We start from the raw sequence: 56,550 nt of genomic DNA, 5'->3' as shown, positions 1-56,550 counted from the left end.
CGGCGCCGTCGGCTGGCGCTCGATCTTCCTCGTCAATGCTGGGCTCGGCGTCGCCGCCATGCTTGCCGCTTGGAGTTTCCTGCCAGCGGGTGCCCACAAGGTGGCCGATGAAAAGACCCGCTTCGACATCGTCGGCACGCTGCTGCTCGCCGCAACGCTCGCCGCCTATGCGCTGGCCATGACCACGGGCCGCGGCCATTTCGACGGGCTGAACGGGGCGCTGCTTGCCCTGGCCGCGCTGGGCGCCGTGCTGTTCGTCGTCGCCGAGGCGAAGGTGGCCTCGCCCCTGGTGAAACTCGCGCTGCTGCGCGACGGGGTGCTCGGCGCCAGCCTTGCCATGAACGTGTTGGTGTCGACGGTCATGATGGCCACGCTTGTGGTCGGCCCGTTCTTCCTGTCGCGTGCACTCGGTCTGAGCGAGGCGATGACCGGCGCGGTGCTCTCCATCGGCCCGGTCGTCTCTGCACTCTGCGGCGTGATTGCTGGCCGCGTCGTCGACCGGCTCGGCGCCTCCGCCATGGTGCTTGCCGGACTGGCGCTGCTGGTCGCCGGCTGCATTGCGCTTGCCATGCTGCCTGAATTGTTCGGCGTTGCCGGCTACGCGGCGGCGATCATGCTTCTGACGCCCGGCTACCAGCTCTTCCAGGCGGCGAACAACACCTCGGTCATGGCCGATATCGGCCAAAGCGAGCGCGGCGTCGTCTCAGGCATGCTCAGCCTGTCGCGCAATCTCGGCCTCGTCACCGGCACGGCGGTGATGGGCGCGCTGTTCGCCTTTGCCGCACGCACCAAGGAGATGGCTTATGCGGCGCCGGAATCCGTCGCGCATGGCATGACGTTTACCTTTGCGGTGGCGGCTGGGTTGACGGCGGTGGCGGCCGCTATTGCGACGGTTGGTATTTGGCGAAAGCGGCAATGATTGCCAATCTACAATGGCAGGTCGGCAGCTTGGGCGACGGTGTCGAAGACCATGCTTCCGCGATCGCGTAAATTTCGCCGCTGTCCGCAAGATCTATCTTCGTTTTGTGGGCGGTGCCCATTCCGCCTTCGGCCGGTGCCTCAGCTACCCCAACGAACCCCCACCCACTGCGGCACCGGCCGCCCAATCAGGCAAGCGGTTCATCGGCAGGCTAGCCGAGCAGCAAGCCGGCAACCAGAACTGTCACGAGCATCGAAACCGGCACGGCTAGAAGCCAGCGCGCTTCGAGAACACTGTTGCGGTGGTGATCCATTTCGAATTTCTCCAGCGGGTATCGCGTTGCGATCTCAATTCGCCAAACGGCGATCGGCAGCCTTCGTTCCGCCCCTCAGGCGACGGTCTGAAAGGCTGATCGGACTGAAGTCGTACGGGACGAGGGAGAGGGCCGAACGCCGCAACCTAAGCCGAGGTTTCGCATTGGCAAAAGCGTAGTTTTTTCGTGAGCCAGGAGCGCCGACATGAGCCTTGAAAGATCTCTCGACGATCAGGACGAGGAACCGTACGACACCGCCTTCTTCGCCAGGAAGTACGGCCTGTCGCAACGCCTCGCCAAGACGATCATAGAGGCCAACGGCCAGGGGCGACGCGCCTGCGATGCCGCGGCCACCACCTATCTCCGATACATAGCGCTGCGGCGTCCGCGAGGCAGCTGATGCGCTCGACCGGCCAATCCCGCTCGCGAGGATCCGCTCCGACGCAATGTCGAAATGGATCGGAACAAAAACGTCGGGCGGCAATTTATTCCGGCGAAGGGATCTTTCCAAAAAGATAGGAATAGTACAATGAAAACAGTGCTTTTCGCTGCATTGGTGCTTTGCGTTGCCGCACCGACAATCGCTTCCGCGACCGAGGCGCAGATCGTCATCGGCACCCATCACCGGCACCATCATCATCACCGATCCGCCGTGATCATCAATGACGAGGGTCACCGCCTCCATCATCGCCACCACGGCACGGTCGCCTTCTATGATCACGGCCGCCGCCACTGGCATCGCCATCATCGCCCGGATAGCGTGACCGTCACCGGCTCCATTCAGCATCGGCATCACCGTCCGGTCGTGGTCGAGGGCGGCACCGGCTACTGATGATGAACCGGTCCGGCTCGGGCGCTACCAGTCACGAGCCGGACCGTTCTAGTGCTTGCCGCCGGTATTCGAAATCCGCTCTGTCCATTAGGCCAATCTGCAGCGCCAATCCTCACTTGCCTGATTTGAGATCGAGCCAAGCGTGCTACGGGCTTCGGAACTTCGGCCTTGAGCGATTATTTGTCCTTCGAGGGGACTTGCACCAACTGCAGCAGCCCGAGCACGATGAGAGCGAGCACGGTGCCTAGAATTGCGATTTGCCAAAAGCCGAGCCCGACCGCCAGGCCGACGGCGCCGGCAAGCCACATCCCTGCGCCGGTAGTAAGCCCCTGAACTTCGCCCTTGGAAAAGAAGATTATCCCCGCCGCCAGGAACGCGACACCGGCAGTCGTGGCCTCGATCAAGCGGATCGGATCGATCGCGATTTCTTGACCGTCAAAGATATGGAGGTGGGTGATCTCGATGGCCAGAATGGCAATCAGAGCCGTCGCCACGCAAATAAGGATGTGCGTTCTAAGCCCGGCCGGTCTGTTACGCCATTCGCGCTCCAGGCCAACCAGTGACCCCAAGATCGCCGCCAATAACAGTCTGGCGGATATCACCGAAAACGGCAGCAATGTCTGCTGTCCGAAACGTTCAACGAGCTCATCCATGAGCGCCAGAACGCAGTTCCAGCCGCCGGGTTCCCAGCAATACGGATTAGACGGGTTTCTGAGACGTCGGCCTCTCGCTTCCCTCGTTTGCCATTCTGCAACCATAAGCCAACCGCAGGTGGCCCTTTAACCCACAAACAACTTTTCTGGTGCTTTTAGTGGCCTTGATCGGAGGTCCTCATCGGCGCCATGTGGCAGCATCTGATGGCAAATCTCGCTGCGGTGGCGCTGTTCGTCTCCGGCTGGAACTATGTGCAACCCTGGCTGGAAGGGCGTTCGCAACGGGTTCGGCTGCTCCTTTTCGGCTGCATCATGGGCTGGGGCGCGCTGGCCTCGATGCTTTTGACCGTCGAGATCGAGCCCGGCGTTCTGGTGGATCTGAGAACCTCGCTGGTCGCGACGGCCGGCCTGTTCGCCGGCCTGCCAGGCGCTCTGGTGGCCGCGGCCTTCCCGCTCGGATATCGCATGGCGATAGGCGGACAGGGCTTGGTCGGCGGTGTGATGGGCATAACGATTGCGGTCTTCGCCGGCGTCGCCGCCCATCGGCTCATCGGCCGTGGGTCGCCGCTGGTTGTCCAGGTGCTGCTGTTCGCGGTCGGCGTCGGCCTGTCGCTTCTTTTGCCGCTGGCGGTGCTGCCGCATCCGGCCGTCTCCGATATCCGCCTCATCCTGCCGCTCATTGTGCTGAACATCGTGGCGACCGCCGTGGCGGGGCTGGTCGTGCTGCATACCCAGCTTCTTGCCAAGGAGCGCGACCTGCTGCGCGCGGCGCTCGCGCAGGCGCCGGACTTCTATTACGTCAAGAACACGCGCAGCCAGTTCGTCGCCGTCAACAGGGCGGTCGCCACCTATAACGGCTACGATCACCCGGTCCAGATGACCGGCAAGACCGATTTCGACCTGACCGACCAGGCCCGTGCCCGCATCCTGTTCGGGGTCGAGCAGCGGATGCTGAAATCGGGCGAGGCGCTGAGCGATTTCGAAGAGCAGGTGACCGACGGGCAAGGCAGCATACGCTGGTTTGCCAGCTCGAAGACGCCCTTGCACGATGTCGACGGCAACATCATCGGCCTCGTCGGTGTCACGCGCGACATCACCGCCCAAAAGCAACTCGAGCAGGCCCTGCTGGAGGCCAAGAACCAGCTCTCCTTCGCGCTGTCGGAAATGTCGGACGGGCTTGCCATGTTCGACGGCGAGGGCACGCTGGTGTTCTGCAACGAACGCTACCGCGACTTCTTCCCGCTGACGGGCGACCTGCGCACGCCCGGCACCAGGCTGAGGGACATACTGGAGGCGGTGACGGTGACCGGCGAGCAGGTCGGCATTCCCAAGGGCCAGGAAAAGAAATGGATCGACAGCGTGCTCGCCACGCTGCACGTGACCGGCGAGCAGCAGATCAAGCTCTTCGACGGCCGCTGGCTGATGCTGCGCACCCGGCCGACGCAGGCCGGCCTAGCTCTGGTGGTCGTGTCCGACATCACCCAGATCAAAAGCACCGAGGGCGAGCTCACCACGCTCTCCAACCAGTTGGCGGAGCTTGCCAACACCGATCCGCTGCTCGGCGTCGGCAACCGCCGCGCCTTCGATCAGGCGCTGGCCAAGGTAGCGGATACCGACCGGGAAGTGGCGCTGCTCCTGATCGATGTCGATTCCTTCAAGGCCTATAACGATCATTACGGGCATCTGGCCGGGGACGAATGCTTGCGCCGAATCGCCGACTGCCTGCGCCAGCGCACGCGCACCGCCGATTTCGTGGCGCGCTATGGCGGGGAGGAATTCGCAATCATCCTGCCGGACACGACGGCCGCCGGCGCGGTGCGCGTCGCCGACAATCTGCGCGCTGCGGTGCGCGAACAGGCGCTGGTGCACGAGAGCAGCGAGCGCAAGCTCGTCACCATCAGCATCGGCGTCGCGACCAGCGGCCCAGGCGCCCGCCGCATCCCGACCGAACTGATCCTGCGCGCCGACGAAGCGCTTTACGCCGCCAAGGCCGCCGGCCGCGACGCGACAAAGCTGGCGCCGGGCACGGACGGCGCTGGGTTGCGGATTGCGTGAGGCCGATCGGGCGCCGGCACTAAATCAACTTCTCCAGCGTGATCGGAAGATCCCGCACCCTTTTCCCCGTCGCGTGGAACACCGCGTTGGCAATCGCCGGCGCGATGCCGACGATGGCGAGTTCCCCGACGCCCTTGCCGCCGAGCGCCGAGGAGTGTGGATCGGGAATGCCCACCGAGATGGTCTGGATATCCGGGATGTCGGCATTGGTCGGCAGCATGTAATCGGCGAAATTGCCGTTGACGATGCGGCCGTGGCGGCGGTCGACGATGCCTTCCTCGAGCAGCGCCTGGCCGATGCCCATGATGATGCCGCCTTTCCACTGGCTCTCCGCCAGTTTCGGGTTGTAGAGCCGGCCTGAATCCAGCGCCGACACCACGCGCGACACGCGCACCGTGCCGAAGTCTTCGTCCACCCTGACCTCGACGAAATGCGCGCACCAGGAATGGCGCGAATAATTGCCTTCGGTGTGCGGGATCGACATGGCGATGGTGGTGTAGTTCTTGTAGCGCTCCTCCGGCGTCGTGCTCGCCGGCATGGTGTCGCCCTTCGCCTCGATCTTCTCGCGACCGATGGCGCTCATCAGCTCGGCGATCGACAGGTCCGGTCCGTCGCCGCGCGGCGATGCGATGCGGCCGTCCTTCACCGACAGCGTGTTCGCCTGGACCTTCTGGAAGGGCGAGCGTGGGTCGGACAGCGCGAGCCCGATCAACTCGTCCAGCGCCTGTCCGGCCGCCTTGTAGACGGCGCCGGTCATGACCCCGGCAAGCCGCGAGCCGCCGGTGACGCCGGCGCGGGCAAAATGCGAGTCGCCGAGCTTCACCGACACCTGCTCGACGGGCACGCCGAGCGTCTCTGCGGCGGTCTGCGCCAGGATGGTGTAGGTGCCCTGGCCCATGTCGATGGAGGAGCTTTCGACCTCGACCGAACCGTCGGCCATGATCTTCACCACCGCCTCGCCATGCGCGCGCCGCACCGGATAGGTGCCGGCCGCCATGCCCCAGCCGATCAACTGGCGACCGTCGCGCATCGAGCGCGGCGCAGGCGAGCGCTTCGCCCAGCCGAAGGCTTCGGCGCCGACGGCGAAGGCTTCTCGCAATTGCCTGGTCGACCAAGGCTTTTTCACCTGCGGGTCCTCCTCGGCATAGTTGATTAGCCGCATCTCCAGCGGATCCAGCCCGAGCTCATAGGCAAGCTCGTCGATGGCGCTTTCGATGCCGAAGGCTGAAGGATTCTCGCCCGGAGCGCGCTTGGCGCCAGGCACGACCGTGTTGACCCGCACGACATTCTGCTTCGAGGAGAAATTCGGCGTCGCGTACATGATCGAGGTGACGGATCCGAGCGGCTCGACCCACATGCCGTCGACCGCCGTCTCGTTGACGCCGCGATGCACGATCGACTGGATCTTGCCGTCCTTGTCGGCACCGATCGCCACCGTCTGTCGCGTCGCGGCGCGGCCGCCATAGGAGGTGAAATTCTGCGGGCGATTGAGCACCAGCTTCACCGGCCGGTTGAGCATCTTCGCAGCCGCGGCGGCCACCGCGCTGTGGGCGAGCGCCAGCGCTTTTGAGCCGAAACCGCCGCCGATATAGGGCGAGACTAGTCGCACATTCTCGAAGGGGATGGCGAACCATTCGGCATAGGTACGCGCCATGCCGTCGAGCCATTGGCTGGGCTCCCAGATGGTGAGCTCGTCGCCCTGCCAGCGTGCGATCAGCCCATGCGGCTCCATCGCCGCCTGGAATTCGCGCGGCGTGTTGTAGGCCGCGCAGATGCGCACGGGCGCCGCGGCAAAGGCGCCTTGAGCGTCGCCCCATTCCTTGGTCATCATGTCGATCGGGATCCCGTCGCCGGCCTTGCCGTCGCTGAGATCGACGATCGCCGGCGTCTCGTCATAGGTCACCTTGACCAGTCCCGCCGCCGCGACCGCCTGCTCGAAGGTCTCGGCCACCACGGCCGCGATATGCTGGCCGGAATAGGTGACCTCGCGGGCGAGGGGGCCGTAGGTCGGCTTTGCCGGCGGGTTGCCCAGCCAGTCGGACGCGCCTTTCAGCTCCATGATCGTGTCCGGCGTCAGCACGGCAAGCACGCCCGGCGCCGTCTCGGCCGCGCGGCTGTCGATGGCTGCCACCTTGCCGGCGGCAATCGTCGCGCCGACCAGCACCGCATGCGTCAGCCCGTCGAGCTGCTGTTCGAAGGCGTAGCGGGCAGCACCGGTGATCTTGGCCGGGCCGTCGACGCGCGACAGCCTTCCGCCAACGGCTTCCAGCCGCGCGCTGTCGGAGCCGGCGTGTTTCATGTCATGAGCGGTCATGCCGTCTCTCCCAATTTGAGGATGGCGCGCGCGGCCACGCGCGGCGCCAGCGCGATTTTGTAGTGATTGGCGCCGTGGTCGACGGCGCCTTGCATGGCAAGTTCGCAGGCCTCGCGCACGATGTGTTCGTCGAGCGCCTTGCCTCTGAGCGTGTCCTCGACAGCGCGCGCCCGCCACGGTCTGGTTGCGACGCCGCCGAGCGCGACGCGGATGTCGCGGATGGTGCGGCCGTCGGCTTCCAGCTCCAGCCCGACGGCGGCACTTGCCGCCGCGAATTCATAGGACTGGCGGTCGCGCACCTTGATGTAGGTCGAGCGCCGCGCCGCGGCCGAGCCCGGGATCTCAATTGCCGTGATCACTTCGCCGGGGCGGATGTCGTGCTCGCGCTCGGCGGTGGCGCCGGGCGCCAGGAAGAAATCCTCGACCTTGAGCTTGCGCTCGCCGAGATGCACCTCGGCGTCGAAGGCGACGAGCGCTATGGCCAGGTCGCCCGGATAGGTGGCGATGCAGGCCTCGCTCACGCCAAGCACCGCATGGCCGCGCGTCACACCACCGATCGCCGAGCAACCGCTGCCCGGCGCACGCTTGTTGCAGGCAGGGAAGTTCTGCGGATCGCGAAAGTAGGGGCAGCGCGTGCGTTGCATCAGATTGCCGCCGATGGTCGCCATGTTGCGCAACTGCGCCGAGGCGGCCTGCCAGAGCGCTTCCGAGACAGCCGGGAAGCGGCTCTTCACCTCTACGTTGTCGGCGACATGGCTCATCTTGGCCAAGGCGCCGATCACCGCGCGCTCAGGCGTGATGTCGATGGTGTTGAGCCCGTCGATATGGCTGATGTCGATGACGGTGGAGGGTTCAGCGACGCCGCATTTGGCGAGATCGACCAGCGTCGTGCCGCCGGCAAGCAGCATGGCGCCGGGCAGGGCCGATGCATTGCGCGCGGCCTCGATCGTGTCGGCGCGAAGGTAGGAAAAATCTCTCATGGACGCAGCTCCTTTGCGGCCTGGCGGACGGCGGCGACGATGTGCGGATAGGCGCCGCAGCGGCAGAGATTCCCGGCCATATATTCGCGGATCTCCTCGTCGGAGCCGGCATGGCCCTCGCGGATACAGGCCACCGCCGACATGATCTGCCCGGGCGTGCAATAGCCGCACTGGAAGGCATCCTGCTCGAGGAAAGCGGCCTGCACGGCGTGCAGCGTGCCGTCCTCGTCGGCCAGCCCCTCGATGGTGGTGATTTCGCGGTCTTCGACTTGCGCCGCCAGCGTCAAGCAGGCGAGCACGCGCTCGCCGTCGACGTGCACGGTGCAGGCGCCGCACTGGCCATGGTCGCAGCCTTTCTTGGTGCCGGTGAGCGCCAGCCGCTCGCGCAGCGCATCGAGCAGCGTCACACGCGGCTCGATGTCGAGCGCGTGGTCGCGGCCGTTGATGGTGAGATGGATGGAAAGGGTGGTGGGACTGATGGTGACTTGGTCGTGCATTATGTCGGTCATGGCGGCGTCGGGCTCCGATTGCTGGACGCTTAAGCGGATGGAAATGGGGCTTGGTAGGTGAGGGGCAAGGGTAGCGGCTGGAGGAGAGCGCGGGCGGCGAAGCTGCTAATCTCCCAGCTTGTAGGGGAGATGCCCGGCAGGGCAGAGGGGGGCGCTGTCCTGCCAACCTTCGCGGTCGTCATCCTCGGGCTTGACCCGAGGATCCATGCCGTGACGTTTGCCGAGGATCGCAGCGGGCCAGAATTCCGCACCGTAGCCGCGCTCGCAGGGTATGGCATGGATCCTAGGGTCTGCGCCGCGTCGCTTCGCTCCTTGCTTCGCCCTAGGATGACGAAGTCAAAAGCGGGTTCGCCAACCACAGACGCCGCAAAAGGCCCCGCGCTCCAGCGCCCAAGGCAAGCTTCTCGTCCTTCAACACGTGACATACCGCTTCCCCTGGTTATATGATAAAAGCACTCCACTAAAGCGGAGGTGCCTCCGTTTATTTAACTGGGGTCTGGCCAGCCATGGTTCAACCCCCCATATTGCGTTGGTGGAGAAAAAAGTGCCCGAGCCTGAAATGACCGTTGAAGCGACGCGAGATGCGCCAGCGCAAAAGCCGTTGCGCGCCGACGCTCAGCGCAACCGCGACAGGCTGGTCGAGGTGGCGGCGCAGGCCTTCGCAACTGACGGCGTCGACGCCTCGCTGGAAGAGATCGCCAAGCGGGCAGGGGTCGGCATCGGCACGCTCTACCGGCATTTTCCGACACGCGAGCATCTGGTCGAAATCGTCTACCGTCGCGAGGTGGAAGGGCTCTGCCACGCCGCCGAGGAACTCGCGCGAGACCATCCCGCGGATGTCGCGCTGGAGCTCTGGATGCAGCGCTTCGTCGACTACATTGCCACCAAGCGCGGCCTTGCCACCAGCCTTCGTCTGCTGCTTACCACCAACTCGACGCTGTTCTCCGACACCTCCGGCCGCGTCTCTGGCGCAATGCGAGGTTTAATCGAAGCCGCCGCCGCCACAGGAAAAATCCGCGCCGATGTCGACGCGTCCGATGTCATGCATGCGCTGGGCGGCATCTACTCGGCGCCGAACACGCCGGACTGGCGCGCGCGGTCCGGGCGGCTGGTAAAGCTGTTGATGGATGGGCTGCGGTTCGGGGCAAAGAAGGCCGGCTAGCCTCGCCTACGCCGCCGCTTCCAGCTTGTACCGCAGCCACACCACGCCGCCTTCCAGCGTCTCCGTGCCGAAATGCCGGAGCGCCTTGCCGGCAGCCGGGTGGTCGTCGACGGCGCCCAGGAATTCGAAAATGCTCGGCACGCCCGCCAGCCCGTCGATGCCGGGATAGACGAGCAGGCTGATCTCGTCGATCAGCCCGGCCTTCAAGAAGGTGCCGTTGGTGATACCGCCGCCTTCGAGCAGGATGGTCTCGATGCCGAAGGCGTCGCCCAACACATCCATCGCCTCGCGCAGGTCGGTGCCGTCTTCACCCGCGAAGAGGTACGAAACGCCATCGGCGCGTAGCTCGGCCAGATAGGCATCGGAGACCTGTTGGCCGACAATCGCGATGATGTGGTCGCCGCCGGCATTGTCCTGGCTGTAGTGCAGCCGGCCATGCGGGTCGATTGCAACGGCGACGGCGCGGCCCCGGCGGTCGGCGACATGTGTCGCACGCAGAGTGTCTGAGGTGCCTGTCGCGGTTCGCGCGATTCCCTTGGCGAATTCCTGCATGGATTTGCGGCCGACCATCCAGCCATCGGCGTCGAGCCGCGCCGCCACCGCCTCATAGTGCCGATGCTGCCAGCCGCGCGCTATGCCGGCCGCGGGCGGCGTCCATCGATCGGGCAGCAGGCGCCCGTCGATCGAGCTCACCATGTGGCAGATGATTTTGGGACGCATGCGGACTCCGTGTAGCCGTTCTGAAAGAGGTCAAAAACGTTGGAAGCGATAGGCGAGTTCCGGCCCGTCCTCGCCGTTGTAAGCGAGCTGGGCGATCAGCATGGTGAACGGCTCGGCATAGCGCGCGATGCGCAAGGGGCCGGCGTCGACCGGATCGAAGCCGACATCCCGGATCAGCTCCGCCGTGATGCTCTTGGCGCGCGCATCGTCGCCGCAATAGACGAGGCTAGGCCGCTGGCTCCTGTCCTTGCTTTCGAAGACGTCGAAAAACACTTCGCTCGGCACCGTGCCGAAAGCCGAGACGATATGCGCCCGCGGCAGGCGCTTGGCCAATTCCTCGGCGGCCGAAGTCGTGCGGCCGATGACAAGCTCGGTATTTTGGGCATTCATCGGCAGCGAGCAGTTGATCACCACCTTGCCGGCCAGGTCGCCGGCCTGCGCGAAAATGTCGTCGAGACGCGACCAGTGCACGCCGAGCAGCACGGCGTCCGCATCGCTGGCGGCCTCGCCCGGCGTGCCGGCCTTGGCATTCGTCCCGGCGTCCCGCGCCAGTTGCTCCAGCGTCTCGCGATGGCGCGAATAGCTGAAGGTCACCTGATGGCCTGCCCGGGCAAAAATGGTGCCCAGCTTGCCGCCCATCAGTCCCGAACCCAGAATGCCGATCCGCATGGTGCGATCCTCCTTCTCTATCGGCCTGCACGGGCCGCCCTTTCCCCCGTCATCCTCTCGCATTATCCGCCATGCAGCCTACATAGACGGCTCCACCACCTCCCGCATAAGGAATTCTCCATGCCCGACCAACTCAAACTGAACGACGGCGCCACCATCCCGCAGATCGGACTCGGCGTGTGGCAGGTCGATCCGGGCATCACCGCGAAAGTCGTGCGCTGGGGCATCGAGGCCGGCTACCGTCTCATCGACACCGCCGAAGGTTACCGCAACGAGGAAGGCGTGGGCGAGGCGATCCGCTCCGCCGGCGTGCCGCGGAGCGAGCTGTTCATTACCTCCAAGCTGCGCAACGGCGCGCATCAGCGCGATGCCGCGCTTCGCGCCTTCGACGACACGATGAAGAAGCTCGGCATCGAGCAGATCGATCTCTTCCTCATCCACTGGCCGGTACCCAGCCAGGACAAATATGTCGAAGCCTGGAAGACGCTGGTCGAACTGCAGAAGGGCGGCCGCATCAAGTCGGTCGGGGTGTCGAACTTCAACCAAGACCATCTGGAGCGCATCATTGGCGAGACCGGCGTGGCGCCGGTGGTCAACCAGATTGAATTGCACCCGCGCTTCCAGCAGCGCGACAGCAGAGACTTCCACAAGAAGCACAACATCCACATCGAAAGCTGGAGCCCGCTGGGCAGCGGCCGGCTGCTCGCCGACCCGACGCTGGAGAAAATCGCCAAGAAGCATGGCAAGTCGGTGGCGCAGGTGATCATCCGCTGGCATTTGCAGGAAGGGCTGGTCGTTATCCCGAAATCGGTCAACCAGGACCGCATCGCCGGCAATTTCGACGTGTTCGGCTTCGAGCTGGACGCCGACGATATGGCGACGATCCGGGGGATGGACTCATCGAGCGGCCGCACGGGTCCGGACCCGGCCACGGCGGCGTTCTTGTTCTGAGACCGGTCAGCGCGACTCGTCCGCCACGGCAAGGAATTGGAGCACGCCGGGCAGTCCGCTTGCCTTCATCGCGCCGCGTTCCTCGAATGCCAGGCCGGAGCCGACGACAAGATCCCGCACGGTTTGCGAAACGATGATTTCGCCCGACCGAGCATGGTCAAGCAGCCGCGCGGCGACCTCGATGGCGATGCCGGAGAGATCGTCGCCGCGCGGCTCGCATTCGCCGATGTGAATGGCTGCGCGAGATGCAAGGCCCAGCCGTCTCAGGCGCGTGCCGATCGCGATAGCGCACTGTACGGAGCGTGTCGGTCGCTGAAAGACGGCGGCCAGCTTACCGCCTGTACGTCTGATCGCCCTGCCGCCGGCAAGCAGCAATTCCTCGTCGATGGCAACGTCCACCTGCTCGAACCCATCTACAACGGACATCACGCCGTCGACGGCGAGTGACAGGACCGAAACCAGCACGCGCTCACCGGGCGCCGTCGGCAGCGCGCCGGTGACGAAGGACCTGATCTCGTCGACCAGACGGTCGCAGTCCTCGCCCCAGATCACGTGATCCCTGCCGGCAAGCTCGACATATCTGGCGCCCTCGATATGCGCCGCCAGATAGCGTCCTTCCTCGGGTCGCACCCAGCGATCGCCACTGCGCTGGATGACCAGCGTCGGGACATGGATGGCCGGCAGGATGTCGCGAACGTCGATTTCGGTGCCCCAGCGCCAGAGCGCGATGGCATCGGCGGGCGAGGCCGAATTCCTCAGATATGCCCCGAACCACTCCCGTTCGACCATGTTGTCGATCAGGCTGGGCGCCGCGTTGGTCATCTCGGCCGGCTGCCCCCATTGCCTTTCGACAGCGGCAACGTCCTCGTTGACCTCTTCGGGCGTTCTCGCCCACGGATAGTCTTTCGACCAGCCGCCCTTGGCATAGGTGCCGGTCAGCACGAGCGCGGCCGTACGCTCGGGATAGGTGGCGGCGAACAGCATGCACATCGGACCGCCCTCGGAGCCGCCGAACAGCACGGTGCGATCGGAACCTGCCGTGTCCAGCACGGCGCGCACGTCCTCCATGCGCTGTTCCAGCGTCGACAGGCCGACATTGCGATCGGATAGCCCCGTGCCGCGCTTGTCGATGCGGATCAAGCGCGAAAAACTGCCCAACCGCTTCATCACATGCGCCAGCCGCGGCGAGCCCCAGGCAAGATCGAGATTGGAAACCCAGCCCGGCACATAGAGCAGGTCGACGGGCCCGTCGCCGGTCACCTGATAGGCGATGTTGACGCCGGCCGATTTGACATAGCGGGTCGTCGGCGCCGGCTCGCCATCAAAAGCCACGTCCGCGGCAGCCGTAGCCTCCGACGATCCGGAGGTCGAGGACCGGACAGTCGGTACGCCACGGCGCGCCCGCAATTCCTCATAGAGCGCCCGCGTTTCCGGTTCAGGCATAAGCCGCAATTCGCGCTGCAGCGCGTTACGGCAGAACTCGTACTGCTTCAACGCCAGGCTGATGCGGCCTTGCGTGGCATAGCTTCGCATCATGGCACGGTGGGCGTCTTCTCGCAGCGGCTCCATTGCCAGCAGCCGCATGGCCGCCTTGATGCAGGCAGCCGGTTCGTCCGACCTGGCGTAATGCGCGACAAGCCTGTCCAGCGCCGCGATGGCCATCATCCGCAGCCGCTCGCGCTCGATCCGCAGCCAATCCTCGAAAGGTTCTTCCTTGAGCGCAAAGCCGTCGAGCAGGTCGCCGCGGTAAGCGACGAGCGCCTGTTCGAGCTCCTCAGGCTCCTCGCTGGCGGCCAGCGCCTCGAACCGAGCGACGTCGAAATCGAAATCGTCGAGATGGAGCACGATGCCGGCGCCCTCGGTCACGAACCGCCCGCCGCCGCAAGCCTGCACCGCCTTCCTGACCGAGGACACCGCCTGCCTGAGGCTCATGCGGGCCTGCGCCTCGCCGTTGATGCCCCACAACAATCCGGCGAGCTTTTCGCGCGACTGGGAATGGCCGGCCTGCAGCGCAAGGTAGGCCATCATGGCGCGCGCCTTGCGGCTGAATGCCGGCGCGGCGCCGCCGGCTCCGGCAAAGTCGAAACCGCCCAACAAATGAAGATGAGGCCCGGTCATCGGACATCGCCTCGGCCATTGGCATGGCGCAATTCTTTCGCGTGGATGCCTGTATTTCAACCGCGATCTCCGCGGTGCGGTCTTTTTCACGATTTAATCACGCTGATCCCACGCGTTTCTGCCTGCCCATCGAGCAAATTGTTCGCAGAAGGACCGATTTCAGGAGGACGCCGTGCAGCACCCAACCGAATGGCCGATCTGGCACGATGACGGCCGGCACGATCGACAAGGGCAGGGCGCGGTGACGCCAGGGCGCCACGACATTGCGCTGGCCGCCTATCTGGAAAGGCAGGAAGCGTGGCGGGCCTCGACGGTCGGTGGGCCTCTGTTCGACGCCATGGTTCGTGCCGGTCGGTCGGCGTTCGGACAATTGCGACGGGGCATCTGCTGGGCGGGACGGACTGTCGGTCCCGCAGGCGACGTTGAGGGCCTTGGCGAGAAGGGCTAGGCTCCCGCCAACCCTAGGAGCCCCACCCATTCCAAAACCCACCTTCCTCGAAATAGCCCGCCGCGCCGGCGTCGGCACCGCCACCGTCGAGCGCGTCTTGAACGGCAGGGGCGGGGTGCGGCCGGCGACGGTGGAGAAGGTGGTGGCGGCGGCGCGGTCGCTGGATTACCCGCGCCGGCTTCCCGAAGCGCATCGCGGCGTCATCCGCATCGAGGTGATCATGATGCGGCCGGACGCGACCTTTTTCGCGCGGCTGTCGCGCGCCTTCGAGCGCATCGCCGCGTCGCTCGACCGGGCGATTGCCGTTCACCGCACCTTCCTCGACGAAGCCAACCCGGCCGAGATCGCCAGGCGCATCCTCGAGCCGGAGCATCGCCGCGCGGCCCTTATCCTCACCGCGCCCGATCATCCGCTGGTCAGCACTGCCCTGCGCAAGCTGGAGGCGCAAAGGATTCCGACGGTGCAAATTGTTACCCGGATCTCGGGCACGGCCGGCGCCTATGTCGGCATCGACAATTACGCCGCCGGCCGCATGGCCGGGCTTTTGATGGCGCGCATGCAGAAGCGCCCGGGCAAGGTGGTGGCGATCTCGCACAGCCAGATCTATCAGGGTCATCGCGACCGCGTGCGCGGCTTCTTCGATTACCTGATCGATGAGGGGCACGACTTCGAGCCGGTCGCCGCCCTGTTCGGTTTCGACGACGGCGACCGCAACGCCGAGCAATTGCATGAGGCGCTGAAGCGTTGGCCCGATCTTGCCGGCCTCTACAATGCCGGCGGCGCCAACAGCGCGCTGAACGAGGTGCTGCGCAAGCATCCGCGTGGTCGCGAGATATTCTTCGTCGGCCACGAGCTTACCGAGCGCAGCGCGCGCGCGTTGCGCGACGGCACCATGGACGTCGTGCTCGACCAGGCGCCGGAAGCGCAGGCGCGCCGCGCCATCGACCTGGTGCTCTCGGCGCTCAACCTGCACGATGTGCCGGTCGAAAACCCGCCGATCCGCTTCGTCACCTTCACCGCCGAGAACCTTTGATCTGATTTGATCAAGGAAGAGCGAGCTATCGGCGCCTTCATGGTGCTAGCTCGCGGTGACCGGGAGACGATCGGAATTCTCCCCCTCATCCGGCCGCCGCGCGGCACCAGCGCGGGCGGCTTCTTCTCCCAGACGAGGGAGGGGTCGCGACCCGGGTGGGGGGAATTTTTCCAACGCCAATGCTCCCGCCAATGGGAGGATCATCGGTGCCAAGAAGGCTGACGGCCTACGATTTGCAAAGCGCCAAGGGCAGCCGCAAATGGCTGCAACTGCATGTCGACACGCCGGCCGAGGCCGCCGCGGCGGTCGCCTGCGACATCGTCATCCTTTCCTGCGAACCCGATCACAATCTGGAAGCGATCCGCCAGGCGGCGCCCTTCGCCTTCCTCTCCGTCGGCATGCCGCATGGCGCGGTCGCTTCGCCAGAGGAGGCGGTGCGGCTGGGCTTCGCCATGATGAAGCGCGGCGCCGACGCGGTTTATTGTTCGCATTCGCCGCGCTTCATCGAGGCCATGGCGGCCGAGGCCATCCCGGTCACCGGCCATGTCGGCCTGGTGCCGAACCGCGCGACCTGGACGAATTTCCGCGCCGTCGGCCGCACGGCGGAAGAAGCCTTCAGGGTGCTGCGCGCGGCTAAAGATCTGGAGAATGCGGGTGCCGCCTGCATCGAGGTCGAGGTGGTGCCGGTGCGCCTCGCCGAGCACATCACCCGCTCGACGCCACTGATCACCATGGGCATGGGCTGCGGCACGGCCTGCGACACGCAATATCTCTTTTCAAGCGATGTGCTCGGCACCCATACCGGCCACTATCCGCGCCACTCAAAACGCTATGCCGACTTCGTCACGCTGGAGGCCGAGCTGCAGGAAAAGCGCATCGCCGCTTTCCGCGCCTTCGGCCGCGATGTCGCCGGCGGAACCTATCCGGAAGCCAAACACCAGGTGGACATGGACGATGCCGCCTACGACCGTTTCCTCACCCTTTCCCAAGCTCTGTGAGACCTCGCCATGGACGATCTTGAATTCGGCAAGCGCAACAAACGCGGCGACTGGGCGCCGAACGAGCCGGCCGGCACCGCGCCGCTCTTCGTCTTTCCGCCGCGCCCGCTGGCGGTGCTGAAATGGCTGCCGGGCTATTTCCTGCCCTACAACCTGCTCTTCGCGCTGACCGCAGTGTTGTGGTGGCGCTACGTACTGCCCGACACCGAGACGATGAAGACGCTGTCGGTCGGCTGGATCCTGTGGCTGTTCGTCGTCAACTGCGCGGCGCTGCTGGTCTTCTTCGGCGCTTTCGAGCTTCGACTCTACATTTTGAAAGCCCAGGGCAACCGCTTCAAATACAACGGCAAATGGCCCTCGGAGCACAAGAACAAGGCGTTCTTCTTCGAGAACCAGAACATCGACAACATGCTGCGCACCTTCGGCACCGGCATGCCGATCTGGACAGCGATCGAGGTGGCGATCCTCTACGCCTACGCCAATGGCTACGTGCCGTGGCTGACGTTTGCCGAGCACCCCGTCTATCTGTTCCTGCTGGCACTGGTGGTGCCGATCATCCACGAGACGCATTTCTTCCTGCTGCACCGGGCGATCCATTGGGGGCCGCTCTACAAATGGGTGCATTCGGTGCACCACAATTCGGTCAATCCGTCGCCCTGGTCGTCGCTGTCGATGCATCCGGTCGAGCAGCTCGGCTATCTCGGCGTCGCCTTCTGGCACCTGATCATCCCGTCCAATCCGCTGCTCGCCCTCTATCAGCTCCACTATGCCGGCTTCGGCGCCATTCCCGGTCATGTCGGCTTCGACAAGGTCGAACTGACCGAGGATCGCGCCGTCGATAGCCACGCCTACATCCACTACCTCCACCACAAATATTTCGAGGTGAACTACGGCGACGGCCTGATCCCGTTCGACCGGTGGTTCGGCACTTTCCACGACGGCAGCAAGGAGGGCGAGGCGCTGATGGATGCGCGCTACGAGAAGAAGCGCGCGCGCGTCAACGCCGCCGCGAAGTAGGGACAGCATCGACTGCCCAAAGACAGCCACGCGAGACGTTACTCGCCAGCCATCCCGCAAGGGCCGGTGAACAAGATGAGGGGCGAGCCGGCGCTCCGATCCAGAGGGAGGAACCTCGTGAAGAAACTTCTGCTTTCGACTGCGCTCGCCGCCTTGATGCTGATGCCCGCCGGCGCCTTCGCCGCCAAGCTCGGCGTGTCGATCGTCGACTTCGACAACAATTTCCAGACGCTGCTGATGCACGGCATGCAGGACCGTGCCAAGGAGAAAGGCGCCGAGATCCAGGTCGAAGACGCCCACAACGACGTCGCCAAGCAGCTCGACCAGGTGAAGAATTTCATCGCCTCGGGCGTCGACGCCATCGTCGTCACGCTGGTCGACACCAATGCCTCGAAGACCATCAGCGAGGAGGCGGCCAAGGCCGGCATCCCTCTGGTCTTCGTCAATCTCGAACCCTTCGACATGAAGAACCTGCCGGAGAAACAGGTCTATGTCGGCTCGAACGAAACCGAGTCCGGCACGCTCGAAGCCTTCGAGGTCTGCAAGATGCTGCGCGCCAAGGGCAAGGCGGCCGGCGCCAGCGCTTATATCGTCATGGGCAGCCTGGTGCATCAGGCGGCGCTCCAGCGCACCAAGGATGTCGAGCAGGTCTTTGCGACCGACATGTGCAACTTCATCAAGGTCACCGACAAGCAGTCGTCGGAATGGTCGCGCGACAATGCGCAGAACCTGATGACCAACTGGCTGACCGCCGGCCCGGCCCCCGACGCAGTCATCGCCAACAACGACGAATCTGCCATCGGCGCCATCCTGGCGCTCAAGGCCAACGGCGTCGACATGAAGAACGTCGTCGTCGGCGGTATCGACGCCACGCAGGACGGCCTCCAATTCATGCAGGCCGGCGATCTGGCGGTGACGGTGTTCCAGAACGCCAAGGCCCAAGGCGGCGGCGGGGTGGATGCGGCCCTTGCGCTGGCCAAGGGCGAGAAGGTCGACCGTGTGGTCTACGTGCCCTTCGAGTTGGTCACGCCGGCGAACATGGCGGGTTATCTGACGAAGAATTGACCAGGGGCGATTGGCGAAGCCCGTGGTGACAGCCAATCTCCCCAGATGGGGGAGATTGGCCGCTTGAGCGACGCGCTTCTCGTTCAAGCCTCACCGCCGTCTTGGCCCCACATCTTGCAACTGCTCGGTCACGCCTGTTACAATCCTAACATTTTAATGTGATCGGCAGGCTTGGGAATGACGGTTCGCAAGGCGGAGAGGACGGCAAGGCTGATGCACCTGCTGTCGGAGCGGCGCGTCATCCATCTCAGCGAAGCCGCGAGCCTGCTCGGCGTTTCCGAAATGACAGTGCGCCGCGACATCGCCACCAACCAGGACCAGATCGCCTATCTCGGCGGCCATATATTGGCCGCCGCCGAGATCGATGCGGATGTCCCTTACGAGCTTGCGACCGCGGCCGACAGCCATGCCGCGGCCAAGCGCGCGGCCTGCCTGAATGCGGTGCGCAGGATCCGGCCCGACGAGACGATCTTCATCGATTGCGGCACGACGCTGGTCCATCTCGTTGACCTGATACCAGACAATTATCAAATAACTGCAATATGTTACGCCATGAACGTGGCGGAGCGCCTGACGCGCAAGGCCAATGTCACAACCATCGTTCTGGGCGGTGTCTATCATCCGGCGTCAGCCTCCTTTTCCGGCACGCATGACTTCGACATATTGAGCAGCGTCGGCATCAACGCCGCTTTCCTCTCCGCCGCGGGCATCGACGCCGAACGCGGCGCGACCTGCGAGCATTTCCACGAGGCGGTGGTGAAGCAGAAGGTGATGGGGCTGGCGCGCGAGAATTTCCTCGTCGCCGACTCAAGCAAGTTCGGCAGGCTGAAGCGCGCCTACTTCGCGCCGGTCGGCGCCTTCGACGCCATCATCACCGAGCATGGCGATGTCGCTCCCGACGCGCTTTGAGGCGTGGTCGCGATTTGACATTTCGCCAGCCTGATGGAAAAGTCACAAAAAAAGTAAGAAAAGTCTCAAGGGGCAGATTCGGCGACGGGGCGCCGGAGGAGGAGACGCGGGCGTCATGATCGAACCGGGTTCGCCATCGGCCACGGCGCCTTTGCTTCGCGTCGAGGGTGTGCGCAAGCGCTTTGGCGGCGTGATTGCGCTGCGCGGCGTCAACCTGTCGGTACTGCCGGGAGAAGTGCATGCGCTGCTCGGCGAGAACGGCGCCGGCAAGTCGACCCTGATCAAGATCTTGAGTGGCGTGCAAGGCCATGACGGCGGCTTGATCGAGATCGACGGCAGGCCCGCGAGTTTCTCTTCGCCGGCGCAGTCGCGCCAGGCCGGCGTCGCAGTCGTCTATCAGGATCTCAGCCTGGTGGAATCGCTGTCGGTGGCCGACAATCTTTTGCTCGGCCGCGAGCCGCGCAACCGCTTCGGTTTCCTGCGCAAGCGGCAATTGCTGGCCGAAGCGCAAGCCTTCCTCAGCGCGCAGAACATCGCGCTCGACCCGCGCGCCATGGTGGGCTCGCTGCCCTTCGCCTACCGGCAGATGACCGAGATTTGCAAGGCGCTGATGGGCGATGTGCGCCTGCTCATCCTCGACGAACCGACATCGGCGCTGACCGATGACGAGGAGCGCATCCTGTTCGACGCGATCCGCAAGGCGGCTGCGCGCGGAGTGGGCGTTATCTATGTCACCCACCGGCTGAACGAGGTGTTCCGCATCTCCAATCGCGTCACCGTGTTTCGCGACGGTCAGAATGCCGGCACCTTCGTTACCGCCGATACCAATATGCGTCAGCTTGTCGGCGCGATCGTCGGGCCGGACCACGCGGTTCTGAAAACGGCAGTGGCGGAAGCCGGCGATGCCGCGTCGTCTTCCGCGCCGTTCCAATCCGTGCTGCGGCTGCGTGGCGTTTCCAACGACCGGCTCGACCGCGTCGATCTCGAATTGCGCGCCGGCGAGATCCACGGACTGGCCGGCCTGATCGGCAGCGGCCGTACCGAAATCCTGCAGACGATCTTCGGCCTGCGCCCGGTTGCGGCGGGGGAGGCGAGCCTCGACGCCAAATCGCTCAAGGGCGTCGATCCGGCGGCGGCGATCGCGCGCGGCATCGCACTGGTGCCGGAGGACAGGCAGGTGCAGGGCCTTGTGCTCGAGCATTCGATCGAGCGCAACCTGACGCTGCCCAGGCTGCCCGACTTCTCGCGTATGGGGTGGCTGGAGCGGCGGTCGGCGGCCGAGCAAGCCGATAGTGCCATGCAGCGTCTGCGCGTGCGCGCACCAAACGCCGCCACCGCGGTCAAGAACCTGTCCGGCGGCAACCAGCAGAAGGTGGTGTTCGGCAAATGGAACCAGCCGGTGCCGCGCGTGCTTTTGCTCGACGAGCCGACCGTCGGCGTGGATGTCGGCGCGCGCGAGGAGATCTATGGCGTCATCCGCAATGCCGCGGCAGCCGGCAGCGGCGTCTTGATGGTCTCTTCGGATCTGCCCGAACTGGTGCAGCTTTGCGACCGCGTTTCCATCGTCGTCGACGGCCGCATCGTCAAGACGATCGCCCGCGCCGAACTCGGCAGCGCCGAGGACCTCCACCATATGATCCAGCTTTCGCAGCCTTCCGAAGAGCACGCCGCATGAGCGATACCCAAACCGCCGCACAGCCGGCTCCCGCCGGCCAGGGCGCGAAGCGCTCGCTCCTCCAGCATCTCATCAAGGGCGAGCGGCCCTACATGCTTTACGTCGCCTTCGTCGTCATGCTGGTCGTCTTCAGCTTGGCCTCGCCATGGTTCTTGTCGATCGACAATTTCCTCAACATCGGCCGGCAGACGGCGCTGGTCTCGATCATCGCGGTCGGCATGACCTTCGTCATCATCGCCAGGCAGATCGACCTTTCTGTCGCCTCGACGCTGGCGTTGTCGGGCATGGCCGCCTCGCTCGCCATGAGCCTCGTCTTCAACAACTGGGCCTTCGGCGCGCTGGCCGGACTGGCGACCGGCGCGCTGATCGGGCTGATCAACGGGCTGCTCACGACCAGGCTGGAAATCCCGTCCTTCCTGGTCACGCTTGGATCGCTCAGCGCCGCGCGCGGCCTGGCGCTGATGGTCACCAACACCAAGCCGGTGATCATCACCAACGAATACTACTTCAAGATCTTCGGCGAGGGGTCGGTGCTCGGCGTGCCGGCGCCGATCCTGTGGACGCTGGCCGTGACCGTCGCCGGCATCCTGCTCTTGCATTACAGCGTCTACGGACGCCGCATCTATGCGGCCGGCGGCAATCCGACCGCCGCGCGCTATTCCGGCGTCCATATCAAGCAGGTGACGACGCTTGCCTTCGTCATCACCGGCACCCTGGCCGGGCTTGCCTCGCTCATCCTGTCGGCGCGCTCGCATGCCGCGCGGCCCGATGTCGTGCAGGGCATGGAGCTCGACGTCATCGCCTCGGTCATCCTTGGCGGCTGCAGCCTGTTCGGCGGGCGCGGCTTCGTGCTCGGCACGCTGCTCGGCAGCCTCATCATCGGCACGCTCAACAACGGACTGGTGCTGCTCGGCGTCAGCTCCTCGCTGCAACTCGTCATCAAGGGAGCAATCATCGTGGCCGCCGTCGCATTCACAAGGAGGTAGGGCGAGGGCGGCAGGCAATGCATTCAACAGGGACGTCGAACAATCAACGGAGGAGAATCATGACCAAGCTTGCAATACTCGGCTCCATCGGCATCGCCGTCAGCGCGATCGCCCTTTCCACATCGATAGGCTTTGCGCAAACCGCCGAAGGTTGCGTCACCAGCGTCGACCTTGCGACGCTCGGGCCGAAGGGTATCGTCGGTCAAGGCCCGCATGGCGAGAAGGCGGCCTCGCCTGATGAATTGAAATTGACCGACGAAGAGGCAGCCAAGGTCAAGGCCGGCAAGTTCAAGGTCGGCATCTCGATGCAGACGGTCAACCTCGACTGGTCGCAGTTGCAGGTGCAAGGCATCAGCGAGACGCTGGCTAAATACGGCGTCACGGTCACCGGCGTCGCTTCGGCCGAGTATCAGGTCGACAAGCAGATCGCCGATATCGAGAACACCATCCAGCAGCATCCTGACGGTATCATCTCTATTCCAGTCGATTTCACCGCCACCGCGCCGACCTACAAGAAGGTGGGTGAGGCCGGCATCAAGCTCGTCTTCATGGACTCGATCCCGGTCGGACTTGAATCGCCGAAGGATTTTGCCTCGATGATCTCGGCCGACAGCCAGGGCAACGGCCAGATCGCGGCGACGATCCTTGCCTCCTGCATGCCGAAGGGCGGCACGATCGGGCTGGTCAATTTCGGCGTCGACTATTTCTCCACCAACGAGCGTACCAAGGGCGTCAGCGAGTGGATGAAGAAGAACCGGCCCGACATCGTCATGAAGCAGGTCGACTTCACAGATCCCTCAAAAGTGTCGCAGATCGCCGGCGACTTCCTCACCGGCAATCCGGACGTCAAGGGCGTGTTCGCAGTCTGGGACCAGCCGGCGCTCGACACGCTGTCGTCGATGCGCGCTCAAGGCATCGATATCCCGATCACAACCGTCGATCTCGGCCTGCAGTCGGCCATCGAGATCGCCAAGGGCGGTCCGCTCAAAGCGACCGGCTCGCAGCGCCCCTATGACCAGGGTGTCGCCGAGGCGCTTGCCATGATGAAGGCCCTGATCGGTCAGCCGACGCCAGCCTGGGTCGGCGTGCAGTCGCTGCCGGTGGTGCAGTCCAACGTGCTGGAATCCTACAAGACCGTGTTCCACAAGGATCCGCCGGCCGAACTGGTCGATGCCTGCAACAGCGCCAAGCCGGCCTGCAACTGACATGGCTCCCATAACCGGCACGGGCGCAACACCGTGCCGGTTATGCAGTCCTCAAAACCTTTTCAAATCCCGTCGCCATCCACCAGCGGCACGTCCTCGCCTTCCCAGGGGCTGGGCATCGAGCCTCTGCCTGCAGCGGGCAACGCCATCCAGCAGCGCAATTCCGGCTCGGCATATTCGACGATGCGGCCGGGCGAGGAATCCGAGGCGCGCCAGCCTTCCGCGCCGAACTGGTCGGCACGCGCCCAATAGGCCATGTCGACCTCTGCTGGTCCCTGCTCGGACGAGCGCACCGTCACCAGGATGCGGCTGCCGTCACGCGGCGCGCTAGCCATGTTGCGCCAGTGGTCGGTGTCGTCCATCAGAGGTCCTCCTGCGCTACGCGGTTTGTTCCCGGAGTGTCGCCTTCCGCCTGAGGGAGTCAACCCGGACTTGGCGCAAGACAGCCATATCGTTCACAGCTAATATTTCCCGAGAGGGAACGACAAATGTCGATCGAGGTCATTGGGGCCGGCTTTGGCCGCACCGGCACGGATTCGATGCGCGAGGCGTTGACCATTCTTGGTTTCGGCCCTTGCCACCACATGTACGAGGTCATCGCCAAGGAGGAGCAGAAGCGGCTCTGGCGTGCGCTGGCCAAGGGCGGCGCGCCGGACTGGGGCCGGCTGTTTTCGGGCTACAGTTCCTGTCTTGACTGGCCGTCGGCTTATTACTGGCGAGACCTGATCGCGTTCTACCCTCAAGCTCGTGTCATCCTTACCTGGCGTTCGCCCGAAAGCTGGTGGGAGAGTTTCGAAAAGACCATCGTGGCGGCTATCGGCGCCCACGACGATCCGGATTCGCTGGGCGTCGCGCTTATCGCGAAACGGGTCTTCGGTGGCCGGCCGCAGGACCGTGCGACAGCGATTGCCGCCTATGAGGCCAATGTCGAAGCGGTCATGGCGACCGTGCCGCGCGAACGGCTGCTGGTCCACACGCTGGGCGACGGCTGGCAGCCGCTCTGCGCCCATCTTGGATGCGCGGTGCCGGACCAGCCCTATCCCAACCGCAACAGCGCTCAGGAGTTCCGCTCGGCCGTGCCGCCGAAATGAAATTTCAGACGTGCACGTCGCCGAAGGAGAGTTCGCCGTCGTCGGCGCGGATGAGGAAGGCGGCGGCAAGCAGCGCGAGATAGCAGACGGCGACGCCGCATACGACATAGACGCCGGGGATCGGGCCCAGCGTGGCCACGCGGAACGTGTCGATGAGCGAGGCGCCGAAGCCGATCGGCGAGCCGTCGCGGCTGAGGCTGGGCGTGGTGATCTTCAACACCCAGGCGAGCAAAAGCAGCGTGTACATGAAGATGTAGTTGCGCCGCAGCCGCCGGATCAGCGCCGCGCGCTGCGAGATCAGGAAGCGCGGCGAGCGCAGGCCTTCGCCGACGATGGCAAGCCAGTTCGAGGCATAGTCGGGCTGCGGCGAGAATATCTGCGCGAAATAATAACGCTCGAACTGGCGCACCCGCGCCCGGTAGACGTCGAAGAAGCGGTAGCGCCGCGCCTCGATCCAGAGCAGAAGCGTGATCAAAAGCATGGCGAAGAGCAGCACGCCGTGATGCGCTGAGGGCGTTGACAGCGACACCGAAAGCATCGCCGCGACCACGGTGATCGCCCAATTGCTGGTACGGTCGAGCCGGTCGCGCCAGCCGGCCATGCGCGCGATCTCGGCGCGGTGGAAATGCGACAACGTCGTGGTGAATTCGGAAGAACTGAGCTTCAAAGCCAGCGTGTCGGATGCGCGCGGCGGCGCTGCGGCTTCGGTCGATGCCGCCGGTCCCCCGCTTGATTCCGCTGGCTTGGCCGCCTTGCTTGGTGCCGCGGCCTTGGTCTGGGACATCGTTTCGCCATGCGCCTCCCGCGATGGCCGGCCGAAAAGCCGGCCATACCCCACGCCAATAACGCGCGGGCGGCCAGAAAGTTCCCGCCCTTTCAGGCGGATAGGTCAGGAGGCAAGGGGTGGCAGTTGGCCTTTCGATGGGTGCGGAAACGGCAGCACATCGGCGCTTGGGCGCGCATATTGAGCAGCGGCGATCGCCTCGATCACGAGGTCGAGCGCGGCAAGTGCTGCGCGGCTCACATCGTCATCGCCGCGCAGATAGTGGCAGGCCCGGTCGAGGTGGAGATGGGCGGCTGCAAAGTCGCTTTTCATTAGCTTCTCCTTATTGCCCCGCCTCACGGCCACCATCGGCGAGTCGATTTACCGGTAAGCAAAGATTGACGCTGGCATTTGATTAGAATTGTAGGGAGTTCGTTCCTCGCCCCACGCAGTGGGAGAGGTGTCCGCGAAGCGGACGGAGAGGGGTGTTTGCAGGGCGTTCCCCTCTCCGTCTCGGCTTCGCCGAGCCATCTCTCCCCACTGTGTGGGGCGAGGAAAGACGGCCTGCAACCGAAACACCCGCGAAACCGTTGTGGGCGAAATCGAGGGGACACAGACTTGCCCAGAATGTTCAATCAGCGCTGGTCGGTGGCGTGTGCCGCCATCGCGCTTCCGTTGATGCCCGCATTCGCCTTCGCCGCCGAGAAGACCGGCATGTCCTCCGAAGGCATCTTCGTCCTCGAGCTTATCCTGCTGCTTGTTGTCGGCCGCGGCATCGGCGAGGTGCTGGAGATATTCGGGCAGCCGGCGGTGATGGGGCAATTGATAGGCGGTATCCTGCTCGGGCCATCGCTCCTCGGCTGGATGTGGCCGGCGGCTGAACGGCTGATCTTTGCCGACGACCCGACCCAAAAATCGATGATCAACGCCGTCGCTCAGCTCGGCGTGCTGATGCTTCTTCTGCTGACTGGCATGGAGACCGACTTGCGCCTGGTGCGCCGTGTCGGCCGCGCCTGCTTTTCCATCTCCGCCGCCGGCGTCGCCGTGCCCTTCGCGCTCGGCTTCATAGCCGCGCAATTCATGCCCGACACGTTGCTGGCTGCCGGCAGCGAGCGCATCGTCGCCGGACTTTTCCTCGGCACCGCGCTCTCCATTTCCTCGGTGAAAATCGTCGCCATGGTGGTGCGCGACATGAATTTCATGCGCCGCGACCTCGGCCAGATCATCGTCTCCTCGGCCATCATCGAGGACACGATCGGCTGGGTCGTCATCGCCATCACCATCGGCATCGCCAAGAAGGGGCACGTCGAGCTGGGCAGCCTGGCCTTCACCATCGTCGGCGTCGCCATCTTCATGGCGTTTTCCTTCACGCTCGGGCGCCGCATCGTCTTCGACGCCATCCGCTGGACCAACGACACGTTTCGATCGGAATATGCTGTCGTCACCGTCATCCTCGCCATCATGGGCGCCATGGCCTTGATTACCGACCTGATCGGCGTCCACACCGTGCTCGGCGCCTTCGTCGCCGGCATACTGGTAGGGGAATCGCCGATCCTGTCGCGCCATATCGAAGGGCAACTGCGCGGCATCATCACCGCGCTTTTCATGCCGGTTTTCTTCGGCGTCGCCGGCCTCTCGGCCGACCTCACCGTGCTGATCGATCCGCAGCTCGCGCTGCTCACTTTGGCGCTGGTGGTGATCGCCTCGATCGGCAAGTTCGGCGGCGCCTTCATCGGTGCGGAGGTCGCCGGTATGAGCCGCGCCGAAGGCATCGCCGTCGGTTGCGGCATGAACGCGCGCGGTTCCACGGAAGTCATCGTCGCCTCGATCGGCCTGTCCATGGGCGTTCTGTCGCACAATCTCTTCACCATGATCGTCACCATGGCGGTCATCACCACTTTGGCGATGCCGCCGACCTTGCGCTGGGCGTTGCGCCGCCTGCCGATGGGCGAGCAGGAAAAGAAGCGGCTGGAGCGCGAGGAGATCGATCAGCGCGGCTTCGTCGCCAATCTGGAGAGGCTTCTGGTGGTCGTAGACGAGGGTGTCGTCGGCCGTTTCGCCGCCTATCTCGCCGGCGTCATCGGCGCCGGCAAGCCGACGACGGTGCTGCATTCCAGTGGCGAGATCGACGCCGAGCCGGCCGAGGGCCTGCATCTGGAGGAGCTCGAAAAGGGCGCCGAGGACAGCCGCGAGGCGGCCAAGAAATCTGACGAGACGCCGGTGCGCGAAGCCCCGGTCACGCGGCGCCAGCACGAGGTGCTGTCGGCCGAGGCGGTCGCCAAGGAGGCGCGCAAGGGCTATGGCATGCTCATGGTTGGCCTTGGCCGCGCGGTCACCTCCAAGGGCGGCTTCTCTCAGCGGCTGAACGAAGTCACCGGCGCCTTCGACGGACCGCTCTGCCTGGTGCTGAAGCCGGCATCCGCCGGCCGCCAGATGCCGAAACTCGGCCCGAAGTCCGGCAAGATCCTGGTGCCGGTCAATGGCACCGCGGTGGCTCGCCGCGGCGCCGAGTTGGCGCTGGCCATCGCCGCAGTCACCGGGGCGCCGGTCAAGATGCTCTATGTCGCGCGCGTCGGCCGCGAGGAGCCGCGCGACACCGTCTCGCACCGCCGCCGCGAGGCGGTGCTGAAGGACATCGTGGCGCTCGCCGACCGCTACGGCGTCGAGATCGAGACCGCCATCCGGTCACGAGCTGCCGCCGCCGATGCCATCGCCCGCCAGGCCGGCCGCAACGTGTCGCTGATCGTCATGGGCGTGGCCAGGCGCCAGGGCGAGGAGCTCATCTTCGGCGAGACGACGACTGCTGTGCTGCAGCGCAGCCCATGCCCGGTGGTGCTGATCTCCGACGAGCGCCTGCGCCGCGACGAGAACGACCGCGAGGCGGTGCGCACGGGGGCGGGGGCAGGCTGATTGGCCTGATCTCCCGAGAAGGAGCGAGATTACTCGTCCGTCGCCGTCGTCTTACCCTACTTGCCTTCGAAAAACGTGTGGATCGCCGCGTCCAGTTTCTCGATGAACTCGCCGTCGCCGGTACTGCCGGCCCAGATCAGCGCATTGAGCCGCATGTCCTTGTTGAGGAAGTTCACCTTACGGGTAGCCAGCAGATACGCCGCGACCGCGTAGTGCCGCCCCTTGATGGCCTCGATGAGGGCGCTGTTCCGCCCCGTCTTGTCGGCCGCATTGACATCCGCGCCATGCTCGACGAGCAAAGTTACGGCATCGAGATGCCCGGTCCTGGCCGCCTCGATCAGCGCCGTGCGGCCATAGTAATCGGCACGCACGTTGATATCGATCGCAGGGTGTTTCACCAGCGCCTGGATGCAGTCGTAATGCCCCCTGGCCGCCGCCAGGCTGAGCGGCGTGCTCTTCCACTTGTTCCTGGAATTGACGTCGATCGCCGGGTCCGCGATCAGGGTTTCGAGTGCCGCCAAGCGGTCATTGTGAGCAGCAAGATGCAGCGCCGACCAGCCGTCTTCGTCGGCCTGGTTGATGTCCGCCCCGCCCGCGAGCTCCGCCCGCACGGCCTCGGCGTCGCCTTTCTCGGCCGCGATCAGAAGGTTGGACCAACCCCTGGCGTCTTCGGCTTCCACGCTTGCCGCCATCGCAATGCTCCCGGGATCGCCGGCACGGGCCGGCTGTCTCGCGGAGCGTTTCACACTCGCCGCCGTCCGGCAACGGATTTTGCGTCGATGGAGCTGCCAATCTCCCGCGCAAGAGCCTCAGCTGGAGATCGAGCGCCGCGCCGGCTTTCGCTAATCGGTGAGGTCGCGACGGCTGCACAGAACCCTGCCAGCGTCTCCGACTGTCAGCAGCCTGCAGGGGATGGCATTGACCGCACTGCAAGCCTTTCTAGATTGAGCCCTGCATCAAGGAGGCGTCACCCATGCAACTCTATCGCGGCCGGCTCATCGACCACATCCAGCTTGTGGTGCGCGACCTTGCAGCCAGCCGGCGTTTCTACGGCGCTCTGTTCGAGGTGCTGGGCATCCCGGTCGGTGGCGAAGCTGACGACTACTTCTGGGCCGACGAACTGTTCATCTCCAGCGCCGACAGCCGCGCGGCATTGGGCGTGCTCACCGGCCGTCATCATCTCGCCTTCCAGGCGAGGGACCGCGCCATGGTGAACGCGTTCCATGAGGCGGGCCTCGCCGCCGGCGGCAAGGACAACGGCGCGCCCGGCGAGCGCCGCTATCATCCCGGCTACTACGCCTGCTTCCTGCTCGACCCCGACGGGAACAACATCGAGGCAGTTTTTCATGGCGAGGCGAAGCGGAGCGTCGATGCGGTGGAATTGAGTTTCTGACGCGGGCGCCGCTATTTGCTCGCAACCTCGGATCCGGAGCATTGCGGCCGCGTGCCGACCGGAACCACCGCGAAACCGGCGTCGAGCAATTGCAGCTTCATTTCCTCGAAATGCCGCTTCGCGCCGCTATCGATAGCGGCCGGCGCGTAGTTCCAGCCCTTGCGGGCGGCGCTGGCGAGGATAGCAGAATAGTGCTGCATGCTCGCGATCTTAACGTTTGATTCCATGATGTGCCGGCAGTCGGCCGCGGAGGCCCGCCCGGCGGCGGGCAAGCTCAGCATCGCGCAGGCAATTGCTATGGTGATACGGCGCATGGAAACCTCCTTCTGCTGATTGTTGCCTTGAAGCAAAGCTTCGCGCCGGTCTGCCCTGGCGGGTATCGGACACTTGCGGTGTTCTGGCTCCTGCATTTGTAGTATTTTGCGTCGCAACGATTGCAGGCAGCTGGTTCCACTGGCAGGACGGCAATGAACCGGATCGTGACGACCTCGGAGGGCTTGTCGGAGCGCGAGCGCGCGGTGGCGGAAAAATTCGCCGCCGGCATGACTTATCGCGAGATTGGCGAGGCGCTGTTTATCGCCCCGTCCACCGTGCGCACCCATCTGGCTGCGATCTACGAAAAGCTCGGCGTGCGCAACAAGGTGGCGCTTGCCAGGCACATCAACGGCACCGCCGAACCGGAACGCGCGCAGCCAGACGCCTTGCCGGTCCTTGCCCTGTTTCCGATCGAGTGTCTCAGCAGCGATGAACGCTGGCGCCGTTTTGCCGATGGTCTGTCCTCGGACATCACCGTCGATCTCGCGCGCTATACCGGCATTCCGCTCATCGCCTACCACACCATGAAGTCGCTGGGCAGCAAGCCTGTCGATTTCGTCGCCGACGGCAAGGCGCTGGGCGCTGCCTACATCGTGTCGGGCCAACTGCGCGCCGACGACACCCGCATACGCCTGACCATCGAACTCGCCGACGCGGCCTCGGGCCTGAGGCTATGGAGCGACCGTTTCGACCGCCCGGTCGAGAACCTCTTCACGCTGCAGGACGGCCTGACCGAAAGCGTCGTCAATGCGCTTGCCGGCTGCTTTGGCGCGATCGCCACGGCCGGCCGCAATGCCATCCGTCGCAAACCACCCGCCAGCCTGCGCGCCTACGACCTCTATCTGCTCGGCGTGGAACAGCACAATAGGTTCAGCCGGGAAAGCAATGCGGAAGCAATCCGCCTGTTTACACGGGCGCTCGAGCTGGATCCAACCCTGGCCAAGGCCTGGATTGAACTCGGCTATGCCTACGCGATCCAGCCGTTCAATGGGTTTGGCGGCGATCCCAAGGCGGCTGCCCAGAAATGGCGCATGGCGGCCGAGAAAGCGCTCGAGCTCGAACCGACGGACAGCATCGCGCATGTCTGCCTTGGCGACGCCATGAGCTGCGTCGGCGATCTGGAGGTGACGGAGCGGTGCTATCGTCGCGCCTTCGAATACGGTGCCAACCATGCCGACACGCTGGCGCTGCTAGCTGGCGGCAGGGCGCTCATCACCGGCGATCCCGCCGAGGCAATTCCGCTGATGGAGCGCGCCATGCGCCTAAACCCGCTCGCGCCGGCCTGGTATTTCGGCATGCAGGGCCGCATCCTTTTCTGCGCCGGCAGGCCTAGGGAGGCGATCGCCGCGTTGCGCCGCGGCTCGCCGGATTCGCCGAACATGCTGATGTTCCTGGCGCTTGCCCATGCGGCGGCGGGCGAGGACGCCGAGGCTGCCGGCTTCGTGGAAAGGCTGGATGACGAGTTCCCCGACTTCACCGTCGAGGGCTTCATATCGGGCTACCCCATCACCAATCCTGATGCTATTCGCGCCATCCGCGAGGCGGCCAAGCTGATGCCAATCCGCTAACCCCCGCCCAGGAACGCCGCGATCAGCTTCAGCATATTGCCGTCCCGACCGAACTCCACCCTGTCGAAGTCGCGGCTGTCCTGCCGCTGCGTCTTGGAAAGCTGGTCGAGATATTGCGTCAGCTGCACGCGGATCTTCTTGCAGCCGGGGTCGTCTGCGACGGTCAGGCCGGTGCTGAAGGCGACGATCTTGTCGACCATGTCGACGATGCCTTTGCCATGCACCTTCTCATGCGCGATCAGCCCGGCGGCAAACGCATCCCATCGCGCCTGCGTGGCGGCAGGCAGTTTTCCGGCGGGCTTCGGCAGCGTGTAGGTGACAATCAGCTTCGGCCGCGCCGATTTTATCACGCAGGCGCCGGCCTGCGGCTGGTAATCGCGCTGCCAGGTCAGCTTGAAATTGGTGTGCGCGATGACACGACGTGCATTACCTGTTCCGACCACCGGACCTTTGTCGCCGATCGAGGCGTAGAGCTCGGTCGGCGTCTGGCCGGTGACGGCGTAGGTTTCGATCTTTTCGATCGGCTTCCAGTCCGCGGCGAGGGCCTGGGCGGGGACGATCAGGGCGGCGATGAGAAGGATGCGCTTCATAGGGGCACTGCGGGATTCCGGGCGAGGCGCCGTGCATAGCGGCTAATCACGTTGAGAGCAAAGAGGACGCCGCTCCGCGGCCCACAAACCATAGGTATTTCCACCCACTTGCCCCTCGGCCGCCTCCCGTCATAGCCTCGACCGCTTGGGTGGGAGGAGAGCCACTTGGACACCAATGTCGTCATCGTCGGCGCGGGCCCGGCCGGTCTGGCCGTCGGCGCCTGCCTGAAACAGGCGGGGCAGGACTTTGTCATCCTGGAAAAGGCCGATGAAGTGGCGCCGGCCTGGCGGCGGCATTACCGGCGGCTACATCTGCACACGGTGAAATCCTTCTCCTCGCTGCCTTTCTTGCCGTTTCCGAGCGACCATCCGCGCTATGTGCCGCGCGAGCAGGTGGTGGCCTATCTCGATGCCTATGCCGAGCGCTTCGGCCTGAAGCCTCGCTTCGGCGTCAGCGTGAAATCCATCCGCAAGGAGGGCGATCGCCTGCTGGTGCAGAGCGATGCCGGGCTGTTCAGCGCCAAGAAAATCGTCGTCGCCACCGGCAACAATGCCGAGCCGATCACGCCTTCCTTTCCCGGCATCGAGGCGTTCAAGGGCAAGGTGCTGCACAGCGCCGCCTACACCGAGGCCGCGCCCTATGTCGGCAAAAACGTGCTGGTCGTCGGCATGGGCAACACAGGCGCCGAGATCGCGCTCGACCTTGCCGAGTCGGGTGCCAAGCCCACCATCTCGGTGCGCAAGGGCGTCCACATCGTGCCGCGCCAATTGTTCGGCGTGCCGATCCAGATGGTCGGCATCGCCAGCCGGCCGATGCCGCAGGCGCTGAACGACTGGATGTTCCCGAAGATCCTCGACCTGGCGCTGGGCAAGCTGGAGAAATACGGGATCGTGCGGCCCAAGCAGGGCATCCTTCAGGGCATCGAAGCCGGCCGCATTCCGGTGATCGATGTCGGCACGGTGGCGGCGATCAAGGCAGGGAAGATCGCCGTAGCGCCGGACATCGCGCGCTTCACCGAGGACGGCGCGATGTTTGCCGACGGCAAGGCGCAAAAATTCGACGCGGTGATTTTCGCCACCGGCTATCGGCCGAGTTACGACGCCTTCCTGCCGGCGGAATTGCGGCCGGCAAAGAGCGGGGTGAATTCGCGAGCAAGCGAGCTCGGCGTCTATCTGGTCGGCTTCTACAATCCGGTCACCGGCCTGCTGCGCGAGATCGGCATCGAGGCGCAAGCGGTGGCGAAGGATATTGCGGGGCGGTGAGGGACGCGGCGATCCGTTGCAGTGTCGGAGATTGGCGAAAGTCGGCGCGAGAGCTAATCTCCCCCTGGGGGAGATGTCCGGCAGGAGAGAGGGGCGCGCCTCGCGCTCGCTCCTGGTGCTTTTGGGTTGCGAAGCCTGAATCGGGTGGTGCCTTGGCATTGCCCATGCGAAGCAATGCCATCACACCAGGAACTCCCCCATGCTCACCCTCTACGACTACCTCCCCTCCCAAAACGCCTGGAAAATCCGCGTCCTGCTCGGCTTGCTCGGCATCGGCTACGAAAGCCGAATAGTGTCGATCTTCGAGGGCGAGAGCCGGACCGAGGCCTTTCTGAAGCTCAACCCCGCTGGCGCGGTTCCGGTGCTCGCCGTCGAAAACGGCCAGGCGATCGCAGAGTCCAACGCGATCCTCATCCTCGTCGCGGAAGGTACGCCCTATCTGCCGGCGGACCGGCTTCTCCGCGCCAAGGTCATGCAGTGGCTGTTCTTCGAGCAGTATTATGTCGAGCCGGTCATCGGCTCGCTGCGCTTCTGGACGCTGACGGGGCGGCTGGAGCGTAACAGGGCGCTGGTTGCCGGCAAGAAAGAGGCGGGCGCGCGGGCGCTCGGCGCGCTGGAGCGCAGCCTGCAGGACACGCCCTTCCTGGTCGGCGATAGGCTTACCATCGCCGACATCGCGGTCTATGCCTACAGCCATCGGGCCGGGGATTGCGGTTTCTCGCTCGCCGACTACCCGGCGGTCGACGCCTGGGTAGGAAGGGTCGCCGAGGCGATCGGCCCGGGCTATCCGGTATATCCTTACAGCATCGATCCGCATTCGGGCGGCTGAGGGTGGTTCGCCAGCTGTCGAGCCGAATTCCGTCGCACCGACGTTCAAATAGCCCTGAAGACCTTGACCTTTACCGATCCACCATCGACATCGTCCGCTCATTGTACCTTGGCCCAGAGACCTTATCGGCCGTCAGCGCCATGTCGAGCCCCAGCATCTCGGTGGGATCGAGCTTGACCTCCGCCGCCGCGACATTCTCCTCCAGGTAGCTGCGTCGTTTGGTGCCGGGGATGGGCACGATGTCGATACCGAATTCCGGGCCCTTGGCGAGCAGCCAGGCGATGGCGATCTGGCCGGGCTTCACGCCCTTGGCCTCGGCGATGTCGCGCACTGCGGCGGCCGCCGCGACATTCAAATCGAAATTTGCACCCTGGTAGCGCGGGTCGCCGCGGCGGAAATCGCCTTCGGGATAGTCCTCAGCTCGCTTGACGTCGCCGGCGAGGAAGCCGCGGCCGAGCGGCGCGAAAGGAACGAGCCCGATGCCGAGTTCCTTCAGCACCGGGATGATCTCGGGCTCGAGGTTGCGCTCCCACAGCGAATATTCGCTCTGCAGCGCCGAGACAGGATGCACTGCGTGCGCGCGGCGGATGTTGGCGATGCCCGCCTCCGACAGGCCGAAGAAGCGCACCTTGCCCTGCGCCACCAGCTCGCCGACGGTGCCGGCGACATCCTCCATCGGCACTTTGGGGTCGACGCGGTGCTGGTAGAGCAAGTCGATATGGTCGGTGGCGAGCCGCTTCAGCGACGCGTCCACCACCTCGCGCATATGCTCGGGCCGGCTGTTGACGCCGGTCTGCACGCCGTCGTCGGCGACGGCGAAGCCGAATTTGGTGGCGATGGTCACCTGATCGCGCCGGCCTTGCAGCGCGCGTCCAAGCAACTCCTCGTTGATGAAGGGCCCGTAGACCTCGGCCGTGTCGAGAAACGTGCAGCCAAGCTCGATCGCCCGATGCAGCGTGGCGATGGACTCCGCCTCGTCGGCCGGTCCGTAGGATTGGCTCATGCCCATGCAGCCGAGGCCGATGGCCGAGACTTCGAGCCCCTGACTGCCGAGCTTGTGCTTGCCGAGACTCATTGATTTTCTCCGGTCGTGATGAACCGGCAAAATTATAGGGCCGGACGCGCACGCGTCCAGCGGCGCGGGCCACGTTCAGCCGCCCCGGCAGGCTGCGTCGTAATCGGCGAGCACCAGGTCGACCGCGGCGATGAGCACCGCTTGCGGGTCGCCGGCGGCACCGAGAGTGGGCAGGAACTGGCGCATTAGCGTCTCGGGAATGGCGACGCCGTTCAGCGCGTCGATCAGCCTGGCGACGGCGATGCTGGCCGCCGGCGTGCTCCAGTAATAGCGGATGCGGTCGCTGTAGCTGTAGTGCCGCTGCAGATAAAGCCGCCTTTCGTCGCCGTGATAGTGGCTCTTCCAATGGCCCGGCGCGGAGACCATCAGCGTCTCCATCGCCCGCGCCAGCGAGCGTTCGCCGTAGCCCGGGACCATTTCCGAGGCCACCAGATCGAGCCCGTAAAGCGCCTCGCGCAGCGCAAAGGTCAGGCCCGGCCCGACCTTGAGGATCGGAAAGCCGTTGGCGACCAGGGCCCTTAGCGCCGCGCGGCTCTGATAGTCCGTCGAATGCGCCTCGTAGACGAGCGACGGTTCGGTATCGAGCAGCCTGGTCAGCGGCCGGGAAGCTTCCGGCCGGTAAGCGATGACATTCTCGCTGCCGAACTCGACGCCCGGCTGCACGACGACGGCGATGACGCGGCCGAACGCTTCGTCCAGCCCTTCGCGGGCGAAGATATCTCGATGGATGTCGATGGTGCGGCGCGCGGCGGCAGCCTCGGTGGGTTTCAGATCGCTGATGGCATGGTCGGCGCCGCCGGGCACCGGCACTTCAGTGCCGATGATGTAGAGCGGCATGGCGCCACCCCGCGCCCGCGCCGCCTTCTCTGCCGTCTTGGCGAGCCTTGCGGCACGCGTCGCGATGGTTTCGTCGTCGAGCGCGGCCGGCTCGCCGGCGCAGCCCATCGAGGCGTCGAGATGGATCTTGCTGAAGCCCGCCCAGACATAGGCCGTCACCATCGCCTCGGCCTTGGCCATCGCCTGCGCGGCTGGCTCGGCTTTCCACGGGTTGGGTCCCAGATGATCGCCGCCGAAGATGATGCGCGCGGGGTCGAGCCCCTCGCGGCCTGCGATCTCGTGCACGAAGGCGACGAACAGGTCCGGCGTCATGCCGGTATAGCCGCCGAACTGGTTGACCTGGTTGCAGGTCGCCTCGATCAAAAGCGTCGCATCCTGATCGGCGACGGCCCGGCGCATCGCCGCCTGGATCACCAGCGGATGCGCCGAGCAGACCGAGGTGATGCCGTAGGGCGTGCCCTTGCGGCGTGCGGCGGCGAGGCCCTGGAGCGGATTGGTCGTCATCGTCATTTGGCCCGATCCGCGCCGGCAATAAATCGGTCGAGCGCGTCGAAGCCGGCAAGGCCTTCCATCGGCCCACGCCGCGTTACGTTGAGCGCGCCGGCGGCGTTGGCGTAGAGCAGCGCCCGGTCGGGGGCCATGCCCTTGCGCCGGCAGGTGAGGTAGGTGGCGCCGAAACAGTCCCCGGCGCCGGTTGGGTCGACTTCCTGGACCAGGAAGCCGCGGCAGTCGATGCGGCTGCCGTCGGCGCCGAAGCGGGTCGAGCCGGCGGCGCCCCGCTTCAGCACGATCTCGCCGACGCCGCGCGCAATCAGCGCCGCCACCGCCTCGCGTTCACTTTCGACGCCGGCGGCCGCGAGCAGCTCGTCGCCGGAAGGCAGGAGCAGGTCGGCATCGTCGACCAGCGCTGCGAACAGCCCGCCGTCTAAGTCGATCAGTTCCTTGCGCACGTTCGGATCGAAGGAGGTCGAGCCGCCACGCGACCGCACCGCCTTTACCGAATAGGCGACGATCTCCTTCAGGCCCGAAACCGATAAGGTCGAGCCCATGACATGCAGATGGCCGGCTTTGTCCGCCAGTTGCCGCGCCTCTGGTGTGAGGCCAATCTGCCCGGCGGCGGATTCGGCGATGTTGTAGACGAAGTCGCGCCCGCCGTCGGGCCGGTAGCGCACGAAGGCGCTGCCGGTGGGGTAGCGCTCGCTGACCGATACGGCCGAGATGTCGACGCCGTCGCCCTTCAGCCGTTCGAGGTTGATCGTGCCGAAATCGTCGCGGCCGACGCAGGCCACGATTGCTGCGCCGCCGCCGAGCTTTGCCACCTGGTCGATGAAGATAGCCGGCGCGCCGCTCGGGTAGGGACCCATCAGCTGAAGCGGTTCAAGGAAACCATGGCCGAGTTCGGTCGCCATGATCTCGACCAGGATCTCGCCGGCGACGATCGTCGGTCCGACGCTTTCGGAAGCGATGTCGCTTCGACCGTTCATTCGCGATTGTCCTTCTCTCCCGGATCCGGCCCCGCATCGCAGCGGGTCAGCCGCACGATAGCGCCAGGTTTCAGCCGACGTAAATTGCTGCGTTTCCGAAGTCAACAAGAACTATACGCGCGTACACTTATATTGCTGCACATGGTATCTTTGAAGCGGTCCAATCTGCCCTGATGGCGCTGGTGCGGCGTAAAATCAACGGAAAAGACGGCTTGACGGCGCCGTCTTGTAGCGCGATAGAATATACGCGCATGTTCACTTTTACATGCGCATTCGTAAAGGAGGAGACGAAATGCCGATACGCAAGCTTTGTGGAATTCTCGCAGCGGCGACCGCCGCTTCGGCACTGACGGCGGGCGCCGCCCTGTCGGAGGAGATCACTGTCGCGACCGTCAACAATGGCGACATGATCATCATGCAGAAACTGTCGTCGGAGTGGGAAAAGGCGACGGGTAACAAGGTCAATTGGGTGGTGCTGGAAGAGAACGTGCTGCGCGAGCGCGTCACCACCGACATCGCCACCAAGGGCGGCCAGTTCGACGTGCTCACCATCGGCGGCTATGAGACGCCGATCTGGGGCAAGGCCGGCTGGCTGACGCCTCTCAACGACCTTGGCGCCGACTATGACTATGACGACCTGATCGCGCCGGTGCGCGCCGGCCTCACGGTCGACGGCAATCTCTATGCCGTGCCGTTCTATGCCGAGAGCTCGTTCACGCTCTACCGCAAGGACCTGTTCGACGCTGCCGGGCTCAAGATGCCGGAGCAGCCGACCTACGACCAGATCACCGAATTCGCCGACAAGCTCACCGACAAGTCGAAGGAACAGTACGGCCTGTGCCTGCGCGGCAAGCCGGGCTGGGGCGAGAACATGGCCTTCGTCGGCACGCTGATCAACACCTTCGGCGGCAGCTGGTTCAACATGGACTGGAAGCCGCAGATCAACTCCGACGCCTGGAAGAAGGCGATCGGCTGGTATGTCGACACCATGAAGAAGGATGGACCGCCCGGCATCAGCTCCAACGGCTTCAACGAGAACCAGACGTTGTTTGCGTCGGGCCATTGCGCGATGTGGATCGACGCCACTTCGGCCGCCGGCCGCGTGTACGATCCGAAGCAGAGCAAGGTCGCCGACAAGGTCGCCTTCGCCAAGGCGCCGGTTGCAGTGACGCCGAACGGTTCGGCTTGGGGCTGGGCCTGGAGCCTCGCCATCCCGGCCTCGACCAAGAAGGCGGACACGGCGAAATCCTTCGTCAAATGGGCGACCTCGAAGGCCTATATCCAGCGCGTCGGCGAGACCGAAGGCTGGGTTGCCGCACCTCCGGGCACGCGCAAGTCGACCTATGCCAGCGCCGACTATCAGAAGGCGGCGCCGTTTGCCGCGACGGTGCTTGCCGCGATCGAATCCGCCGACCCGACCAAGCAGACCAAGGACCCGGTGCCTTATACCGGCATCCAGTTCGTCGCCATCCCCGAATTCCAGGGCATCGGCACCACTGTCGGCCAGGCGGTCGCTGCCGCCGTCACCGGCGAGCAGTCGGTCGACGACGCGCTGAACGGCGCCCAGGCCTCTGTCGAGAACACGATGAAGGAGGCGGGTTACATCAAGTAGCCGAGCCGGATAACAAGCCGGGATGCGGATCGTGCGCCGCCTCCCGGCCATCCAGCCCGCCGCGGAACTCCCTCGCGGCCGGTCGGAGGATGCGCGGATCCGTCTAGAGCAAAGGTGGATCCGTGCGTTCCTCGAGGGAGGGATGGTTCCTCCCGACACCATTTTCCAAATCGCGAAAACTGGAATCCTTGAATGAAGCTAGAGAACAAGACAGCCCTGATCACCGGCGGCGCGCGCGGCATCGGCCTCGGCTTCGCCGAGGCTTTCGTGCGCGAGGGCGCGCGCGTGGTGATCGCCGATATCGACATCGAGCGCGCGACCTGGGCAGCGGCCGGGATCGGCCCGCAGGCCAGCGCAAGAAAACTCGACGTCACCGACCTTGCCGCGATCGAGAGCGTCGCCGCTGAGGTCGATTACGAATTCGGCGGCATCGACATCCTGGTCAACAACGCCGCGATCTTCGACATGGCGCCGGTCACCGACATCACCGAACAAAGCTACGAGCGCGTCTTCGGCATCAATTTGAAGGGGCCGCTATTCGTGATGAAGGCGGTGTCGAACCTGATGATTAAGCGCGGCCGCGGCGGCAAGATCATCAACATGGCGAGCCAGGCCGGGCGCCGCGGCGAGGCGCTGGTGTTGCTCTACTGCGCCTCCAAGGCGGCGATCATTTCCGCCACGCAATCGGCAGCACTTGCGCTGGTCAAGCACGGCATCAATGTCAATGCCATTGCGCCCGGCGTCGTCGACGGCGAGCATTGGGATGTCGTCGACGCGCACTTCGCCAAATGGGAGGGCCTGAAGCCCGGCGAGAAGAAAGCCGCGGTGGCGAAGTCGGTGCCGATCGGCCGCTTCGCCAATCCGGAAGACATTGCTGGCTTAGCCGTGTTCCTGGCTTCCTCCGACAGCGACTACATTCTCGCCCAGACCTACAATGTCGACGGCGGCAACTGGATGAGCTGAGGTCGCGTAAGTGCCTATGGAGGAGACCGGAAAATGAAAGCCGTCCGATTTGCCGCCGCCGGCGTTGCCGGCATGGCCGAACTCGACACGCCGAAGCTCAGACCCGGCCATGCGCTGATCCGCGTCCGCGCAGCCGGCCTCTGCCACACCGACATCGAGGTGCTGCATGGCCGCTACGGGGAAGGGGCGTTTCCGCTGGTACCCGGCCATGAATATGCCGGCACCGTGGAAGCGGTCGCGGAGGATGTGACATCGCTGAAGCCCGGCGATCGGGTCGCCGTCGATCCCAACATCCCTTGCGGGCATTGCGCGGCTTGCCGCAAGGGCATCACCAATCTCTGCGCTACGCTGAAAGCCTATGGCGTGACGGAAAATGGCGGCTTTGCCGAATACAGCCTGGTCAAGGTCGGCCATCTGCATTCCATCGGCGCGCTCGATTTCGCCACCGCCGCCCTGGCCGAGCCGCTCGCCTGTGTGTTGAACGGGCTCGGCGCCGCCGGCGTCGAGGCGAGCAAGCCTCAATCCGCGCTGGTCTTCGGCGCGGGGCCGATCGGCCTGTTGATGGCGCTGTCGCTCAAGGCCAAAGGCGTGGCGGAGGTCGCCGTCGCCGATATCAGCGAGCAGCGCCTGGCCTTCGCCGAAGCGCTCGGCCTGAAGCCTTTCGTCTCCGGTTCGGAGGCGCTGACAGCGCGGGCGAAAAGTTTCGACTTCGTCGCCGATGCCACCGGCGTCGCCAAGGTCGTCGAAGGCATGATCGGCTTCACCGCCGATGGCGGCACGGCGCTGGTCTTCGGCGTCTGCGCGCCGGACGCCCGCATCGCGGTCGCGCCATTCGAGATATTCCGCCGCCAGATAAGGCTCGCCGGCTCGCATTCGCTGAACCGCAACATCCCGCAGGCGCTGGAGATCCTGAGCAGCGACGACGGCACCATGGCGAAGCTGGTCAGCCACCAGCTGCCGCTTGCCGAGATGCTGCCCTTCTTCGCCAAGCACAGCGGCGACCCGGCGACGATGAAGGTGCAGTTCTCGACCGAGGCTTGACGATAGCCGGCTTTGCGCTGAGCCATGACTCACGTATTCAGTCGCGAGGGCGGTACCGACAGGGGCAAAAGGATGGCAAAGACGATCAGGACGATGGAGGATTTTTCCGACTTTGTCGGCCTGTCGCGCACCACGGTCTCAAAATACTTCAACGATCCCAACTCGGTCCGCAAGAACACGCGAAGCGCCATCGAGGCGGCGCTGAAGAAATCCGATTTTCGCCCCAGCATGTTCGCGGTCAATCTGAACCGGCGGCGCTCGAACATACTCGGCGTCATCGTGCCCAACTCGACCGATCCGTTCTACATGGCGCTGACGCGCCGCATCGAGACGATCGCCAACGAGGCCGGCTTCCTTGCCTTCGTGCTCTCATCCGACGGGCGCGCCGAGATGGAAGACCAGGCGATCCAGACGTTCCGATCGATGAACATAGCCGGCGCTATCATCGCGCCGCTCGGCGTGCGCTCGCACCACCGCATCCTGGCCGAGCTCGGCGCCTCGATCCCGCTGATCTATGTCGACTCGCCGCTCGACGAGACCTCGTCCTTCGTCGGCACCGACAACCGCCAGAGTTTCAGGCTGATCGTCGACTATCTGTGCCGTTCCGGCGAGCCGCCCTGCTATTTCGCGATGCCGCAGGTCAACAACAATGCCGGCGCGAGGCAAGAGGCCTATGTCGAGGCCATGCGGCAGTTCAAGATGACACCGGTGATCGTGCCGGTAGCGGAGGCGCGCTCCTGGGATTTTGAGAAATTCGGCTATGACGAGGCGCTGCGCATCCTGAAAAGCGGGGGCTTCCCGACCGGCACCGTGTTATGCGCCAACGACCGCATCGCCTTCGGCGTCATCAGCGCCGCCTATGAGCTCGGCCTGAAGATCGGCCACGGCGCCGATTGCGACCTGCGCGTTGCCGGCCATGACGACCATCCGCTGTCGCGCTATGCCTGCCCGCCGATCACCACGGTGGCGCAGAACTACAACGAGATCGGCCGCCTCTCGATCGAGCTGTTGTTGAAGCGGCTGGATGAAAAAGTCGTCGCCAAGCGCGAGGGTGAGCGCATCCTGCTCAACGCCGAACTGATGCTGCGCCGCTCGGCGTGAGATTGGCGGCTTCGCCAAGGCGCCATTCCTGCACGCTCTTGACCTAAGCCCTCGGCAACAATCGCCGCATGATCAGCGAGGCGTGGCCGCCGACGCCATGCGCGGCCTCGCGGCGCTCCACCACCTCGAAGCCGTGCTTGCGGCAGAAGGCGATCGCCCGGTCGTTGCCTTCGATCACCTCAAGCGCGATGGAGGGGATACCCGCATGCGCGGCAAGCACCGCATGCAGAAGGTCCACCGCGAGCCCGCCGCCGAACTCGCTCGGCTCGATATGCAACCGCTCCAGCATGACGTCGCCATGCCGGTCCATTGCCGCCATGGCGTAGCCGGCGATCGAGCCGTCGCCGCGCTCGACGACGAAGGACATCTTGTCCTCGTCGTCGATCTCGGCGGCCAGCGCGTCCGGAGCGTGTCTTTCGTCGGAGAGCCGGGCGGTGTTCTCTGCGCCCATGATCGGCGAATAGGTGCGCCGCCAGGAAGCGCCCAGGAGCCGCGACACGTCGCCCAGATCGTTCCGCGTCATTGCCCGGATGTGGGCCATCCTCGTCATCCTCGTTGGTACCAGAAGATAGGGCGAAGCGACCGGCACAACCAATCTCGGCATTCGAAAGTTCAGGTTCCTTGCACCCGCTGAAGGCGGGAGAGGGGCGAGGAAGGCTATCCGCTTACGCCATGCTCGGCGTGGCCGGTTGTCCGGCCTCGCGGAACTTGCGGCCGATGATCATGAGCTGGCGCGCGGCGTTGTTGCGCACGCGGCGCAGCCGCCATTCCATGCCGGTGCCGATGGTTATCCGCTTGGCATAGATGCTGGCGCGCATCGCCGATTCATCGGTTTCGAGCTTGGTCGGATCGTCGTAGAAGGCGCAGATCTTGTCGGCGGCCATTCCAGGCGTCGCCAGCCAGTCGGGGATGAAGGTCGAGACAAGCCGGTCGACATCGGTCATCACTCGGTTGATGCCGACGCCTGGCGTCGGGCAGGTCGTCCAGAACGCATCGCCGATCGCGACGACGCCGTCGCGGCGATGGCCCTTGGTCGTGGTCAGGCTGACCTGCCGCATCTCGACGGGGCTCGCGACTTCGAAATTACCGCATTGCGCGGCGATCTCAGGCATCATCTTGAGCAGCATTTTTTGCGGGTTGTCGCGGAATTCCCTGGTCCACGCGTCGGCCACCGTATGGTAGCCGAACATGTTGGCGCGCATCCGGTTGCCGATCGGGAAGATGGTCAGATAGGCGGTGCGGTCCGCCGGGTTCCTGGCATAGCAGGTAACCGCGGGATAGGGGCATTGCTCCCGCGTGATTGCCAGGTCGAAACCCAGCGACAGCGAATGCGCCTTGGATTCCTCGATCCGCTCCATGCCGATGGCGCGCCGTATGGCCTCGCTGTAGCCGGTGGCGACCACCAGCAGGCGGGCATCGATGATCGAGCCGTCGGTAAGCACCACGCGTTGCCGGTCGGGCCCCGTCGAGACCTCTGAGACCTTGCCTACCGTCAGCGGCGCTTCCGGCGGCAGTGCCGCGCGCAGGCCGTTGACCAGCGGGCCGTAGGAGAAGCCGAACTCCCATTTCTGCTCGCGCTGGAAGAACTGGCCGAGGCGGAAGGTATGAATGTCGGTCATCGGCGTGACCAGCGGCTTGATGGCCGGCCCGATGCCGTGCTTCTCGAACAATTCCATCTGCGCCATGCCGATCTTCTCGGCGCGGAACTCGTCGTGATGGGTGCGATGCGGATCGATCAGCGCCACCTTTCGGCCGGTCCTGGCCAGGGCCAACGCAAGCGCGGTTCCAGCGAGACCGGCGCCGACGATCGCAACTTCGACTTCGGCCGGAACAGCTTGGACGGCTGCTGTTTCCCGGTCCTTTTCGGTATTCATTTCACTTCTCCAAGCCCGCGGGAACAAATGTCCCTGGTGGCTGAAACAATCTCAAGCGACCCAGGGGCGAGCCGGGTAGCAATGAAAAGTTAGGTTAACTCCGATCGCCCTTCGGTGTTTGTGTTCTTGCGCTTTTCCAGCGCGGCGCCATTGCCGAGCCGTCGATGAATTCCAGCCCCCCGGCCTCGTTGAGCGTGTGCAGCTTGCGGCCGGCCCAGCCGGCGCCTGGCGCAAGGATCGTCTCGACGACCTGCTCGAAGCCGGTCTCGTCCAGCTTGGTGACGCGCGCGATGCCCATGGCCGCTCCATAGCTCCGCCGACAGTCCTGCACCGGCCGCAGAAGCTGTCCGCCGCGGCTGACCATGCGGCCGGCCGGCCGCGCCGAGGCGATGTCGATCAGAACCGGGTTCCTCGGATGCGGCGTCCATGGCCCGCGGAAATCTGGCGCCGACCACAGATGCAACTGATCGGAGAAGGCGCCGCCGCCGTCACGCACGGTGGCGAACATCCACCAGCGCCCGTCATGTTCGACAAGTGTGGCGTCGCTGGCAACGATGTCGCAGACCAAGGTCGCTTCCTTCACCCAGCCGCCCGGATAGGCGTCGGCGCGATAAAGGTCGATGCTGCGGTTGGCCCCACTTTCCGGTACCATCCACATCTGGCCGTCGCGCTCGAAGACGAAAGGGTAGGAGAGGTGATAGGGCAGCTCCAGCACCGGCTTCGGCTGGCCGAGAGGTCCGTTCGGACCGAACGCCACCGCCGACAGGATCGCCTTGCCGGTGCGGTGGATATAGTCCTCGACGAACAGCGTCACTTGGCCTTTGTGGAGGACAGGGAAGGGATCGGCATAGAAGCGGCTGCCGTCGTCGGGCAGGTCGCGCCAGCCGGATTGCGGGAGCGCGCGCCGATCATAGAGGTCACGCCCTTGCGCCTCGCGCCAGCCGACCCGCCAGTGCGGGGCGTTATAGCATAGGTGGTAGATCTGCTGGACGATACGCCGCGCCGTCGCCTTGGCGGCCCGCACGCCGAGTTTCGCCGCCGACGGCATGGCCGGCACCGGCGCGTCGGACGAGGGCTCCGGCAGCACCGGCAGGGCTGAGCGCGCGGCGCCATTCACAGCCGCCACAATCAGGCTGGCGCTACGTGCCAGCATATCCTGGAAGGAAGCGAGCGCGATGCCGTGATACTCGGTGCCGAGCCGCCCCTCGGCGACGGTGGCGCCGTTCTGCTCCAGCCGGGCGAGCGGCGTGCGGCCGGAAAGGATCAGCGCCAAAAGCGCCTCCTCGCCGCAGGCGCCGTCATAGCTGAGCCGCCAGACACGCCGGCCTTCCAGCTCGACATCGCCACACAGGTCGATGGTGAGATCGGCCGGCCCCGATGCCTTCACGTAGCTGGCCAGGGCCGAAACCGGCACGCGCCGGGCCGTCCCATTGCCGGGCAGGCGGTGGATCAGCGTTTCAAGCTGGAACAGTGCCTCGGCTCCGCGCGGCACACCGGCGGCACAGGGCCTTGCATCTATGGCAAGCTCCACGCCTGGCAGTGCCGCCAGCCTTTCGGCCAAGTCGGCATGAAAGGCACGCACGCAATCCCCGTTGAGCCGCAAAGTCAGGCGCATGGCCGACACCCCCGCAGCTCACGTCTGGAGCCGGCGGATAGATCCGACAGGTCGAGTTCCCGCCGCATGCGCACGATCTCTCCAAATTTGGGTTGCTCTTGATTGTACTTTGTTCGTGCAATCTCCGTGCCAGAACGCCATCAATTTATGAACATAATTAACAGTGTTTTAATCGTTGCCGGGAATAGCTAGACCAACGCCGCATTTCTCGTCTTTGCCGGCAGATGGAGCGTTGTCGGAGCGACCTTTGCAATCATCCCTGCTCATGGTGCCGCAGCAGCACGCTCCGGAAACGGCAGCGCCGATGCCGGCCTATGCGCCTGTGGCCGCGCCTGCGACGGTCGAGCTTGGCGATCTCGGCCGCATCCTGCTGCGCCGCCGCTTCCTGATCCTCGCCACCGCCGTGCTGCTGACGCTCGTCACGCTCGTCTACGCGATGCTGACGCCGGCGCTCTACTCCTCGACCGCGCAGATCCTCGTCGATCCGGAAGATCTCCAGGTCGTCACCAATGACGTCAATCCAAGCCGTATCTCGCCCGATGGCGGCATCACCCAGGTCGAGAGCCAGGTCAGCGTGGCGCAGTCGAATGGTGTGCTGCTGCGTGCCATGAAGGCGACCAACCTCACCGACGATCCGGACTTCAACGGGCAGGGCGTGCTTGGCCGCTGGATGGCCGCGATCTTCGGCTCCAGCGATGGCGACAGGACCGCGACGACACTGGATTCGCTGCGCCGGCGGCTCGCGGTGAAGCGCGACGACAAGGTGCTGGTACTCAACATCATCGTTACCGCCAAGAGTGCGCAGAAGGCGTCGGACCTGGCCAACGCCATCGCCAACGCCTATCTCGCCGACCAGGCGGACGCGCGCAAGGAGAAGGCGGCCAAGGCGTCCGAGGCGATCACCGCGCGCCTCGATGAGCAGCGCAAGCGTGTCGAGCAGGCCGAGAACGCGGTCGAGGCCTATCGCTCGCAGCACAATATGGTGATGGCGCAGGGCAGCCTGGTCAGTGACCAGGACCTGACCGGGCTCAATGCCGAACTGACCGCCGCGCAGGCGCGCACTCAGCAATTGAAGGCGCAGGTCGACCAGTTGCGCCGTCAGGGCGGCACGCCGGACGCCACGTCGGAGGCAACGCGCTCCGCGACGATTTCAAGTCTCAGGGCCCAGGAGGCGTCGCTGGTCGACCAGATCGCGCAGCTCGGCACCGGGCTCGGACCGCGCCATCCCTCGATGATCGCCGCTCAGCAGCAGCTGCGCGACCTGCGCGTGCTGATCCAGCGCGAGCTCGCCCGCATCGTCGCCGCCGCCGAGACCGACTACCAGCGTGCCTTGGCCAACCAGCAGGCGCTGGAAGCCAAGGTGGCGGCGCTCAAGGCGAAGTCGCTTGACACCGATCAGGCCTCGGTCAGGCTGCGCGAATTGCAGCGCGATCTCGATGCCGTGCGCACCGTCTATGCCAACTACCTGCAGCGCGCCCAGGAAACGCGCGAGCAGACCAATGTCGACAGCACCAATGCGCGCATCATCTCGGATGCAATGCCGGCGCTGAAGAAGAGCTGGCCGCCGAAGGGGCTGCTTTTGTTCGGCGCGCTGTTCGGCGGGCTCGCGCTTGGCATCGGTCTCGCGCTGATCGCGGAGTATCTGTCGCCGACCGTACTGTCCTCCAACCAGATGCAGTCGGCCATCGATGCGCCGGTGCTGGGCGTGCTGCCGGGCAAGAGTGCGCGGCGACGCTGGCTGTTCCCTCGCGCCAATGCCCCGACGCAAAAGACCGATGCCGTAGCCGGGCTGGCGCTGCAGCGCATCGCCGCCACCACCAGGCGCCCGCCCGACTGGCCGCTGGTGCCGTCGATCCTGGTGACTTCGCCACCCGAGGACAAGGCGCAGCGCTCGCGGGTTGCCTGGCAGCTTGCCAATGCCGCGGCGGCCAGGGGCCGCCGTGTGCTTTACATCGACATCAATGCCGGCAAAGGCAAGAGCGATCCGCAGCCCGGCGTGCTCGACGTCATGCGCGGCGACTATCCGCTCGACGCCGTCAGCCGCTATGCTCCGGGCAGCGCCGTCGCGCTGGTCGGCAGGGGCCGCCAGACTGCGGTGTTCCAGGAAGCGCAGGCGCTTTACTTCGCCCACCGCATGCTGGCCGAGGCCAACCACAGTTTCGAGCTTGTCGTCGTCGACGGCGGAGCGCTGGTCGATGACCTCAACGTCTCGCCTTTGGTCGCCATGGCCGACGAAATCCTGCTCGTCGCGAGGCTGAACACGACGCCGATGCGCGACGTCGCCACGACCTCGCAGGCGGTCGCGGTCATGGGCCGGCTGCCGACCGGCGCCATGCTGGTCGACGAGGCCGCCTGAAATGGCCGCGGTCCCGGCAGCATCCGGCCGGGGGTCTTCGGCCGCTTACGGCATGGCCGGGCCGCGCACGGTTCCTGTCGACGCGCTGACCCGCCTTGGGCTGACAGGCGCGGTGTTGCTTCTGTTCGCCGTCTCGGGCGGCATGTTGTGGCTGGTCGGCTATAATTACGACGGCTTGCAAGGCAGTGCGCTGACCAAGATCCATCCGTCCACCTATCTGCTGGTGCTGGTGTTCGCCTGGCGCTCCTGCACCTTCGGCAACCCGGTCGGCTATGTCGTCCATGTCACCAACCGGCGCCCGGCGACCACGCTGATGGCGGTGATCGCGATCGTGCTGCTCGTCGTCGTCATCGTCAGGCAACGCCCCGGCATGGCCGGCATGATCGATACCTTCCTCGCGCCGGCGCTGCTTGTCCTGATGGTGAGCGAGGACGACGAAAGGACCTTCGCTCGGCTGCAGGTCGTCATCCACGCCGTCATGACGGTCAACGCGCTGCTCGCGTTGTTCGAGTTCGCGACAAAACATCTGGTCTTTCCCTATCGCTTCGACGGCGCGGTTTTCGTTGCCGATCTGCGCTCGACGGCGCTGCAGGGGCATCCGCTTTCCAATGCCACGGTCACTGCGATCTATGTCCTGGCGCTGCTCTCCGGCTCGCGCACGCTGTCGACGCCGCTCAGGCTGGCTCTGGTCGGCCTGCAGTTCTGCGCGCTGGTCGCCTTCGGCGGTCGCTCGGCGATGGTTCTCGCCGTCCTGCTCGGCGGCGTCTATATGCTGGTTCACGGCTTCGCCCAGCTCCGGACCGGGCGCGTCAACCTATTGGCCGCGGCACTCGTGATCATGGCCTGCGCGCTCTTGCCGGTGGCGATCGCGCTGGCCGGCTACTACGGCTTCTTCGACGCGCTGCTCGGGCGCTTTATCTCCGACTCGGGCAGCGCCAATGCCCGCGTCGAAATGTTCGACCTGTTCAACCAACTGGAACTGCGCGACATCATCGTTGGCCCCGACATAGACATCCTGGAGAGCATTCGCCGCATTAGCGGTCTCGAACAGGGCATCGAGAACCCGATCATCCGCATGACGCTTTACCAGGGCGCCTTCTTCACGCTTCTGATCTTCGTCGGCTTCGCGCTGTTCATGCACGAGGTCGCGCGCCGCTGCTGCCCCGGCATCTGGCTGCCGATGCTGGGCTGGCTGATCCTGATAAACACCTCCGAAAGCCTGGCTTCCAAAACGACGCTGATGACCAAATTCGTGGTCATGGCGCTTGCGCTGTACCGGCCGGCGATGGTGTCGGGAGGAGCGCCTGGCGCTGCTGGAAACCGGCTGCCTTCGCGCCTGCAACCTTTGAGGTAAGCAAGGAGCGAAACGACGTGCGCGTTTACCTTGGGGCCTCGATTGGAATCATCGACAATCGAGCCAAACCAGCCTGTTAGAGCAATTTGCCGATTCAAAAGGTCAAGTTCAGTCTGCAGGCATCGTCAGCCCAAGCGCCTCGACCATCGCCGGGTCGAGCTTGCGCGTGGTGTCGTCCATCATGCCCATGCCATCGAAAAGGTCCCAGAAGGCCCAGGGAAAGCCAGCGGCTTCGGCGCTTTGGCGGACATCGGATATGTAGCGGGCGCGGTCGGGGTTGGGCGCGGCGGTGTAGCGAGCGTCGGTGCGCAGCGCGCCGAACTCACCCATGATGATGCGCTCGCGGGCGGTGCCGTGGCGGTCCGCCCAGTCGCTTACCTGCTGGAGATAGCCGTCGATGAAGCGGCGGTCGGGCTGGGCGTTGAAATAGACTTTCAGCACGCGCTCGGTCTCCGCATACGCGGCCTTCTTATCTGCTTCCGAGGTCTCGGAATCCTGCGCCATCCGTGCTCGGACCGAGGCCAGCGTCGCCTCCAGCGAGCCGGCCGATGCCGGCCACGGCACATTGTTCAGCGCCCGGTAGACCGGCTCGCGCATCCATGGCGCGCCCTGGTGGCTGAACAGATAGGGCTCGTAGAAGTGGAAGGTGAACAGGATCGGCTCGGCCCACGCCAGCGGCGCCGGGTCGAGCGCGGTAAGGCCGCCCACCATCGAGCCGCATCCGCCGGTGACGACGATCGGCAGGTATTTCGCCGAACTCCGCGCGGCCATGAGCAGCGCCGCCTGCACCCTCGACCATGTGTCGGAGCTGCAGTCCTGCGGCGGCTCGTTGACCGGCTCCAGGGCGATCCTGCCCGGCGCGATGCCGGCAAGCGTGCCGGCCAGCGCACCGACAAAGGCCTGGTAGCGCGCGAATTCGGGCGCGCCGATGCTGGAATACATACGGCCGGGATTCCAATAATGCGTCGCGCCATTGGCTTGTACATTGATGATGACGCCGAGATGGGCGGCAAGCGCCGCGTTCACCGCGTCGGTCAACATCGCCATCAGCTCTTTGCGCCGACCACTTTCAAAAGCCAGGAACGGGCCGGGATCAACCGGCAGGCGAATGAAATCGATGCCGCTGGCCCGCAGCCGGGCAAGGTCGGCCGGCGTCGGCACCGGCCGCTGCGACTGGAAGGGCGGCCAGTCGTAGTCGGTGCGGGGAGCGGGGAATTCGCGCGTCAGCGCAAACCACGGCCAGACATTGACGCCGCGCTTGAATGACCATGTGCCGACCGCGGAGCTTTCTGGCGATGGTGTTGCATACGGCGTCGCAGCCAGCGGCGCGGCTCCCGCGGCGAGCGCCGCCTTGAGAACCCGGCGCCGCGACCAGAAGGTCATGCGCGCCTGGCGCGGTCGATCTGGGCCTGCGTAACGGTGGTGACGCCGAGCTGGCGAAGCGCTTCCTGCTCATAGGCGAGTAATATGTCGTCCCAGCGGAATGCCTCGCGGGCGCGGATGCGTGCCGCCCTGCTGCATCTTGCCGCCAGCAGGTCGTCGGCCAGCGCCTCGTCGATGCGTTCGCTCAGGCTGTCAGCATTGCCGAAATAGATCGCCGCATCACCGGCGGTCCAGCGATTATAGGGGTTGTCATGTGCGATCACCATGTTGCCCGCGGCCAGCGCCTCGACCAGCGAGGGATTGGTGCCGCCCACCGTGTGGCCATGCATATAGGCGCGTGCATGGTAGCGCAGCGCCTTCACCACCGCCTTGTCGTAGATGGCCCCCGGCAGCAACACCACGGAGCCCGCCGCCTCGCGCACCGCCCGATGATAGGCGATGTCGTCATTGAGCGTGCCCAGCACCACCAGCTTCATGTCGCCGCGCTCGCGGCGGCGGAAGGCCTCGACGATCTGCAGGATGTTGTTGTCGGGTTCGATGCGCGCGATCGACACCAGGTATTTGCCGGGCTCCAAGCCCAATGCGCGGATGGGCTCCTCCGGCGCCGAGGTCACCGGGTCACCGCCATAGGCGATCGTGGCGATGGCGCTGCGCGGGCGCCTTGTCGCCAGATGATCGGCGATCGCCGGATGGTCGGCGACCAGCCGATGCGACATCCAGGCGCCGATCCATTCGTTGAGCCAGAACCAGCCGCGCGCCGCCGGTCCCCATTTCGGCCGGCGCCACTCGATGCCGTCCATATTGGTGATGATCTTGCGCCGCATCAGCCTGAGCCAGGTCAGGAACACCGCGCCATTGTAGCCGAGCACCAGGCACACGCCCGGCCGCCTGGCAGCGTCGAGCACGCACTGCCAGTCGAATTCCAGCGTCGCGCGCGGGCCTCTGGAGGCGACCTCGATGGTGATGCGCTCGATGCCGCGCCAGGTGTCGCTCGTCACCCTTTGGCCGACGCGCTCGACCTCTTTCTGGCAGTAGACGCCGACATTCCAGCCGCGCCCGACAAGAAACAGCGCCAGCCGTTCGGCGAAGGTCTCGAAGCCGCCATGGGACGCTGGAATGCCGCGCGTTCCCAGGATCAGGATGGAAGGTCGTTCCGATTGCAAGACAAGGGTTCCCGGTGTCCGGTTATGGTTGATGTTATGTCAACGACACCCAGCAACTTCCGTGCCAGGGTACCCCCGTCGCAAACAATCATATGAAGTTGTAAAATTTTCCTTCAGAAAGCCTGGGTTGTTTCACTATCGGTCAACTTTTTGGGGCCCTAACTGTGCCGATACGGGGCACGCCTGGCGTTTTCGGCTTGCGGCCGGGCCCTCCAGACCCGGCACGATCCTTGCTCCAGTCCTGTTGCGGCCGCCGCTGGGCAGAGCGGCGCGGACCTGGCAATTCCTTCCGCGCTTGAAGTGTCCGGTAGTCAGTGCAGTGCGAATGCGCCCGACCGGATACGGGGCAAGGTGGAAGTTGACGATGCGGATTGCCTGCATTCACCAGGGCTACGAGCTTTACGGCTCGGACCGCAGCTTCGCGGAAAGCGTGGCTGCGCTGCGCGCAGCGTTTCCGGCGGCCGACATCGAGGTCGTGCTGCCGCGCGAGGGCCCGATCGTCTCGATCCTTGCGCCGCATGCCAGCCGTATCGTCTTCGAGCCGCTCTGGGTGCTGAGGCGCCAGGCGATGCTCAAGCTCGCCACCGTCGAGATGGCGCGGCTGCCGGCAGCGCTGTGGCGCGCCTGGCGCCGCATGCGCGCCGCCGACATCACCTACGTCAACACCTCGATCGTAGTGGATTACGCCTTGGCTGCGCGGCTTTCGCCGCGCAAGGCGCTGCTGCACATCCACGAGATCCCCGAGGGCATCCTTCGCAAGGTGCTGGCCGGCCTGATGCGCTTCAGCCGCGCCGATCTCATCTTCAACTCGCGCGCCACGCGCGCCACTTTCGGCGACCCGCCGCTGCTCGACGCGCGCGGGCGGCGCGCGCATGTCGTCTACAACGGCGTCGCCGGCCCGGCCGGAGCCCTGCCGATGAGCTATGACGGCAGCCGGCCGTTGAAAGTGCTACTGCTTGGCCGCGTCAACCGTATCAAGGGGCAGGAGGTGCTGCTCGAGGCAGTGGCCTCATTGCCCGCCGAACTGCGCGATCGCATCGAGGTCCGCCTGGTCGGCGGCGCCTTCGAGAGCGTCGAGCGCGAGCGCGCCCTGGCCGAGCTGGTCGGAAGCAGGGGCCTGACCGGCCATGTCGAGGTGCTGCCCTTCGTGGCCGACCCTTCTGAACATTATCGCTGGGCCGATATCGTCGCGGTGCCGTCGCGGCGTCCGGAATCGCTTGGACGCGTCGCCATAGAGGCGATGGCCTGGGGCCGGCCGCCGCTGGTGTCCTCGATCGGCGGGCTGGTGGAAGTCGTGGCCGACGGCGAAACCGGCTGGCATTCGCCGCCGGGCGATGCGGCGGCACTTGCCGCGAAGCTGGAGAAAATCATCCTGCAGCCGCGGGATTGGCAGGGCTTCGCCGCCGCCGGGCGTGCGCGTTTCGAGGCGATCTTCGCCGAGCCGATCGCAGCCGCGGCGATCGTGTCAATCGTTGCCGACAAGCTTAAGCCGGCGACGGCCAGGCATGGGCGGGCAGCCATCGCCCGTCAAGCGGAGACGCGCTCGTGAAATTCTCAGCCCATCTGGTTCGGCGGCTGATCCTGATGATCGGCGGCGAGGCGATGCAGAGCGGCTTCCATTTCGCCCTCAACATCGCGCTGCTGCATCTTTTGTCGGCGCAGGGCTACGGCCTGTTCGCCATCGCCATGGTGCTGGGCGGCGTCGGCCTGTCCTACATCCGCTCGCTCACCGCCGTCCCGGCCTCGATCTGGATGGGTAAAAGCACGAACGCCGCTGGCATCGACGCCCATGACGTCACGTTCGGATCGGCGGCGCTGGTGGTGGCGCTCGTCGTGGGTCTCTGCAGCGGCCTTCTCATGCATATGCTCGGCGATCGGAGCGGGCTCGCCGCCGGCTGCTTCGTCGGCGCCTGGTCGCTGCGCAGCCATATGCGCACCGCCTTTTTCGCGCGTCGCATGCAAGTGATCGTCTCGATCAGCGACGCCGCTTTCACCTTTGCCGGCATCGCGCTCGCCGCGCTGGCGATCTGGTTCTCGGGCAATGCGCTCGAAGGTTCTTTCTATGCGCTTGCCGCGGCCAACATCATCGGCATCGTCGTCCTGGTGCGGCTGTCGCCGCGTAAGCTGCGCATCTCGTTTCGGGCGCCGACCTGGCGCCGCTATGCAAAACTCTGGTCGCAGCTTTGCTGGTCGGCCTTCAGCGCCACCACCACCAACATCCAGGGACAGTGCCTGGCGCTGCTGGTCGCCGGCATCGCCGGCCCCGCGGCCTTCGCGCCGCTGGCGGCGGTGCTGGTGCTGTTTGCGCCGTTGCGCATCATCAGCCTCGCTTTCGTCAACATGACGCAGCCCGAGCTTTCCAAGCTCCTGCACAGCAACGAGACCGCCCGCGTGTGGGCGCAGGCCAGGATCTGGACGCTCGTCATGGGCCTCGGCAGCATCGTTTACGGCTGCGCCATCCTGTTCATCCTGCCGCTGATCAAGTCGCAGGCCCTGCAGGGCGCTTCGGTCGGCGTCATCGGGCTGCTGGCCATCGCCAACTACGTGCCGATCATGCTCTACGTCATGCCGCGCGTCGTGCTCGAAATCATCGGTGATTTCCGCATCGTGGCGTTAATCACCATGGGTGGCGCGATCGTTGGGCTGGCGTTGATCGCTCTGATCCTCGCCGTCGCGCCGCCGACTTGGGCGCTGGCCGGCTCGGCGGCGTCCGAAACCTTTGTCTTTGCGCTCTGCTGGTATTTCGCGCGGCACCGCATGTGGAATTTCGAGCATCCGAACGAGCGGCGCGACTCGTGGTTCGGATCATGGCGTCGCGTGGCCGCGCTCGCGGCGCACAGGCGGTAGGAGAGAAGATCGTGGCAAGTGAGGCAATGCGGATGCTGGCTGTGACCGACCTGGTGGAAGACCAGGCCGAGGCGCCTGCCGTTCGCGCCGCCAGCGGCGCCTATGTCGCGCGGCTCCACACCAGCCTCGAGGCCGTCAAGCCGCTCTGGCTGCGCCTGGAGACGACCGGCATGTGCACTGGGCACCAGCATTTCGCCTGGGCCGAAGGCATCGTCGAACGGCTGTTGCCCGAAAAGGCCGAGCCCCTCATCGTCGAGTTGCGCGACGCCGCGACGGGCGAGCCGGCGATGCTTTTGCCGCTGATGCGGCGCCGTGCCTTCCACCATTGGGTGATCGAATGGTTGAGCTGCGGCGTCTGCGACTACGCCGCGCCGCTGCTTGCCGATGCCAGTCCCTGGACGGCTGAGGCAGCGGAGGCGGCCTGGGCCGCGGCGCTTTCCGTCCTGCCTTCGCCGGTGGACCGCATCCACATCATCGGCATCCCGAAGGAGGTCGGCGGCGTCGCCAATCCACTGGCGCTGCTTTCGCACGCGGGTGACTCGATCCACTCGCACTACGGCATCGCGATGGACGGCGACGCCGAGACCGTCGTCAAGCGCATCTGCCGCCCGTCCTTCGTCAAGGCGCTCAACAAGGATCTGCGCCGGCTCGATCGCAATGGCGGGCTGGCACTGATGGAAGCCGACACGCCGGCCCTTGTCGACTCCATTTTCGGCAAGCTGGTCGAGATGCGGCTTAGCCGGTTTCGCGAACTAGGCCGCTTCGATCTCCTGGCGCAGGAGCCGGTCGCCGACTTCTACCGCGACGCCGCGCAGCGCGGCCTCTCTGACGGTTCGGTACGGATCTTCGGCCTGCGAGCCGGCGACGTGATGGTCGCGGTCCAGTACCTGGCGGCCCACCTCGGCACCTTGCACGCGCTGCTGATTGCGATCGACCAGACCGCGGTGCCCAACGTCTCGCCTGGGCTTTGCATCATGGGCGAGCTGATCCGATTGGGGCGGGGCGCCGGCTTCGACTATTTCGACCTGTCGGTCGGCAACCAAAGCTACAAGGACCATATGGGTGCGGTGAAGTCGGTCCTGTCCGAACTTTGCTACGGCATCACGCTCAAGGGCCTGGCAGCCAGCCGCGCCATCAAATACCAGGGCCAGGGCATCGCTTTGGTGCGCGACAATCCGCGCCTGTTCAAGCTCGCGCAAGACGTCATGCAGCGCTGGCGGCGGCTTAGGGCGGGGAGCTGAGCGGCGGCCAGGATCCGCGCAAATTGACTCGCATCCCGCTCTCCTCCATCCTTAGGGCAGCCGCCAAGCCAGCGGCAGCGTGTTTCGAGTGAGGCCATGGTCGTTTCCGTTGCCAGAGAAAATTCCCGTCGCGCCGCGGTGAAGAATGCGCTCGAGCGCCACAAGGTGTATGTCACCGCACAGCGCTTTTCCGGCGGTTCCTACAGCGCCCGCGTGCTCGTCGACGGCGAGGCATACTGGGTCGACGAGTTCCGGCTAAGTCAGCTCAAGCAAGGGTTGAGCCCGGCCGAGTTGGAATTGACGCCGGCGATTGACGATTGAGTTCTCACGGATGATCCGGGCAAGGCTGGC

52 protein-coding genes (1 of these 52 only partly in view) are annotated in these 56,550 nt (G+C 65.2%); 31 read left to right on the top strand and 21 right to left on the bottom strand.

Annotation, left to right across the window (positions count from 1 at the left end; genetic code table 11):
* The 3 genes from FJ988_RS27620 to FJ988_RS27610 all read left to right on the top strand — a co-directional run.
* A protein-coding gene (locus FJ988_RS27620) for an MFS transporter (RefSeq protein ID WP_140821972.1) crosses the window boundary here: on the top strand, window positions 1-919 show its 3' portion. The gene continues 497 nt to the left of window position 1, outside the view; the window shows 919 of its 1,416 coding nt (coding positions 498-1,416); its start codon lies beyond the left edge, outside the window; its stop codon occupies window positions 917-919.
* A gap of 518 nt (window positions 920-1,437) precedes the next feature.
* Entirely contained in the window at window positions 1,438-1,632 is a 195-nt protein-coding gene (locus FJ988_RS27615) for a hypothetical protein (RefSeq protein WP_140821970.1), read from the top strand.
* 129 nt (window positions 1,633-1,761) lie between these two features.
* Window positions 1,762-2,064, top strand: coding sequence for a hypothetical protein (locus tag FJ988_RS27610; protein WP_140821968.1), 303 nt, complete (start codon window positions 1,762-1,764; stop codon window positions 2,062-2,064).
* 176 nt (window positions 2,065-2,240) lie between these two features.
* Here the strand turns inward: FJ988_RS27610 and FJ988_RS27605 are convergent, their stop codons facing one another.
* Window positions 2,241-2,717, bottom strand: a complete 477-nt coding sequence (locus FJ988_RS27605) for an MgtC/SapB family protein (RefSeq protein WP_140821966.1) — start codon at window positions 2,715-2,717, stop codon at window positions 2,241-2,243.
* A gap of 204 nt (window positions 2,718-2,921) precedes the next feature.
* Here FJ988_RS27605 and FJ988_RS27600 point away from each other — a divergent pair, with 204 nt between their 5' ends.
* The gene (locus FJ988_RS27600; protein WP_181183691.1) at window positions 2,922-4,772 is read left to right on the top strand and encodes a diguanylate cyclase; all 1,851 of its coding nucleotides are present in this window, start codon (window positions 2,922-2,924) and stop codon (window positions 4,770-4,772) included.
* Window positions 4,773-4,791: 19 nt separating this feature from the next.
* On the opposite strand, the gene FJ988_RS27595 is transcribed toward FJ988_RS27600, so the two are convergent.
* The 3 genes from FJ988_RS27595 to FJ988_RS27585 are packed head-to-tail and all read right to left on the bottom strand — an operon-like array spanning window position 4,792 to window position 8,575.
* A complete protein-coding gene (locus FJ988_RS27595) occupies window positions 4,792-7,086 on the bottom strand; it encodes a xanthine dehydrogenase family protein molybdopterin-binding subunit (protein ID WP_140821962.1) in 2,295 nt (764 codons plus the stop codon).
* On the bottom strand, window positions 7,083-8,066 hold the full coding sequence (locus FJ988_RS27590) for a xanthine dehydrogenase family protein subunit M (RefSeq protein WP_140821960.1): 984 nt from the start codon (window positions 8,064-8,066) through the stop codon (window positions 7,083-7,085). Before FJ988_RS27590 ends, FJ988_RS27595 begins: the two co-directional genes overlap by 4 nt.
* The gene (locus tag FJ988_RS27585; RefSeq protein ID WP_246688672.1) at window positions 8,063-8,575 is read right to left on the bottom strand and encodes a (2Fe-2S)-binding protein; all 513 of its coding nucleotides are present in this window, start codon (window positions 8,573-8,575) and stop codon (window positions 8,063-8,065) included. Before FJ988_RS27585 ends, FJ988_RS27590 begins: the two co-directional genes overlap by 4 nt.
* 559 nt (window positions 8,576-9,134) lie before the next feature.
* On the opposite strand from FJ988_RS27585, the gene FJ988_RS27575 reads away from it, so the two are divergent.
* Window positions 9,135-9,737 carry a TetR/AcrR family transcriptional regulator gene (locus tag FJ988_RS27575; protein ID WP_140822097.1) on the top strand — a complete coding sequence of 201 codons (603 nt, stop codon included), beginning with the start codon at window positions 9,135-9,137 and terminating at the stop codon, window positions 9,735-9,737.
* Between the two features lie 6 nt (window positions 9,738-9,743).
* Here FJ988_RS27575 and FJ988_RS27570 read toward each other — a convergent pair whose 3' ends face one another.
* Both FJ988_RS27570 and FJ988_RS27565 read right to left on the bottom strand, forming a co-directional pair.
* A complete protein-coding gene (locus FJ988_RS27570) occupies window positions 9,744-10,457 on the bottom strand; it encodes a dihydrofolate reductase family protein (RefSeq protein ID WP_140821957.1) in 714 nt (237 codons plus the stop codon).
* A gap of 30 nt (window positions 10,458-10,487) precedes the next feature.
* Complete coding sequence (locus tag FJ988_RS27565) at window positions 10,488-11,126, bottom strand: NADPH-dependent F420 reductase (RefSeq protein ID WP_140821955.1); 639 nt, start codon at window positions 11,124-11,126, stop codon at window positions 10,488-10,490.
* A 120-nt stretch (window positions 11,127-11,246) separates the two neighbouring features.
* Between FJ988_RS27565 and FJ988_RS27560 the strand changes: the two genes are divergently transcribed.
* Entirely contained in the window at window positions 11,247-12,077 is an 831-nt protein-coding gene (locus FJ988_RS27560) for an aldo/keto reductase (protein ID WP_140821953.1), read from the top strand.
* Window positions 12,078-12,083: 6 nt separating this feature from the next.
* Here FJ988_RS27560 and FJ988_RS27555 read toward each other — a convergent pair whose 3' ends face one another.
* Window positions 12,084-14,195, bottom strand: a complete 2,112-nt coding sequence (locus FJ988_RS27555) for an alpha/beta fold hydrolase (protein ID WP_140821951.1) — start codon at window positions 14,193-14,195, stop codon at window positions 12,084-12,086.
* Between the two features lie 172 nt (window positions 14,196-14,367).
* On the opposite strand from FJ988_RS27555, the gene FJ988_RS27550 reads away from it, so the two are divergent.
* From FJ988_RS27550 to FJ988_RS27510, 9 genes are all read left to right on the top strand, one after another.
* Window positions 14,368-14,643, top strand: a complete 276-nt coding sequence (locus FJ988_RS27550) for a hypothetical protein (RefSeq protein WP_140821949.1) — start codon at window positions 14,368-14,370, stop codon at window positions 14,641-14,643.
* A 28-nt stretch (window positions 14,644-14,671) separates the two neighbouring features.
* On the top strand, window positions 14,672-15,676 hold the full coding sequence (locus tag FJ988_RS27545) for a LacI family DNA-binding transcriptional regulator (RefSeq protein ID WP_140822095.1): 1,005 nt from the start codon (window positions 14,672-14,674) through the stop codon (window positions 15,674-15,676).
* A 206-nt stretch (window positions 15,677-15,882) separates the two neighbouring features.
* Window positions 15,883-16,674 (top strand): 3-methyl-2-oxobutanoate hydroxymethyltransferase, encoded by a 792-nt coding sequence (locus FJ988_RS27540; protein WP_140821947.1) that lies wholly within the window; start codon window positions 15,883-15,885, stop codon window positions 16,672-16,674.
* A gap of 9 nt (window positions 16,675-16,683) precedes the next feature.
* Window positions 16,684-17,691, top strand: a complete 1,008-nt coding sequence (locus FJ988_RS27535) for a sterol desaturase family protein (protein ID WP_140821945.1) — start codon at window positions 16,684-16,686, stop codon at window positions 17,689-17,691.
* A 117-nt stretch (window positions 17,692-17,808) separates the two neighbouring features.
* Window positions 17,809-18,756, top strand: a complete 948-nt coding sequence (locus FJ988_RS27530) for a substrate-binding domain-containing protein (protein ID WP_140821942.1) — start codon at window positions 17,809-17,811, stop codon at window positions 18,754-18,756.
* 177 nt (window positions 18,757-18,933) lie between these two features.
* Window positions 18,934-19,665 carry a DeoR/GlpR family DNA-binding transcription regulator gene (locus tag FJ988_RS27525; RefSeq protein ID WP_140821940.1) on the top strand — a complete coding sequence of 244 codons (732 nt, stop codon included), beginning with the start codon at window positions 18,934-18,936 and terminating at the stop codon, window positions 19,663-19,665.
* A 115-nt stretch (window positions 19,666-19,780) separates the two neighbouring features.
* On the top strand, window positions 19,781-21,340 hold the full coding sequence (locus FJ988_RS27520) for a sugar ABC transporter ATP-binding protein (protein ID WP_140821938.1): 1,560 nt from the start codon (window positions 19,781-19,783) through the stop codon (window positions 21,338-21,340).
* On the top strand, window positions 21,337-22,326 hold the full coding sequence (locus FJ988_RS27515) for an ABC transporter permease (protein WP_140821936.1): 990 nt from the start codon (window positions 21,337-21,339) through the stop codon (window positions 22,324-22,326). Before FJ988_RS27520 ends, FJ988_RS27515 begins: the two co-directional genes overlap by 4 nt.
* Before the next feature lie 59 nt (window positions 22,327-22,385).
* Entirely contained in the window at window positions 22,386-23,531 is a 1,146-nt protein-coding gene (locus FJ988_RS27510) for a substrate-binding domain-containing protein (protein ID WP_140821934.1), read from the top strand.
* 62 nt (window positions 23,532-23,593) lie between these two features.
* On the opposite strand, the gene FJ988_RS27505 is transcribed toward FJ988_RS27510, so the two are convergent.
* Entirely contained in the window at window positions 23,594-23,893 is a 300-nt protein-coding gene (locus tag FJ988_RS27505) for a hypothetical protein (RefSeq protein ID WP_140821932.1), read from the bottom strand.
* 126 nt (window positions 23,894-24,019) lie between these two features.
* Between FJ988_RS27505 and FJ988_RS27500 the strand changes: the two genes are divergently transcribed.
* Entirely contained in the window at window positions 24,020-24,622 is a 603-nt protein-coding gene (locus FJ988_RS27500; RefSeq protein WP_140821930.1) for a sulfotransferase family protein, read from the top strand.
* Window positions 24,623-24,626: 4 nt separating this feature from the next.
* On the opposite strand, the gene FJ988_RS27495 is transcribed toward FJ988_RS27500, so the two are convergent.
* Both FJ988_RS27495 and FJ988_RS27490 read right to left on the bottom strand, forming a co-directional pair.
* Complete coding sequence (locus tag FJ988_RS27495) at window positions 24,627-25,406, bottom strand: DUF2270 domain-containing protein (protein ID WP_140821928.1); 780 nt, start codon at window positions 25,404-25,406, stop codon at window positions 24,627-24,629.
* Window positions 25,407-25,511: 105 nt separating this feature from the next.
* Window positions 25,512-25,718 carry a hypothetical protein gene (locus FJ988_RS27490; RefSeq protein WP_140821926.1) on the bottom strand — a complete coding sequence of 69 codons (207 nt, stop codon included), beginning with the start codon at window positions 25,716-25,718 and terminating at the stop codon, window positions 25,512-25,514.
* A gap of 294 nt (window positions 25,719-26,012) precedes the next feature.
* On the opposite strand from FJ988_RS27490, the gene FJ988_RS27485 reads away from it, so the two are divergent.
* The gene (locus tag FJ988_RS27485) at window positions 26,013-28,295 is read left to right on the top strand and encodes a cation:proton antiporter (RefSeq protein ID WP_140822093.1); all 2,283 of its coding nucleotides are present in this window, start codon (window positions 26,013-26,015) and stop codon (window positions 28,293-28,295) included.
* Between the two features lie 56 nt (window positions 28,296-28,351).
* Here the strand turns inward: FJ988_RS27485 and FJ988_RS27480 are convergent, their stop codons facing one another.
* Window positions 28,352-28,975, bottom strand: coding sequence for an ankyrin repeat domain-containing protein (locus FJ988_RS27480; RefSeq protein WP_246688671.1), 624 nt, complete (start codon window positions 28,973-28,975; stop codon window positions 28,352-28,354).
* Window positions 28,976-29,268: 293 nt separating this feature from the next.
* Here FJ988_RS27480 and FJ988_RS27475 point away from each other — a divergent pair, with 293 nt between their 5' ends.
* Window positions 29,269-29,688 (top strand): VOC family protein, encoded by a 420-nt coding sequence (locus tag FJ988_RS27475; RefSeq protein WP_140821922.1) that lies wholly within the window; start codon window positions 29,269-29,271, stop codon window positions 29,686-29,688.
* Window positions 29,689-29,699: 11 nt separating this feature from the next.
* Here the strand turns inward: FJ988_RS27475 and FJ988_RS27470 are convergent, their stop codons facing one another.
* Window positions 29,700-30,002, bottom strand: a complete 303-nt coding sequence (locus tag FJ988_RS27470; protein WP_140821920.1) for a hypothetical protein — start codon at window positions 30,000-30,002, stop codon at window positions 29,700-29,702.
* A gap of 153 nt (window positions 30,003-30,155) precedes the next feature.
* On the opposite strand from FJ988_RS27470, the gene FJ988_RS27465 reads away from it, so the two are divergent.
* Window positions 30,156-31,571: a LuxR C-terminal-related transcriptional regulator gene (locus FJ988_RS27465; RefSeq protein WP_140821918.1), complete on the top strand. Its 1,416-nt coding sequence runs from the start codon at window positions 30,156-30,158 to the stop codon at window positions 31,569-31,571.
* Here FJ988_RS27465 and FJ988_RS27460 read toward each other — a convergent pair.
* On the bottom strand, window positions 31,568-32,161 hold the full coding sequence (locus FJ988_RS27460; RefSeq protein WP_181183690.1) for a DUF922 domain-containing Zn-dependent protease: 594 nt from the start codon (window positions 32,159-32,161) through the stop codon (window positions 31,568-31,570). The genes FJ988_RS27465 and FJ988_RS27460 overlap by 4 nt on opposite strands.
* A gap of 165 nt (window positions 32,162-32,326) precedes the next feature.
* Here FJ988_RS27460 and FJ988_RS27455 point away from each other — a divergent pair, with 165 nt between their 5' ends.
* Complete coding sequence (locus FJ988_RS27455; RefSeq protein WP_140821916.1) at window positions 32,327-33,424, top strand: NAD(P)/FAD-dependent oxidoreductase; 1,098 nt, start codon at window positions 32,327-32,329, stop codon at window positions 33,422-33,424.
* 199 nt (window positions 33,425-33,623) lie between these two features.
* Window positions 33,624-34,253 (top strand): glutathione S-transferase family protein, encoded by a 630-nt coding sequence (locus tag FJ988_RS27450; protein ID WP_140821914.1) that lies wholly within the window; start codon window positions 33,624-33,626, stop codon window positions 34,251-34,253.
* A gap of 70 nt (window positions 34,254-34,323) precedes the next feature.
* On the opposite strand, the gene FJ988_RS27445 is transcribed toward FJ988_RS27450, so the two are convergent.
* The 3 genes from FJ988_RS27445 to FJ988_RS27435 form a co-directional block, all read right to left on the bottom strand.
* Window positions 34,324-35,328 (bottom strand): aldo/keto reductase, encoded by a 1,005-nt coding sequence (locus FJ988_RS27445; RefSeq protein WP_140821912.1) that lies wholly within the window; start codon window positions 35,326-35,328, stop codon window positions 34,324-34,326.
* Between the two features lie 75 nt (window positions 35,329-35,403).
* Window positions 35,404-36,675: a D-tagatose-bisphosphate aldolase, class II, non-catalytic subunit gene (locus FJ988_RS27440; protein ID WP_407067717.1), complete on the bottom strand. Its 1,272-nt coding sequence runs from the start codon at window positions 36,673-36,675 to the stop codon at window positions 35,404-35,406.
* Window positions 36,672-37,649 (bottom strand): sugar kinase, encoded by a 978-nt coding sequence (locus tag FJ988_RS27435; RefSeq protein ID WP_140821911.1) that lies wholly within the window; start codon window positions 37,647-37,649, stop codon window positions 36,672-36,674. Before FJ988_RS27435 ends, FJ988_RS27440 begins: the two co-directional genes overlap by 4 nt.
* A 292-nt stretch (window positions 37,650-37,941) precedes the next feature.
* On the opposite strand from FJ988_RS27435, the gene FJ988_RS27430 reads away from it, so the two are divergent.
* The 4 genes from FJ988_RS27430 (at window position 37,942) to FJ988_RS27415 (ending at window position 42,366) form a co-directional block, all read left to right on the top strand.
* The gene (locus tag FJ988_RS27430) at window positions 37,942-39,261 is read left to right on the top strand and encodes a sugar ABC transporter substrate-binding protein (protein ID WP_210242786.1); all 1,320 of its coding nucleotides are present in this window, start codon (window positions 37,942-37,944) and stop codon (window positions 39,259-39,261) included.
* A gap of 192 nt (window positions 39,262-39,453) precedes the next feature.
* Window positions 39,454-40,224 (top strand): L-iditol 2-dehydrogenase, encoded by a 771-nt coding sequence (locus FJ988_RS27425; protein ID WP_140821909.1) that lies wholly within the window; start codon window positions 39,454-39,456, stop codon window positions 40,222-40,224.
* A 33-nt stretch (window positions 40,225-40,257) separates the two neighbouring features.
* Window positions 40,258-41,265, top strand: coding sequence for a zinc-dependent alcohol dehydrogenase family protein (locus FJ988_RS27420; RefSeq protein WP_140821907.1), 1,008 nt, complete (start codon window positions 40,258-40,260; stop codon window positions 41,263-41,265).
* A 93-nt stretch (window positions 41,266-41,358) separates the two neighbouring features.
* A complete protein-coding gene (locus FJ988_RS27415) occupies window positions 41,359-42,366 on the top strand; it encodes a LacI family DNA-binding transcriptional regulator (protein ID WP_181183696.1) in 1,008 nt (335 codons plus the stop codon).
* 43 nt (window positions 42,367-42,409) lie between these two features.
* Here FJ988_RS27415 and FJ988_RS27410 read toward each other — a convergent pair whose 3' ends face one another.
* The 3 genes from FJ988_RS27410 to FJ988_RS27400 form a co-directional block, all read right to left on the bottom strand.
* Window positions 42,410-42,907, bottom strand: a complete 498-nt coding sequence (locus FJ988_RS27410; RefSeq protein ID WP_140821903.1) for a GNAT family N-acetyltransferase — start codon at window positions 42,905-42,907, stop codon at window positions 42,410-42,412.
* Window positions 42,908-43,031: 124 nt separating this feature from the next.
* The gene (locus FJ988_RS27405; protein ID WP_140821902.1) at window positions 43,032-44,240 is read right to left on the bottom strand and encodes an FAD-dependent monooxygenase; all 1,209 of its coding nucleotides are present in this window, start codon (window positions 44,238-44,240) and stop codon (window positions 43,032-43,034) included.
* A 94-nt stretch (window positions 44,241-44,334) separates the two neighbouring features.
* Window positions 44,335-45,855 carry a formyl transferase gene (locus tag FJ988_RS27400; RefSeq protein WP_140821900.1) on the bottom strand — a complete coding sequence of 507 codons (1,521 nt, stop codon included), beginning with the start codon at window positions 45,853-45,855 and terminating at the stop codon, window positions 44,335-44,337.
* Window positions 45,856-46,102: 247 nt separating this feature from the next.
* On the opposite strand from FJ988_RS27400, the gene FJ988_RS27395 reads away from it, so the two are divergent.
* Both FJ988_RS27395 and FJ988_RS27390 read left to right on the top strand, forming a co-directional pair.
* Window positions 46,103-48,211, top strand: coding sequence for an exopolysaccharide transport family protein (locus tag FJ988_RS27395; protein WP_140821898.1), 2,109 nt, complete (start codon window positions 46,103-46,105; stop codon window positions 48,209-48,211).
* Between the two features lies 1 nt (window position 48,212).
* Window positions 48,213-49,565, top strand: a complete 1,353-nt coding sequence (locus FJ988_RS27390) for a VpsF family polysaccharide biosynthesis protein (protein WP_140821896.1) — start codon at window positions 48,213-48,215, stop codon at window positions 49,563-49,565.
* Window positions 49,566-49,673: 108 nt separating this feature from the next.
* Here FJ988_RS27390 and FJ988_RS27385 read toward each other — a convergent pair whose 3' ends face one another.
* Both FJ988_RS27385 and FJ988_RS27380 read right to left on the bottom strand, forming a co-directional pair.
* A complete protein-coding gene (locus FJ988_RS27385) occupies window positions 49,674-50,948 on the bottom strand; it encodes a glycoside hydrolase family 5 protein (RefSeq protein ID WP_140821895.1) in 1,275 nt (424 codons plus the stop codon).
* The gene (locus FJ988_RS27380; protein ID WP_140821893.1) at window positions 50,945-52,111 is read right to left on the bottom strand and encodes a glycosyltransferase; all 1,167 of its coding nucleotides are present in this window, start codon (window positions 52,109-52,111) and stop codon (window positions 50,945-50,947) included. The genes FJ988_RS27385 and FJ988_RS27380 overlap by 4 nt, the downstream gene beginning before the upstream one ends.
* A 364-nt stretch (window positions 52,112-52,475) precedes the next feature.
* Here FJ988_RS27380 and FJ988_RS27375 point away from each other — a divergent pair, with 364 nt between their 5' ends.
* From FJ988_RS27375 to FJ988_RS27360, 4 genes are all read left to right on the top strand, one after another.
* Window positions 52,476-53,660, top strand: a complete 1,185-nt coding sequence (locus tag FJ988_RS27375) for a glycosyltransferase family 4 protein (RefSeq protein WP_140821891.1) — start codon at window positions 52,476-52,478, stop codon at window positions 53,658-53,660.
* A complete protein-coding gene (locus tag FJ988_RS27370) occupies window positions 53,657-54,958 on the top strand; it encodes a hypothetical protein (protein ID WP_181183689.1) in 1,302 nt (433 codons plus the stop codon). Before FJ988_RS27375 ends, FJ988_RS27370 begins: the two co-directional genes overlap by 4 nt.
* An 11-nt stretch (window positions 54,959-54,969) precedes the next feature.
* Window positions 54,970-56,199 (top strand): GNAT family N-acetyltransferase, encoded by a 1,230-nt coding sequence (locus tag FJ988_RS27365; protein ID WP_140821889.1) that lies wholly within the window; start codon window positions 54,970-54,972, stop codon window positions 56,197-56,199.
* Window positions 56,200-56,295: 96 nt separating this feature from the next.
* Entirely contained in the window at window positions 56,296-56,520 is a 225-nt protein-coding gene (locus FJ988_RS27360) for a hypothetical protein (RefSeq protein ID WP_140821888.1), read from the top strand.
* The last annotated feature ends 30 nt before the right edge of the window (window positions 56,521-56,550 follow it).

The organism is Mesorhizobium sp. CU3 (assembly GCF_006442965.1).
In the GTDB taxonomy this organism is placed as follows: Bacteria; Pseudomonadota; Alphaproteobacteria; order Rhizobiales; family Rhizobiaceae; genus Mesorhizobium.
This window is presented reverse-complemented; position numbering and strand designations above follow the sequence as displayed.

Coding starts and splice junctions, on each gene's coding strand:
- FJ988_RS27615 (WP_140821970.1), top strand. CDS start 1,438: ATGAGCCTTGAAAGATCTCTCGACGATCAGGACGAGGAACCGTACGAC.
- FJ988_RS27610 (WP_140821968.1), top strand. CDS start 1,762: ATGAAAACAGTGCTTTTCGCTGCATTGGTGCTTTGCGTTGCCGCACCG.
- FJ988_RS27605 (WP_140821966.1), bottom strand. CDS start 2,717: ATGGATGAGCTCGTTGAACGTTTCGGACAGCAGACATTGCTGCCGTTT.
- FJ988_RS27600 (WP_181183691.1), top strand. CDS start 2,922: ATGGCAAATCTCGCTGCGGTGGCGCTGTTCGTCTCCGGCTGGAACTAT.
- FJ988_RS27595 (WP_140821962.1), bottom strand. CDS start 7,086: ATGACCGCTCATGACATGAAACACGCCGGCTCCGACAGCGCGCGGCTG.
- FJ988_RS27590 (WP_140821960.1), bottom strand. CDS start 8,066: ATGAGAGATTTTTCCTACCTTCGCGCCGACACGATCGAGGCCGCGCGC.
- FJ988_RS27585 (WP_246688672.1), bottom strand. CDS start 8,575: ATGACCGACATAATGCACGACCAAGTCACCATCAGTCCCACCACCCTT.
- FJ988_RS27575 (WP_140822097.1), top strand. CDS start 9,135: ATGACCGTTGAAGCGACGCGAGATGCGCCAGCGCAAAAGCCGTTGCGC.
- FJ988_RS27570 (WP_140821957.1), bottom strand. CDS start 10,457: ATGCGTCCCAAAATCATCTGCCACATGGTGAGCTCGATCGACGGGCGC.
- FJ988_RS27565 (WP_140821955.1), bottom strand. CDS start 11,126: ATGCGGATCGGCATTCTGGGTTCGGGACTGATGGGCGGCAAGCTGGGC.
- FJ988_RS27560 (WP_140821953.1), top strand. CDS start 11,247: ATGCCCGACCAACTCAAACTGAACGACGGCGCCACCATCCCGCAGATC.
- FJ988_RS27555 (WP_140821951.1), bottom strand. CDS start 14,195: ATGACCGGGCCTCATCTTCATTTGTTGGGCGGTTTCGACTTTGCCGGA.
- FJ988_RS27535 (WP_140821945.1), top strand. CDS start 16,684: ATGGACGATCTTGAATTCGGCAAGCGCAACAAACGCGGCGACTGGGCG.
- FJ988_RS27525 (WP_140821940.1), top strand. CDS start 18,934: ATGACGGTTCGCAAGGCGGAGAGGACGGCAAGGCTGATGCACCTGCTG.
- FJ988_RS27520 (WP_140821938.1), top strand. CDS start 19,781: ATGATCGAACCGGGTTCGCCATCGGCCACGGCGCCTTTGCTTCGCGTC.
- FJ988_RS27515 (WP_140821936.1), top strand. CDS start 21,337: ATGAGCGATACCCAAACCGCCGCACAGCCGGCTCCCGCCGGCCAGGGC.
- FJ988_RS27510 (WP_140821934.1), top strand. CDS start 22,386: ATGACCAAGCTTGCAATACTCGGCTCCATCGGCATCGCCGTCAGCGCG.
- FJ988_RS27505 (WP_140821932.1), bottom strand. CDS start 23,893: ATGGACGACACCGACCACTGGCGCAACATGGCTAGCGCGCCGCGTGAC.
- FJ988_RS27500 (WP_140821930.1), top strand. CDS start 24,020: ATGTCGATCGAGGTCATTGGGGCCGGCTTTGGCCGCACCGGCACGGAT.
- FJ988_RS27495 (WP_140821928.1), bottom strand. CDS start 25,406: ATGTCCCAGACCAAGGCCGCGGCACCAAGCAAGGCGGCCAAGCCAGCG.
- FJ988_RS27490 (WP_140821926.1), bottom strand. CDS start 25,718: ATGAAAAGCGACTTTGCAGCCGCCCATCTCCACCTCGACCGGGCCTGC.
- FJ988_RS27485 (WP_140822093.1), top strand. CDS start 26,013: ATGTTCAATCAGCGCTGGTCGGTGGCGTGTGCCGCCATCGCGCTTCCG.
- FJ988_RS27475 (WP_140821922.1), top strand. CDS start 29,269: ATGCAACTCTATCGCGGCCGGCTCATCGACCACATCCAGCTTGTGGTG.
- FJ988_RS27470 (WP_140821920.1), bottom strand. CDS start 30,002: ATGCGCCGTATCACCATAGCAATTGCCTGCGCGATGCTGAGCTTGCCC.
- FJ988_RS27465 (WP_140821918.1), top strand. CDS start 30,156: ATGAACCGGATCGTGACGACCTCGGAGGGCTTGTCGGAGCGCGAGCGC.
- FJ988_RS27460 (WP_181183690.1), bottom strand. CDS start 32,161: ATGAAGCGCATCCTTCTCATCGCCGCCCTGATCGTCCCCGCCCAGGCC.
- FJ988_RS27450 (WP_140821914.1), top strand. CDS start 33,624: ATGCTCACCCTCTACGACTACCTCCCCTCCCAAAACGCCTGGAAAATC.
- FJ988_RS27445 (WP_140821912.1), bottom strand. CDS start 35,328: ATGAGTCTCGGCAAGCACAAGCTCGGCAGTCAGGGGCTCGAAGTCTCG.
- FJ988_RS27440 (WP_407067717.1), bottom strand. CDS start 36,675: ATGACGATGACGACCAATCCGCTCCAGGGCCTCGCCGCCGCACGCCGC.
- FJ988_RS27435 (WP_140821911.1), bottom strand. CDS start 37,649: ATGAACGGTCGAAGCGACATCGCTTCCGAAAGCGTCGGACCGACGATC.
- FJ988_RS27430 (WP_210242786.1), top strand. CDS start 37,942: ATGCCGATACGCAAGCTTTGTGGAATTCTCGCAGCGGCGACCGCCGCT.
- FJ988_RS27425 (WP_140821909.1), top strand. CDS start 39,454: ATGAAGCTAGAGAACAAGACAGCCCTGATCACCGGCGGCGCGCGCGGC.
- FJ988_RS27420 (WP_140821907.1), top strand. CDS start 40,258: ATGAAAGCCGTCCGATTTGCCGCCGCCGGCGTTGCCGGCATGGCCGAA.
- FJ988_RS27415 (WP_181183696.1), top strand. CDS start 41,359: ATGGAGGATTTTTCCGACTTTGTCGGCCTGTCGCGCACCACGGTCTCA.
- FJ988_RS27410 (WP_140821903.1), bottom strand. CDS start 42,907: ATGGCCCACATCCGGGCAATGACGCGGAACGATCTGGGCGACGTGTCG.
- FJ988_RS27405 (WP_140821902.1), bottom strand. CDS start 44,240: ATGAATACCGAAAAGGACCGGGAAACAGCAGCCGTCCAAGCTGTTCCG.
- FJ988_RS27400 (WP_140821900.1), bottom strand. CDS start 45,855: ATGCGCCTGACTTTGCGGCTCAACGGGGATTGCGTGCGTGCCTTTCAT.
- FJ988_RS27390 (WP_140821896.1), top strand. CDS start 48,213: ATGGCCGCGGTCCCGGCAGCATCCGGCCGGGGGTCTTCGGCCGCTTAC.
- FJ988_RS27385 (WP_140821895.1), bottom strand. CDS start 50,948: ATGACCTTCTGGTCGCGGCGCCGGGTTCTCAAGGCGGCGCTCGCCGCG.
- FJ988_RS27375 (WP_140821891.1), top strand. CDS start 52,476: ATGCGGATTGCCTGCATTCACCAGGGCTACGAGCTTTACGGCTCGGAC.
- FJ988_RS27360 (WP_140821888.1), top strand. CDS start 56,296: ATGGTCGTTTCCGTTGCCAGAGAAAATTCCCGTCGCGCCGCGGTGAAG.